The organism is Halolamina rubra (genome assembly GCF_000739555.1).
Lineage (GTDB): Archaea > Halobacteriota > Halobacteria > Halobacteriales > Haloferacaceae > Halolamina > Halolamina rubra.
The window spans coordinates 53022-93973 of sequence record NZ_BBJN01000012.1 but is presented as its reverse complement, the minus strand read 5'-3'; the positions used below and the strand labels follow the sequence as shown (position 1 = coordinate 93973).

Here is a 40952-nt window from a genome sequence, read left to right as displayed (position 1 = left end):
CGACGTCGTCGACGATCTCCACGTCGTCGCCCTGCTCGATGCGCTCGTAGGCGTCCTCGTCGAGCGTCAGCGGGACGAGGCCGAAGTTGAACAGGTTCGCCTTGTGGATGCGGGCGAAGCTCTGGGCCAGCACGCCCTCGATGCCGAGGTACATCGGACAGAGGGCGGCGTGCTCACGCGAGGAGCCCTGGCCGTAGTTCTCGCCGGCGACGAGGAAGCCGCCGTCGGCGTCCAGCGCGCGCTGGGCGAAGCTCTCGTCGACGCGGGAGAGCGTGAACTCCGAGAGCTTGGGCACGTTGGAGCGGTACTTCAGGATGTCCGACGTGGCCGGAATGATGTGGTCGGTCGTGATGTTGTCGTCCATCCGGAGCAGCACTTCGCCCTCGATGTCCGACTCCAGAGCGTCCTTCAGCGGCACGTCGCCGATGTTGGGGCCCTTGATCAGCTCGTCGTCGACGGCCTCGTCGGGCGAGATGAGGTCGACGTCGTGCTGGTCGTAGCCGCGACCGAGCTCGAAGCCGGGGTCCTCGAGGTCGCCCAGTTCGTCGGCGAGGTCACGCGGGTCGACGATCTCGCCCGCGATCGCGGACGCGGTCGCGACCTCCGGCGAGCAGAGGAAGACGGAGTCGTCCTCGATGCCGGAGCGACCCTCGAAGTTGCGGTTGAACGTCCGCAGCGAGACGGTGTCGCTGCCGGGGACGTGGCCGATCCCGATACAGGCGCCACAGGTCGCCTCGGAGAAGTTCACGCCGGCGGCCATCAGCTCGGCCGTCCAGCCCTCGCGGGCGAGCATCTCGGAGGCCTGCTTGGAGGCGGGCGCGATGATCATCTCGGTCTTCTTGTCGACCTCGCGGCCCTCCAGCATCTTCGCGGCCGGGAGGATGTCCTCGTAGGCGCCGTTGGTACAGGAGCCGATCATCACCTGCTCGACGGACTGGCCGGCCGCCTCGCGGACGGGCACGACGTTGTCCGGCATCGACGGCTCGGCGATCATGGGCTCGATCTCCGAGAGGTCGACGACGATCTCGTCGGCGTACTCGGCGTCCGCGTCGGGCTGCAGGTCGACGTAATCCTCCGAGCGGCCGACCTCGTCGAGCCACTCCTGCGTGCGCTCGTCGGTCGGGAAGATCGAGGAGGTGGCGCCGAGCTCGGTCCCCATGTTGGTGATGGTGGTCCGCTCGGGCACCGAGAGCGTCTCCACGCCCGGACCGGTGTACTCGAACACCTTGCCGACGCCGCCCTTGACCGAAAGTCGGCCGAGCAGCTCGAGGATCACGTCCTTCGCGGTGGCCCACTCGCCGAGCTCGCCCTCGAGGCGGATGTTGACGACCTCGGGCATCTCGACGTAGTAGGCGCCCCCGCCCATCGCGACGGCGATGTCGAGCCCGCCCGCGCCGATCGCGAGCTGGCCGAGCCCGCCGGGCGTCGGCGTGTGCGAGTCGGAGCCGAGGAGGGTCTTGCCGGGTGCGGCGAAGTTCTCCTTGTGAACGTTGTGACAGATACCGTTGCCGGGCCGCGAGAAGTGGGCGCCGTAGGTGCCGGCCGCCGAGCGCAGGAAGCGGTGGTCGTCGGTGTTCTTGAAGTCGAACTGGTACGTCTGGTGGTCGCAGTACTGCGCGGCGAGCTCCGTCTGGACCTCGTCCATCTCCAGCGCCTCGAACTGCAGCCACACCATCGTGCCGGTGGTGTCCTGTGCGAGCACCTGGTCGATCTCGATACCGATCTCCTCACCTGGGGTGAGGTCGCCCTCGACGAGGTGGTCGTCGAGGATCTGCTCCGTGATTGTCTTTCCCATATCGTTCCTAACTGGGCTGGGAGCGGTGATAAATCCGGCGAGAACGAGGAGAGATCCCCACGCCCGTGCCACGACGGGCGAGAGGCGCTCACGACGCCTTCGGCAGGGTTTTGCCGCCGGCTCCGAACCACCAACCATGTTCCGCTCCGGAGCCGAGGTCGCCGGCGCCGTCGACGGCGCCGACGACGACGCGGTCCAGCCCAACGGCGTCGACCTCACCCTCGACGCCGTGTTCGAACAGACCAGCCCCGGCTACGTCGGGCGTGACGGGAAGTCCGTCGGCGAGCGCAGCGAGGTCGAGCCCCACGGCGGCGAGCCGCCGATCTACCGGCTCGAGCCGGGCGACTACGTGGTGCGCTACGGCGAGCGACTGGCGGTGCCCGAGGACAGCGTCGGTTTCGTGCTCCCGCGCTCGACGCTGCTGCGCAACACCTGCTCGCTCGACACGGCGGTCTGGGACGCCGGCTACGAGGGCCGCGGCGAGGGGCTGCTGCAGGTCGGCCGCGCGATCGAGATCGAGCAGGGCGCCCGCATCGGGCAGTTCGTGCTCGCCGACGCGGAGAGTGAGGGGAGCTACGACGGGGAGTATCAGGGCGAGAACTGAGCGCTCACTCCGCGCCGGTGTTCGATTCGACCCAGTCGAGGTACTCCTCGCTCGCCTCGAAGGGTTCGTAGGTGATCGGCGGGAGGTCGTCGTCGAGTTCGGTCTCGACGAACGCGTACAGTCGGTCCAGTTGCTCGTCGGTCGTGAGTGCGGTGACGGTGTAGTAAGTCCGTTCGTGTACCGAACCCTCCCACCGGTAGTGGCTGGGCACGCCCGCCGCGCCGGTTCGCGTCCCGGCGGCGATCCGCCGTTCGACCAACTGTTCGGAGAGCTGTCGGGCGTCCGCCTCGTCGGGGACCCCGATGTCGACTGCGAGGTGTCGCATACGCCCGACTGGAGGGCGACGGATCAATAGCGTGGCGTTGTGCCGTCAAGAAACGGGCTGCGAGGGGCTTGCAACGGTCACTCCCGTTCGCTCGCGCTGCTCGCTCACCTTCCGCTCCCTGCTTCGACTCCCTCCAGCGACGCTTCTCACGGTTCACGTAGTTCGTCGGAGAAACGGGCTGAGAGGGATTCGAACCCCCGACCGTCTGGTTAAAAGCCAGACGCTCTCCCAAACTGAGCTATCAGCCCTCACCCCAACTCAGTACGACCACCGGGTAAGCGTTTACGGTTCCCCCGGAAGCTAAGCCGTCCCCGTCCAACGCCTCGCCATGGACATCCGCACGTTCACCGAACGCCTCGTCGAGTTCCCGACCGTCGACGGCGGGGAGGCCGCGGCCGCGTCGTGGACCCGGGAGCAGCTCGACGCGCTCGGGTTCGAGACGTACGAGTGGCTGGCCGACGCCGAGGCGCTGGCGAATCACTCCTCGTTCCCCGACGACCCGGACCTGATCGACACCGCCGACCGCCCGAGCGTCGCCGGCGTGCTGGCGTTCGGCGACCCCGACGCCGGCCCGACGCTGGTCCTCAACGGCCACCTGGACGTGGTGCCAGCCGACGAGGACGCCTGGTCGTCGGACCCGTTCACGCCGACGTGGGGCGAGACCGACGACGGCGGGGAGACGCTGACCGCCCGCGGCGCCGTCGACATGAAGGCCCCCGTCGCGGCCTGCGTGTTCGCCGCGCTGGACGCCGCCGAGCGAGCGGAGGAGGCCGACCTGAACGGCCGGCTCGTCGTCGAGGCCGTCGCCGGCGAGGAGGAGGGCGGCATCGGCGCCGCCGCGGCCGCGCTGTCGAACCCCTACCCGTTCGAGCGCGACGCCGCCGTCGTCGCCGAACCGACCGAGCTGGCGCCGATCACGGCCGTCGAGGGGACGGTGATGAAGCGCCTCGAGATCCAGGGCCGGGCGGCCCACGCGGCCTCGCGCTGGCGCGGCGAGGACGTGCTCCCGCACTTCGAGCGGATCCGGGGGGCGTTCAAAGAGTTGGAGGCCGAGCGCGGCGAGACCGTCACCCACCCGCTGTACGAGGAGTACCCCGTCCCGTGGCCGATCGTGATCGGCAAAGTGGCGGCCGGCAACTGGGCCTCCTCGGTCCCGAGCTCGCTCACCGCCGAGATGCGCTTCGGCGTCGCGCCGGGCGAGACCGTCGACGAGGTGGAGAAGCAGTACGAGGAGGCGCTCCGGGCCGTCGTCGACGCGGACGACTGGCTCTCCGAGCACCCCCCGACGTTCGAGCGCTTCTCCATCCAGTTCGAGCCCGCCGAGACCGACGCCGACGAGCGGATCGTCCGCACGCTCCGGGAGGCGATGCTCGACACGGGGCTCCCCGACACCGACCCGCGCGGGGCGACGTACGGCGCCGACTCGCGACACTACGTCGCCGCCGGGATCCCGACGGTGCTGTTCGGTCCGGGCAGCATCGAACAGGCCCACTTCCCCGACGAGACGATCGAGTGGGCCGACGTGGAACAGGCCAGAGAAACGCTCGCCGAGACCGCCGTCCGCTTCCTTCAGTCGTAGCGCTCCGCCAGCGCCGCGGCGAGCACGTCGCCGGGCGCCTCGTTGCGCATCGACGCCTCGCGCCGGAGCTCCCGGTACTCCTCGACCGACAGCGAGAGCTCGACCTCGCCGAGCTCGACCCCCGCCTCGCGCAGCGCCTCGTCGGCCGGGACGCCGTCGTTTACCCGGCTCGCCAGCGAACGCACCTCGCGGACCGTGAGATCGTGGTCCAGCGTCGCCCACGCGAGATCCAGCCGCGCGGCGCCGCCGACGCGGGCGATGTGTTTCGCGGCCGAGGGGGCGATGTTCCCGCGGGCGACGTGGCGCCGCACCGACTGCGGCAGGTCGTGCACCCGCGCCCACGTCCGGAGGAAGGAGACCGAGACGCCGTCGGCCCGGGCCGCGGCCTCGCGGTAGGAGCCGACGCCGCGGACCAGCGCCGCACACGCCGCCGCGCCGCGGAGCATGTCCAGGTAGTCGCCCGACGCCTCGCCGTCGGCGAACGCCGCGAGCACCTCGGCGGCGCGCTCGACGCTCTCGGAGTCGTCGGGGTCGAAGTCGATCGCCTCATCGGCGCGCTCGCCGGTGATCTCCGGGTCGGCGCGGACCACGGGCTCGCCGACCCGCGACCGGCGCTCCGTCGAGGGCACCGGCGTCTCGTCGTCGACGGGGTCGGAGGGTGGCATCAGCGGTCGGTTCGACGCCGGCCGGGAAAAGCCTCCCGCGCTCGGCCGGTCCGTCTCCACTCCGGTACGGGCGACACCGTTAGAACGTGATGATCTCGTAGTCGTCGTCGACCAGCGACCGGATGCTCGGGTGGCCGTCGTGGTCGTCGAGCTGGACGACGCCGGCGTCCTGCACCGCCTCGTCGACGCCGAAGGCGCCCGAGCAGTAGTCACACGCCGACGCCTCGCCCTTCACGGCGGCGTAGAGCTCGTGGTAGTCGCTGTCCTCGTCCTCGAGTTCGGGGATCCACTGCGTCCCCGCGCCGTCGAAGATCAGTTCGAGCTCGTCGTCGTCGTTCGCCGCGAACTCCTTGGCGGTTTCGAGCCCATTGACGAGGCGCCCGAGGTTCGCGTGGCCGTCCGTCCCGGCGAGGATCACGACTGCTGCTTTCGTCATGCGACCGCTGGTACCGCCCCCGGACGGAAAAGCGCGAGCGAACCGCGCGGTAACGGGGTTACGTCGGTGTTACCGAGCTGTCAGTGGTGGTGGTGATCGTGACCGCCGTCGCCGCCGCGGGTGAACTGCCCGGAGAACGCGCGCTGGACGACCTCCGGCAGCGCTGGGTGGACGTGGATCGACTCGCGGATGTCCCGGACGGTGCCGCTGCCCGCGGTCATCGCGGTCACGACCTCCTGGATCAGCGTCGACGCGTCGGGGCCGACGATGTGACAGCCGAGGATCTCCCCCTCGAGGTCGATGATCGCCTTCACGAACCCCTCGGCGTGCATCGCCTTCCCGCGGGCGGTTTCGTCGTAGCGGTACGTGTTCGTGGCGTACTCGGCGCCCTCGGCCCGGAGCGCTTCCTCGGTCGCGCCGACGCCGGCGACCTCCGGCGAGCCGAACACCGCGAACGGCATCGCCGAGTAGTCGACGGGCTCGGGCTCGTCGCCGAACAGGTTGCGCATCACCGCGCGAGCCTCGTGGTTCGCGCTGTGTTTCAGCAGGTACTCGCCGACGATGTCGCCCAGCGCCCAGACCCCCTCGGCGTCGGTCCGGAGGTACTCGTCGGTCTCGACGAACCCGTCGGCGTCGGTCTCGACCGCGGTGTTCTCGAGGGCGAGCGTGTCGGTGTTCGGCACCCGTCCCGCGGCGACGAGCAGTTCGTCGGCGGTCACCGAGAGCGCCTCGCCGCCGTCGACGACGCGCCCGCTCTCGCCGTCGTCGTCGTACTCGTACGGCATCGCCTCGACGGTGATCTCGCTGTCGCTCTCGTGGACGCCCGTCGCCGCGTACCCCGTCTGGACCGCGAACCGCTCGCCGTACAGCTCGGTGAACGCCGCGGCGACCTCCTCGTCGGCCTCGGGGAGCAGGTTCGGCCGCCGGCCGAGGATCGTCACGTCGGTGCCGAACGTGCCGAAGAAGTGGCCGAGTTCGGCGGCGATGTAGCCGCCGCCGACGATCGTGAGCCGGTCCGGCGGCGTCTCCAGCTGGAGCGCTTCCCGGCTCGTGAGGTAGTCCACGTCCTCGATGCCGTCGATCGGCGGGACTCCCGGCCGCGTGCCAGCGGCGATCAGGATCGTCTCCGCGCGGACGCGGGTGCCGTCGTCCTCGCCGGCTCCCTGTGCCGGCGAGCCTTCGTCTTCTCCACCGGAAATTTCGATCGTGTGGTCGTCCACGAACCGTCCCTCGCCCTCGAAGAGGCGGTGCTGGTCCGACGAGCGCAGGCCGCGGCGGATCGAGTCGGACGACTCGCCCACGTCCTCGGTCACCTCGCGGACGATCTCGGCGAACTCGACGCCCTCGACCTCGGCGTCGATGTGGAACTCGTCGGCGCGCTCGATCGTCTCGTACACGTCGGCGTGGTACAGCAGCTGCTTCGAGGGGATGCAGCCGCGGTTGAGACAGGTGCCACCGAGGGGGCCCTTCTCGACGATCGCGACGGACTGTCCCCGGTTGGCGGCGACGTTGGCCACGTCGAGCCCGGAGCCGGACCCGATGACCAGGAAATCGAACTCCTCCATACGGGAGTGTGGGGCTCCCGGACCTTCAATCTCCAGTTACGACCGGGTAACCGCGTTACCGCGGGGTCGGATCACGCTTATGGTCACGGGTGGTAACTGGGTTACTCGAGGTAACTGAACATGGTGACGATACTCGACGGCCTGGCGGGCGGGCTCGTGGCGACGATCGCGATGACGGCGTTGATGCTGGCGCTGGGCGACGACTCGCCCCCGCCGACGGCGCTGTTCCTGGCGAAGTACGTCGGCGACGGCGACCCGGAGGCGTACGCGATGCCGGGGATGCTGCTCCACGTGGCGTACGGGATCGCCGCCGGCGGCGTGTTCGCGGCGCTCGTCCCCGCACTGGGGTTCGTGAGCGTCGCGAGCGTGACGACCGGCGTGCTCTGGGGGGTGGTGTACGGCGTCGTCCTGTTCGCCGGCGGCGCCGGCTTCTGGATGAACGTCGTCCTCGGGCTGGAGCCGGCGCCGAAGCAGGTCGGCGCGTTCCTCCTGTTCCACCTGATCTACGGGCTCGTGCTCGGCGGTTGGCTCGGTGCGGGGGTTCTCGGCTGATGCGCGCGCCGACCGACTCCCGGGGGCTCCCCGGAGGCGTAGCATTAGGTGGCCGCCGGTCGACGGGCGACGCATGACCGATCCGTTCGTCGTCGTCGGTGGTGACGCCGCGGGGCTGAGCGCCGCGAGCAAGTGCAAGCGCGAGGACCCCGACCGCGAAGTGGTCGTCTTCGAGAAGGGGGAGTGGGTCTCCTACGCCCACTGCGGGATGCCGTACTACGTGAAAGGCGAAGTCGAGTCGCTGAGCGACATGCTCTCGCTCTCGCCCGAGCAGATCAGCGAGCGCGGGATCGACCTGCGCCGGAACCACGAGGTCGTCGCCGTCGACGCCGACGCGGAAACCGTCACCGTCGAGCGCGGGGGCGAGCGGTTCGAGCAGCCCTACGGCGACCTGCTGGTCGCGACCGGCGCCCACGCGGTCTCCGACCCGATCGACGGCGCCGATCTCGCGGGCGCGTTCACGATCCACAGCATGGACGCCGCGGCGGCGCTGCGGGCGTTCCTGACGCCGCCCGCGGAGATCGACCCCGACGAGGTCGACGGCGCCGGCGAGTTCCTCGACCGCGAGCTGGTCGACGAGTACGCCGCCCGCGAGCCGCCGGAGGCGGCGGCGATCGTCGGCGGCGGCTACGTCGGCGTCGAGATGGCCGAGGCGTTCAGCGCCCACGAGCTCGACGTGCACCTGTTCCAGCGCCCCGAGCGCCTGCTCCCGCCGTTCGGCGAGGCGCCCGCCGAGCGCGTCGCCGAGACGCTGCGGGAAAACGGCGTGACGCTCCACCTCGACACCGAGGTCGACGAGCTCGTCGGCGACGACGGCGCCGTCGCTGGCGTCGTCGCGGACGGCGAGCGGATCCCCGTCGAGACCGCGGTCGTCGGGATCGGGATCGAGCCGAACACGGCGCTGCTCGACGGCACCGGGGTCGAGCTGGGCGTCGAGGGCGCCGTCGCGATCGACGACTACGGCCGAACGAGCCGGGAGAACATCTACGCGGCTGGCGACTGCGCGGAGATGCGCCACACCGTCACCGGCGAGCCCGACTGGGTGCCGCTGGGGCTGACGGCCAACCGCGCCGGGCGCGCGATCGGCCAGAGCGTCGCCGGGACGCCGACGCCCGTCGGCGACATCGCAGGGACGGCGGCCGTGAAGGCGTTCGAGATGGAGTGTGGCCGGACCGGGATCCTCGACCACGAGCGCGCCCGCGAGGCCGGCTTCGACCCCGTGAGCGAGACGATCACCGCGGGCTCGCGGTCGGGCTACTACCCCGGCAACGCCGAGACGACGGTGACGCTGACCGCCGACCGCGGGACGGGGCGCCTGCTCGGGGGAAGCATCGCCGGCGAGGACCGGGCCGCGATCCGGATCGACACGCTCGCGACGGCGCTCGAGGGCGACACGACCGTCGCCGAGCTCGAACGGCTGGATCTCGCGTACGCGCCGCCGTTCAGCCCGGTCTGGGACCCGATCCTCGTCGCCGCGAAGGTGCTGAACGGGACGCTCGACTGAGTCAGGCCAGCGACGCGCTCGGCTCGGCCGCCTCGACGAGATGCTCCTCGCCCCAGTCGTGCATGGCGTCGATGACCGACTCGAGCGACTCGCCGTGGTCGGTCAGCGAGTACTCCGTCCTGACGGGTTTCTCGTTGACGATCTCGCGGTCGATCAGCTGCTTGCTCTCGAGGTCGTCGAGCACCTCCGAGAGCACCTTGCTCGAGACGCCGTCGACGCGGGCCTCCAGCTCGCTGAAGCCACAGGCGCCGTCGACGAGCAGCCGGTCGATCACGACCGGGTGCCACTTCTTCCCGACCAGCATCGCCGTCGTCGTCACCGGACACCACTCCTCGCCCGCACACCACACCGGCAGCTTCTCCGGCTCGTCGTGGTCCATACCCGGTGGTCGGGCGGCGACGACTTAGCAGTTACCCCTCGTTACTGGGTTACGAGAGGTATCTATTCGCGGGGCGTCGCCGGGCGGGGGTTTTACGACGATCCGGGCGGAGCCTCGGCTGTGGTCTCCAGTAGCCAGCAAGCGCTCGCCGTCTGGGCGGTTCTGGTCGTCCCGTTCGTGCTGCTCGCGCTGTTCCTGTGGACGCGGGACGGGCTCACCGCCAGGTTCGTCGCCGCTTACTGGTTCGCCCCGGTCGTGCTGACGTTCGTCGGCGCCCTCCCGGCGCCGTGGCACGCGGTTCCGGGCTGAGCCGGCCGGCGCCGCGGCGACGCCGAACACGTTCGGGCAGGTGGCCTTGGTCGTACGGGCCGAACGGTCGGTAGCACCATGTCCCAGCACGATCACGAGCCGCCGGACCCCGTCACCGACCGCGTCCACGACAACTCCTGGTCGGCGAACCTCGAGCAACCCGAACACGGCGCCGACGCCGACCTCGTCGTCGAGCAGGGGATCGAGGCGGTCGAGCACACCGCCGCCGGCAACCACGTCAACCTCGTGACCCACGGCGACCACGGCCACCCCGAGACGTACCTCTACGACGCGCTCGACCGGGAGTTCGGCGCCGACGTGGAGTGGGAGTACGTCGAACAGTGCGGCTGCGGCGGCCACGTCGTGCGCGTCCACGTGAACTAACCCCCGCTCCGTCACAGGATGCCACCACGCGACATCGACACCAGCCGACGGCCGTTCGTGCTCGTCTGGGAGCTGACCCAGGCGTGTGAACTGGCGTGCAAACACTGCCGCGCGGAGGCCCAGCCACGGCGCCACCCCGACGAGCTCACCACCGAGGAGGGGAAGGAGCTGCTCGACGAGGCCCGCGCGTTCGGCGAGAACCAGCTCGTCGTCCTCTCGGGCGGCGACCCGCTGTACCGCGACGACGCGGTCGAGTTGATCGAGTACGGCGTCGACCGCGGGCTCCGGATGACGCTGACCCCCAGCGGCACCGCCTCGCTCAGCCGCGAGCGCGTCCGCGAGGTCGCCGACGCCGGGCTCCGCCGGCTCGCGCTCAGCCTCGACGGCGCCACCCCGGAGGCTCACGACGGGTTTCGGCAGGAGGCGGGCAGCTTCCGGCAGACGCTCGACGCCGCGCGTGCGGCCCGCGACGCCGGCCTCCCGCTGCAGATCAACACGACCGTCTGCGCCGAGACGGTCGAGCAGCTGCCGGCGATCCGCGAGTTCGTCGACGAGCTCGACGCCGTGCTCTGGTCAGTGTTCTTCCTCGTCCCGGTCGGGCGCGGGCAGGTGCTCGACCCCGTCGACCCGGCGCGCGCCGACCGCGTGATGGAGTGGCTGGTCGACGTGCAGGCCGACGCCGACTTCGGGATCAAGACCACCGAGGCGCCGCAGTACCGCCGGGTCGCGATGCAGCGGCAGCGCTCCGGGACAGAGACGCCCGACCGCGACGGCGTCGGGCGCCGAACCGGGATCACCGCCGGCGACGGGTTCGCGTTCGTGAGCCACACCGGCGAGCTCTACCCCTCCGGGTTCCTGCCGGAGCCGGCCGGGAACGTGCGGCGCGACAGCCTGGTCGGTCTCTACCGCGACTCGCCGCTGTTCGAGAGCCTCCGCGATCCCGACGCCCTGCAGGGGAAATGCGGCGCCTGCGAGTTCCGCAACGTCTGTGGCGGCAGTCGCTCGCGGGCGTACGCGACCACGGGCGACCCGCTCGAGAGCGATCCGCTCTGTCCGTACGTGCCAGAGGGGTACGAGGGGCCGCTCCCCGACGTGACGCCGGCCGACTGAGCCGTCGGCGCCGGCCGGTCGTCACCGCCCTCGCCGGCGCGTCCAGAACACCGCGAGCAACACCGTGGCGTGCCCGACTGCCCCGAACAGCGCCAGCCACCGGCCGAGCGCGGCCGAAACGGGGACCCCCGCGAGGGTGCCGCCGGTTTCGACGCCGACGCCGGCGACGACGAGCGCGACCGAGATCGCCGCCGTCCGGTCGCCCACGCCGCGGACCGAGGCGATCGCGGGCGGGTAGAACTGGTAGCTGACGCCGACGACGGCGAGGCCGAGGAAGCCCAGGAGCGCGAGCCGGGTGTGGGCGTCGGCGACGGGCGGGGTGACGCCGCCCCAGGCCATGTGGAGCCCGAGGGCGGCGACGCCGGCCGCCGCGACGGCGGCCGCGAGGAGGACGACCAGTCCGATTCGGCGCCGGTCACTGCGGGCGAGCATGTCGGCGTAGGCGACGGCGAACCCCACGAGCGCCGCCGCCTCCAGGCCGGCGCCGAGGCGGAACAGCCGGCCGGCGCCGAACGACGACGCGAGCGCGACCGGGCCGAGCGCGCCGGCAGCGAGCACGCCGGCGACCAGCGGCGGCCGGGGGGCGGCGACGAGGAACCGCGGGAGCAGCCGGAAGCCGACGGCGAACAGCAGCAGCGCGGCGGCGCCGGCCGCGAGGAGGTGGGAGTGGGCCGGCCCGGCGGCGGGCACCGACGCGCCGACGAGCTTCAGCGTGCGCGCGACCGGGAGCAGCGCCGCGACGAGGAGGTAGCCGGCCGCGACCGGGACGAACGCGTTGGCGAGGCGGTCGACCCCGCGCCTGTCGGACTTCGCGTCGGTGGTCCCCGTCTCCCGGCCGGTGAGGTTGTCCCGGACGCTCCAGCCGAGGGTCCCGACAAACACCAGACAGCCGAGCGCCCAGAGGCCGGCGCCGATGGCGTGCCACCCCGCCGGGACGACGCCGATCGCCGTCGCCGCCAGGACGCCGGTGCCGGCGAGCGCCAGCGGGAGGTGGACCGCCGGCGCCCGCGGGACGGCGAGGCGCCGGTCGAAGTACGAGGGGACGAGCGCGTACCCCTTGCCGAACACCGTGTGGAGCACGAACCCGTAGAGGCCGAGCGTCACCGTCGCTCGCCGGCCCGCGCCCGCGACGGCCGCCGCCTGCCAGCAGACGAACCACCCGAGGCTGGCGACGACGAACAGGCGCGTCCAGCGCGAGACGGTCGCGGATGCGGTCGTCACACGCGTGTGTTCGGCGCGGTGGACAAATCGTTCGGGGACGGGCCGGCCGACGAGGGAACATCTTCGGCCGTGGGTAGTAGGCCGGGAGCGACCAAGGCCGACGTAATGACTGTCGGCATCGTCGGCGGCGGGATCGGCGGCCTCGCGCTCCACCACCGGCTCCGCGAGCGCGGCGTCGACAGCGTCGTGTTCGAGGCTGCCCCGGACCCGGGCGGCGTGATCAGCAGCCGGGTCGTCGACGGGGCGGTCGTCGAGGACGGCCCACAGCGGACCCGGCTCTCGCAGCCGGTCGCGTCGCTCGTCGACGATCTCGGCCTCGGCGACGCGGTCGTCGAGGCGGCGGACGCGCCGCTGTACGTCTACCGCGACGGGCGGCTCCGCCGGGTGCCGTTCTCGCTCCGCGAGGGGCTCTCGACCGACCTGCTCTCGCTCCGGGGGAAGCTGCGGCTGCTGCTCGAACCGCTGACGGGGCCGCCGCGTGGCGACGAGAGCGTCGAGGCGGGGCTGCGCCGGATGCTCGGCGCCGAGGCCGCCGAGTACGTCGTCGGCCCGCTGTACGGCGGAATCTACGGCACCCACCCCGACGAGATGCCGATGCGGCACTCGCTGGGGCGGGCCCTCGAGAAGCGCGGCGTCGACCGGAGCCTGCTCGTCGCCGCCGCGCGGGCGAAGCTCGGTGGCACCGAAACGCCGCCGGTAGTCACCTTCGAGGACGGCCTCGGGGCGCTCCCGCAGGCGCTGGCCGAGCGCCACGGCGATCGCGTGCGCCTGGGGACGCCCGTCGAGTCCGTCCGGGAGGCCGACGACGGCTACGTGATCGCGACACAGCACGGCGAGACGGTCGTCGACCGCGCGGTGCTCACGACGCCGGGGGACGTGACCGCGGAGCTGCTCGGCGAGGTCGCCCCGGGGAGCGCCGCCGCGCTGGACCGACTGGCGTACAACCCGCTGGCGGTCGTCCACCTCGAGTCGGCGGCGCCCGTCGACGCCAGCGGCTTCCAGGTCCAGTACGCCGAGCCGTTCCGGACGCTCGGGGTGACCTGCACGGGGACGCTGTTCGACCGCGGGCGCCGCCACACCGCCTACCTCGGCGGCGGGCGCAACCCCGAGCTGGTCGACGAGCCGGCGTCGACGATCCGTGAGGTCGCCGAGCGGGAGTTCGCCGAGTTGACCGGCGTCGCGGCGACGGCCGTCGACGCCACGCGGCTCCGCCGGGGGATGCCCGCCTACGACGGGACGTGGGACGCGCTCGAGGCGGTCGAGCTGCCGGACGGGATCGACATCTGTGCGAACTACGCCGCCCGGGCCGGGATCCCCGGGCGGCTCCGGTCGGCGGAGCGACTGGCGGGACGGATCGCCGAGGGCGGCTGACCCGCCGCGGAGATGTTCGCACGGGGAGCTTTCAGTCGGGGGGCCGTAGCCGGGGGTATGAACTCGGTCAGTGTCTCCCGGGAGGTGGCGGCGACGCCCGAGGCGGTGCGGGAACGGATGCGGGACGTGGGGGCGTTCATGCGCGCCGCGGGGTTCGACGAGGTGGTCGTCGAGGGCGAAAGGGTCGCGATCACCAACGGCGTCGGCATCGCCACGGTCGAACTCGAGCTCGAACTGATCGAAGAGCCCGACGCGGCGCTCGCCTACCGCCAGCGCGACGGGATCTTCGAGGAGATGGTGACGCGGTACACGCTCGAACCGACCGACGACGGCACCGAGGTCACCGCCGAGACGGAGTTCGCCGTCGACGTGGCGCTGGTCGGGAAACTGCTCGACGCGACGGTGATCAAGCGCCAGCGGCGCCGGGAGCTGGAGCAGCAGTTCGACTGGCTCGAAGCCGAGTTCGGGGGGCCGGCGGCTCAGACCGAGTAGGTCGCGCCCAGCGCCGGCGCCGACGCGTCGTAGCCGTCATCGCGGAGCGCCGCCGCGAACTCGCCGCACCGGTCGCCGTGGTTGACGAGGATCTCGGCGTCGTCGTAGGCGTCGAGGAAGCGCCGCAGGCCGTCGTGGTCGGCGTGGGCGGAGAAGTCGTACCCCTCGACCCGCGCCGAGACGGGCATCACTCGCCCGTCGATCTCCGCGCGTCCGGTTTCGAGCAGTTCGCGGCCGGGGGTCCCCTCGACCTGGTAGCCGGTCAGCGTCACCTTGTTCACGGGGTTCGCGCGGATCTCGGGTATGTACGTCATCGCCGGCCCGCCCGAGAGCATCCCGCTCGTGGTGACGATCGCGGCTGGCTGGTCGGCGATGCGTTCCCGCTGGCCGTCCCGCCCAGTGACGAACCGGGCGTGGGACTTCGCCCGGCGCAGCGCGTCGGCGTTCCGGACGAACTCCGGGTGTCGGCGCAGCATCTCGGTCACCTCTTTCCCCATCCCGTCGACGTAACACGGAATGTCGTGAGCCTCGCAGACCATGAGCAGCTCCTGGGTGCGGCCGATCGCGAACGCCGGGACGACGACGGTGCCGCCCTCCCACAGCGTCGTCTTCACGCTCTGTTCGAATCGGTGTTCGACGGTCGCGCGCGGGTCGTGGGCCACGTCCGAGTACGTGCTCTCACAGAGCACCACGTCGGCGTCGGGCCGCGCCGTCGACCCCGCGACGAGGCGCTGGCCGGCCGGGAGGTCGCCGGCGTCGAAGCCCGCGGGCGGTTCGTCGGGGCTGGGCTCGTCGACGTGGAAGTCGCCGGTGTACAGCAGTCGCGTCTCCCCGTCGTCGACGTGCACGTGGGCGCTTCCGGGGATGTGGCCGGCGTTGTAGAACGTCACCTCGTAGCCCGCGGCCGCGAAGGTCTCGCGGTAGCCGTGGGTCTCGGACACCTCCGTCACCCGCTTCACGTCGTTCTCGGTGAACGGGCAGTGCGGGGAGTGGCCGTGGAGTTTGAGCGTGTCACGCGCGAGCGTCAGCGCGAGCTCGCGGGTCGGCGGCGTCCAGTGGATCGGCGGCCGATTCGAGCCGGAGAGCAGCGACGGGATCGCGCCGACGTGGTCGAGGTGGCCGTGGGAGACCACGACGGCGTCGGGCGTCGGCGTCGCCACGGGGTACTGCGGCGGCTCGGCGGTCAGGAGGCCGAAGTCGAGCAGCAGCGAGTCGTCGACGAGGATCGCGCTGCGGCCGACCTCGCCGGCGCCGCCGAGGAACCGGAGCTCCATGGATAGCGCCTACCGGGCGGGGCCGTTTGACGCCGTCGAAAGGCGCCTTCGGCGCGTGCAGGAGCCCGGAAGGCGGGCGCGCCGGCCGGCCCGGCGCTACTCGTCTGCCTCCAAACGGGCCCGGCGGCGGCGGAACTCCTCCTCGTCGATCTCGCCGCGAGCGTACCGGTCCTCGAGCGCCGCGATCGCGTCGGCGTCACGCGTCGACCCGTCGCTGCTGCGACCCAGCGCCCAGTAGAGGCCGCCCGCGACGAGAGCGAGCGCGCCGCCGACGAACGGCAAGCCACCGAGCCAGCCGCCGGCCCAGCCACCCGTCGGTCCCGGCCCCATTCCGGGACCCATCTGGCCGGAGCCCATTCCGGACCCCATCCCTCCCGCGCCCATTCCGGGGCCCGTGGATCCGCCGCTCGTGCCGTCGTCGCCGTCGGTGAACGTCCCGTAGGCGATCGATCCCTGCTCGACGATCGCGTCGCCGTCGGGCACGTCGCCGTCCGGGATCCGGCTCTCCTCGGCGGGGCCGCCGGGGTCGCCGACGACCACGCGGCCGACCATTCCTATCGACTTGTGGGGGATGCAGTAGTAGTCGTACGTGCCCGGTTCGTCGAACGTGTACTCGAAACTCCCTTCCGAGATGGTGCCGCTGTCGAACGCGCTCGCGTCGGCGGGGATCCGATCCGGGTAGGCCGTCGCGGAGTGCGATCCGGCCGCGATCTCGAAGCGAACGGTCGTGCCGGGGTCGACGTGGAGGCCGATCGGATCGAAGTAGTCGTTCCCCATCTCGACGACTGGTGTCTCCTGTGCTGTCGCTCGCCGGGTGAGCCCCACGCTGGCGACGGCACCGGCACCGAGCGCTCCGAGGAACTGTCGTCGACTGTGTGTCATGGTGTGGTGAATCGGTCGGCGTCGGTCACTCGCGTGTGGCGTCGACGTGCGTTCGAGGACGGGCCTCAGATTACGTATTCTCACTACGGTATTGTAACTTAAACACATTTCCCTAGCAGTAGCTCGGAGCTATCTCTGCCCGAGTGAACCCCAAACCGATCCCGCATCCGCCTTCCAAGGACTTTTGCGACCGTGGAGGCAATATTAATGCATGAATCACACAATACCGAGGCTACCAGCGGGCCGGTTACCGATCGTCGGCCTGCTCGCGGTCGGCGCCGGCCTCTTCGTTGCTGAGTCCGTGGTCCCGTGGGCCTGGGTCATCCCCCTGGTGGTCGTCGGCGGGGGTTCGGTGTGGCTCCTCTCCGATCGGGAGACAGACCGGCAGCCCGGGCGCGTCGACGCCGGTTCGTCGGAGGAGAGTCCCGCGCTGGAGACGCTCAAACAGCAGTACGCTGTCGGCGAGATCGGCGAGGCGGAGTTCGAGCGGCGAGTGGAGACCCTGCTGGAGTCCCGCTCTGCCGTCGACGTGGCGGACCGAATCGACGCCGAGCCCGAACCGACGACCGACGCCGTCGATTCCGCCGGCGCGCCCCGGCAGTCGCCCAAACCGACGGAGAACACACAGCCCGATCGGCGCGGGACCACTCCGTCCGGTCGACACGGCTGTCGTCGACGCGGGAAGGGTCGTCACCGGCACTGATCGCCAGCCGTTCAGCAGCGAGCCGCGGTGGTCCGACGCGGCTCAGTCGTCCGCCGGCGCGGGCGCCGGCGGCTCGTGCGTGCCGAACTCGGGGTGGGTCTCCTCCATCCAGACGACCACGACCGCGCCGGAGAGGAACATCAGCCCGGCGGTGAGGTAGAACGCCGCCTCGGGCGACACGAACTGCATCGTGAGCCCGATCAGGATCGCGCCGACGCCGTAGCCCGAGTCGCGCCACATCCGGTAGACGCCCATCCCCGCCGAGCGCCAGGTCGGGTGGGCGGCGTCGCTGGGCACCGTCATCAGGTTCGGGTACAGTAGCGCCATCCCCAGCCCGGAGAACGCAGCCAGCACCGCCCACGGGAGGTAGCTGTCGACGAACACCATCCCGAGCACGCCCGCGCCGGCGACGAACATCCCGACGACGACGGGCGGTCGGCGGCCGATCCGGTCGGCGAGGCCGCCGGTGCCGATCTGGAGGAAGTACATCGCGCTGTGGACGCCGACGACGACGCCGACGAGCTCGATCGCGAGCCCCTGGCTCGTGAGGTACAGCGGGACGGCGATCCAGAACAGCGTGTCGACGAAGTTCTCGACGTGGCCGGCCTGGGCGGCCGCCAACAGCGTGCGGTCGCCGTACGTCGCCCGCTTCAGCACGTCGACGAACGGGAGGTTCGCGTCGTGGTGGTCGTCGTCGCCCTCGAGCTGGGCGAGCTGGACGGTCTCCTTGATGAGGAACACCGAGATCAGGAACGCCAGCAGGACGACGGCGCCGAGGAAGTAGAACGGCTCGGGCCGGAGGTTCGTCTGCCCCGCGATGACGCCGGTGATCCACGCGCCGACGGCGACGCCCGTGTAGCCGAACGCCTCGTCGATGCCGACCGCGAGCCCGCGCTGGTCGGGGCTCGCGAGGTCGATCTTCGCGTTGATCGCCATGCTCCAGGTCAGCGCCTGGTTGACCCCCAGCAGCACGTTCCCGACCGTGATCCAGCTCCAGCTCGGCGCGTAGATGAGGACGATCGGGATCGGGAGCGCGGTGAGCCAGCCGAGGACGAGCACCGGTTTCCGGCCGTACTCCTCGCCCCACTTGCCGGCGTAGAGGTTGAGCAGCGACTTGACGAAGCCGAAGGAGACGACGAACGAGCCGATCACGAGGAACGACTCGACGCCGAGCACCTGCTCGCCCAGCACGGGGACGACGGTCCGCTCGGAGCCGATCGTCAGCCCGGTCGCGAACACCAGCAGGACGTGCAGCGAGAACTGCCCGAGGTGTTCGCGGATCCCCTGTTTCACGTCAGTTGCCCGGCTCATCGATCCCACCCGGGCCGCCCGGCCCGGAACCTACGTCGATCGCTCGGCATGGAGTCCGGTAGGCCACCGTCCGGGATAGGGGTGGTGCCGGTCATGACCGGCACCGTTACGGGCGTCGACACCCAACCCGGGGTATGAGCCTCTACGAAGCCTCCTTCCGGGTGAAACACGACTGCCCGTACCGGGAGATCTCCGAGCGACACCCGGAGCTCACGATCCGGGAGTGGTACCTGAGTGACTGTCAGGTGCTGGAGCTCACCTCGACGGAGACGCCGACGGCGGAGCTGCTCGCGGAGATCGACGCGATGGGGACGGTGCTCCACCAGTCCGTCGACGACGACGGGCTCCACGTCGTCACGCAGGCGTGTCTCTGCTCGCTCGAGGAGTCGATCGTCGACCGGTTCGAGGCGCACAACTGCCTCTACCAGCCGCCGACGATCTACCGGCGGGGGTGGGAGCACTACACCGTGATCGCGTTCGACGAGGGCGACGTGCGCGCGCTGTTCCGCGACCTCGAAAGCGACCGCGAGATCGACGTGCTCTCGAAGACCGCCATCGCCGAGCAGCAGCTCCCCCACAGCATGCTCGCGCCGGTCGACCGGCTGTTCGAGGATCTCACCGACCGCCAGCTGGCCGCGCTGCGGTTCGCCCTCGAGAGCGGCTACTACGAACAGCCCCGCGGCGCCTCGCTGCGGGAGCTGGCCGAGCAGACTGCCGTCGCCCGCTCGACGTTCGAAGAGCACCTGCGGAAGGCCGAGAACAAGCTCCTGACCAACGCCGGCGAGTTCCTGCGGCTGGTGACCGCGTCGGCGACCGACGACCCGCTGGGCGTCGACGGGTCGCCGCGGGCCGAGTCGATCGCGGACTGAGCTACCAGATGCTCGGGCTGTACTCGAACTCGTACTCGTCGACGCGCTCGGCGGGCAGCCCGACGTTCTCGAACATCTCCCGGAACACGCCGCGGTACTCCGACTCGGGCAGCTCCTCGCCGGCCGAGAGCCGGACCTGGAGCCGGAACCCGCCCGCGCTGTCGAGCTTGATCTCGTAGCGGTGGCCCGCGTCCCGGGTGACGACCTCCGCGCTCGGGACGACGATCGCGAAGGAGCCGAACTCGGCGTCGCCCTCGCTGAACCCGAGGTTGATCCAGCCGTCGCCCTGTGTCGCCGGGGCCGTCGTCGCCGTCGCGCGCTCGGCGAAGGCGGCGTGGGTGCCCGCGAAGTCCGGCTCGGCGTCGACGCCGACGCTGACCAGCGAGTCCTCGGTCCGCGAGGCTTCGGTCTCGGCGTCGGCGATCAGCGCCTCGGGGTCCGCTTCGGGAAACAGCAGCGAGATCCGGTCACGGAGCCAGTCCTCGGGCGGGAGGTTCACGGGCCGGAACGGCTGGGCGAAGCCGAGCTCGTCGTCGACGAACGTGAGCCGCGGCGCCTCGGCGCCGGTGAACACCGCCTCGAGCAGCTTCGTCGCGGAGTAGCGGAACACCACGTGCAGCACGCGGGCGTCCTCGCCGAACCGCTCCACGAGCGCGGGCACCTCCAGCGGGCGCCCGATCCGCTCCCGCCCGTTGACGAAGAACGGTTCCTCGACGCGGTAGCCCGCCGAGCGCGCGCGGTCGAGCGTCGCCTCGTAGTCGAGCTCGTCGACGCTGTCGCCGACCGTGCTGTAGCTGGCGAAGTTCGCCCCGGGCGTGCCGAGACAGCCGGCGAGACCGAGCGTCACGCCGCCGCCGACTGCCGCGAGAAACCGTCGTCGGGAGCGCCGCGGATCGTTCTGCATACAGAACGTGTCGGTCGGAGAGAACATATCGGTTCCGGCGGGCCCGGCCGAGCCCTCGGCGCCACGGTCTACGGTCCCGACCCTGGGTAGCGACCCACCGCGAACTCCTCGTAGCCGCCGTACGCCAGGGAGAGCACGCCGATCCACCAGTTCCAGCGGTCCGCCGGCGAGCCGTCGGGGGCGTCCGCGAGCTCGTCGACGACGAGGTCGACCGTGAGTCGGCGCCCGCTGTCGCGGCGGTAGCGGCCGGAGTCCGCGAGATCGACGGCCTGGCGGGCGACGGTGCGCCGTTCCGGCTCGGTGCCGCCGAACCGGTCGAGCGCGGCCACGAGCGCCCCCGAGTCGAGGGCGGTGTCGCTCGCGGGCTCGTCGGTCATCGGCCGCGCTCGGCGCCGCCGTCGACGCCGGCGGCGAGCGGAGAACGATCGAGTGCCATCGAGGGGTGGATGGGGCGGCCGGCCAAAACCGTTCGGGCGGGCGGCGCCGCCGCTGTCGAGGGTGAGCGGCTGAGAGGAGTAAGCCCCCTTCTGTTTCGACCCGGCATTCGGCTGAGCACCCGCGCCCTGCCGTCGCCGGCTGTCCGGACTACCTTCGGGCACGGGCTTGCACCGGCGAGGGTTCGCCGTTCCATCCGTTCCCGTCCGTCGGCTCGCGGCTCGCGCCGGTCGCCCGACAACGTGCCGTTCCCGGGGGGGACCGGCACGCCGCCCTCTCTGGGTTAGCTCCCTCCCCTTGCGGGTCGGTTCGCATGCGCTCGCGGGCGGGGCCCGCGAGTGCGTCCCGGCGACCGTGGGCCGCCGAGCAGATCATCGGTCGGGACGGGGGGTCTCGTTTCTGTTCCAGAGCCAGCCGTCTCCGGCTCCGGGCTTGCGCCCGGTCGCCCGTCCGGACGGTGGGGGGACTTTCCTCACGCCCCTTGCTTACGGGCCGGGGCGCGGGAACCGGGCTCTCTCTGCCGGTTCGGCGTAGGGGGCTGCCGCGGTTAAGCGGTTCGGTGGCCCCGATCGCCGGCCGTCGACGCCGGTAGCCGCCGAGTAACTATCGGCGCCGAACCGAACGGACAGGCGTGTTCGAACCCTGCCAACACCCCGACTGCCGGCCGGTCGAAGCGATCCAGCGGGTTCCCGGCGAGGGGAGGTTCTGTCGCTACCACGCCCACGAACTGCTAGACGGCGACGACCGGTAACGACCCCACACAGCCCGCGCGAGCCACTCACTCCTCGCGGAACCCCACCCGGGCCGCGTCCGCCCCCGCTCGCTGGGCCGCGGCGTCGATGTCGAACGCACGGACCACCTCACCGTCGCGGAGCAGCGGCTCCAGCAGCGACTCGCCGTTCTCGGGGCCGTCGCGGCCGCGCAGGCCGACGTGGTGGCCGCCGTCGGGCGTTCGATACACGTCCTTCGCCCCCGAGAGCTTCCCCCGTTTCGCGGCCGGCTCGCCGTCGACCTCGACGACGTCGAGCGCGAGGTCGAGCGGGTCGGCGTTGGCGATGTAGCCGCCGACGCCGAAGCTGTCGGCCACGTCCCGGAGTTCCCTGAGATCGGCGGGCCCGAGCCCGCCCGAGAGCAGGATCTCGGGAGTGGGGGCGTCCCGTGCCGCGAGCTCCCAGCGCACCTCGCGGACGATGTGGCGCAGGTCGCCCCGGCGCGAGCCGGTAGTGTCGAGCCGGACGGCGTCGAGCCCCTCGCCCAGCGTCTCGACGGCCCGCAGCACCTCGTCGACCTCGTCGCCGTAGGTGTCACAGAGCGCCACACGGGGCACGGCGGCGTCCATCGCCTCGTCGAACGCGCGCCAGGCGGCCTCCTGGTTCCCGCGGCCGAACGCGATCAGTAGCGCGTGGGGCATCGTGCCGCCGACCTCGCGGTCGAGCACCTCGCCCGCGGCGACGTGGGAGACGCCGTCGGCGCCGCCGACCAGCGCCGCGCGCTCGACCATCGCGCCGATGGCGGGGTGGACGTGGCGGGTGCCGAAGGAGAGCAGCCGGCTGTCTGGGGCGGCGACGCGGCTCTCAAGCGCCGCGGTGGCGACGCCTGAGGCGTGGGCGGTGAACCCCAGGATCGGCGACTCGTGGCGGGCAAAGGCGCGGTAGGGGCCCTCGATCCGCAGGACGGGGCCGCCGTCGAACAGCGTCCCCTCCGGGAGCGCGTCGACGTCGATCGGGAGCCCCTCGAGCAGCGCGGCGACGTCCTTCACGCCCGCGAACAGGTCGAACGCGCCAGTCGGGAACTGGTCGGCGGTGAGCTCCGCGACGACCGTGGGGTTGCGGTCGGCGTGGTCGAGCACCGCCTCCGTCCGGTGGAAGTACGCCGCGGTCGCGTCGCCCCGCCGGATCGCGTCGTCGCCGACGGTGTCGAACTCGGTCATGGTCGACGTTCCGCCAGCGCGGCCAAAAGTCGGTCGTTCCCCGCGTCGCGCCGCCGCGACGGCCTACCAGGCGCGCTCAAGCACGTCCTCGATCTCCGCGACCGAGGGCCGGACCGGCGCCTCGGCGAACAGGCTGTCGTCGTGGATGATCTCGGCGATTTCGGGCAGGTGCTCGCGGTCGAGCCCCTCGATCGCCCGGAGCCGGTCCGGGAGGCCCAGATCGTCCCGGACGCCCGCGACGGCGTCGACGACCGCCTCGGCGAGCTCGTCGTCGGTCATCTCGGGGCCGGCAACGCCCAGCGCCTCCGCGAGCAGGCGTCGCCGGCCGTCGATCTCCGAGAACACGTAGCGCAGCACGGCGGGCGCGAGCACGCCGTGGACCGTCCCCTGGTGGGCGTCGTAGTCGTTCGAGAACCCGTGGCCGAACGCGTGGACGATCGACGCGCGGTAGGCGCCCGGGGTGGAGATGCCGTACTGCGCGCAGACGACGCCCGCGACCGCGTCGTCGACGGCGGCGGGGTCCGGCTCGTCGGCGGCCAGCGCCCCGAAACCGGACTGCATCAGCGAGAGCCCGCGGCTCGCGGTGCCGTCGGTGATCGGCGTCGCGTGGGGCGAGTACAGACACTCGACGGCCTTGTCGAACCCGTTCATCGCCGACGCGGTCAGCACCGAGCGCGGCGTCGTCTCGAACAGTTCGGGGTCGTAACAGAGCGCCGTCGGCATCAGCCGGCGGCTGCTCACGCCGCCGCTCGGGATCTCGCTTGGGTCGGCGTCGGACTCGAGCGTCAGGCCGACCCCGCCGATCACCGAGAGGTCCGCGCCGGCGAGCGTCGTCGGCACGGCGATCACGGGCGTCGGCCGGCCGTCGTCGGCGACCGGTACGGACCCCGAGGAGAGCGCGTGCTCGGCGGCCGCCGCGGGGTCGGCGTAGCTCCCGAGCGCGCTCGCGACTTTCGCGGTGTCGAGGCTCGATCCGCTGCCGACCGCGACGATCGCCTCGATCCCCTCGGCCTGCACGCGCTCGGCCGCCTCGAGCGCCGCGCCGAGAGTTTTCGCGGGCGTGGTTCCGTCGAACACGCCGGCGAGGGAGTCGCCGAGCCCCTCCTCGACGGGACCCATCACGTCGCGGTTGGCGCCGACGTTCGCGCCGGTCACCACCAGCGCCGAGGCGAGCCCGCGGCCCGCGAGCAGCTCACCGAGGTCGGCGGCGGCGCCGCGGCCGAACCGGATCTCGCCGGGGTCGTAGTCGAGCGTGAACTCGCGGTGGGAGCTGTCGGTCATACCGGCCCGTCGGCGGCGAGCCACATCAACCCCGGCCGAACCGACACGCGGCCGCCGCTGCAGGGGCACGAAAACCGCGCCCGGACCGCCGGACACGGAGGGCTTAGGAGGCCCCGACCGGAACCACGTCGTGATGGCGAGAGACACCGACAGCGGGGAGCCACTCGCGGCCGCGGACACCGGGGAGGGCGCCGCCGGGGCCGACGACCGGGTCACGTTCTCCGCGGCGGGGCTCCGCGAGGGGTTCGTCCGCTGTCTGCCGGTCGCGGCCGGCGTCGGCGGCTACGGCGTCGCGTTCGGGATGGTCGCGGCACGGCAGGGGCTCAGCGCGGCGGAGGCGACGCTGATGAGCGCGACCGTGTTCGCCGGCGCGGCCCAGCTCATCGCGGTCGAGCTCTAGGCCGACCCGATCCCGATCGCGGCGGTGCTGACGACGACGGCCGTCGTCAACGCGCGGTACGTCCTGATGGGCGCGGCGCTGCGCCCCTGGTTCGCCCGGCTCGGCGTCCGGGAGGCGTACGGGGGCGTGTTCTTCCTGATCGACGAGACGTGGGCGCTGACGATGGGCGAGCTCACCGACGGCGGGGGCGACGGCGCGTTCCTCGTCGGCAGCGGGATCGCCGCGTGGCTGTTCTGGGTCGGGGCGACGGCCGTCGGCGCGAACGTCGGCGCGGCGATCCAGGACCCGAGCCGCTACGGGCTCGACTTCGTCCTCACGGCGGTGTTCCTCGCGATCGCCACCCAGCTCTGGGAGGGGAAGTCGACGCTGCTGCCGTGGCTCGTCGCGCTGGTCGTCGCGGTCGTCGCCGCCGACGCGCTCCCCGGGCGGTGGTACATCCTCGCCGGCGGCGTCGCCGGCAGCCTCGTGGAGGTGGCCCGTGTCGGTCGTTGAGCTCGACCCGCTCGTCGTCGGCGTCGTCGCCGCGATGGCGCTGTTGACGTACCTCACGAAGGCCGGCGGGTTCTGGCTGCTGGGCCACGTCGACCCCTCGGACCGGCTCGAAGCCGGGCTCTCGGTGCTGCCCGGCGCGATCATCGTCGCGATCGTCGGCCCGGAGCTGGTCTCGGGCGGGCCGACCGCCTGGCTCGGCGGCGCGACGGTGGTGCTGCTCACCCGGAAAACCGGGAGCCTGCTGGCCGCGCTGGTCGGCGGGATGGGGGTGGTCGTGCTGACGCGGGCGGTGATCTGACCCCGCACTACGCCACCGCATCGGCCAGTCTCAGAACTCGTTCCCGCAGCGTCGCGGCGTCGGGGGCGAGCAGGCGGACCATCGGCTCCTTCCCGTGGGCGCCGTCGTCGACGATGGCGTCGGGGGCGTCGCCGTCGCGCCGCGTCAGCACGCGCTCGGCGACCCAGTCCATCGTGCCGGCGGCGTCGTCGGGCTCCTCGGTCCGATCGACCGTCGCGACCGTCAGCTCGTTCTCGATAGCTTCCCTAACCGCGTCGCTCGCCCGGAGGTTGCAGGCCGCCGCGACGCGCGGGTCGTGCTCGCGGGCGCCCAACAGCAGGCGCGCGACGTGGCTCGACGCGCCCAGCGCGGCGCCGCCGGGGGCGCGCACGCCGGTGGAGGTCCGGGTGAGCCGGCCCTCGCAGGCCGCCACGTCCGCCGGCTCGATCGCCGTCCCGGGGGCGACGGCGACGGTCGTGCCGACCTCGGGGATCAGCGGTGCCATCGCGGGCGTCTCGAACGCCCGAACCGTCTCGCGCACCTCGCGGAGCGCACGCGGCGCGTCGGCGCGTGCACGGACCCCCGCGAGGTGGTGGACCGGCCCCGTGCCGTCGCCGAGATCGTGGCCGTGGGTGACCGCACGCTGCAGCAGCGACTCGGCGTTCGCGACCGCCGCGCGGAGCTCGACCCCCCGCGCGAGGTCGGCCGCGATCGCCGCCGAGAGCGTGCAGCCGCCCCCGTGGCTGTTCGCGTCCGGCACGCGCGGCGAGCGGAACTCCCGGACCTCGTCGCCGACGAACACGTCGACGACGGCGTCGCCGTCGAGGTGGCCGCCGGTGACGAGCGCGGCGTCGGCGCCAAGCTCCCGGAGCGCCTCGCCGGCCGCGACCGCGTCCGCCGGCGTCTCGATCGCCACGTCCGTGAGCAGCACCGCCTCCGGCGCGTTCGGCGTCACGAGCGTCGCTTCCGGGATCAGTTCCTCGCGGACCACCGCCTCCCCGGCTTCGGAGAGCAGTCGATCGCCGCTCTCGGCGACGACGACGGGGTCGACGACGACCGGGAACTCGGCCGCCTCGAGCTCCGCAGCCGCGGCGCGGGCGACCTCGGCGTTCGCGAGCATCCCCGTCTTGGCCGCGTCGACGCCGAGGTCCGACGCGACCGCGCGGATCTGCTCACGGACCATCTCCGGGTCGGTGGCGGCGCTGGCCCGCACACCGGTCGTGTTCTGGGCCGTGAGCGCGGTGATCGCCGAGGCGCCGAACGCGCCGCGGGCCTCGATCGTCTTCAGATCCGCCTGCACGCCGGCGCCGCCGCCGCTGTCGGAGCCGGCGACGGTGAGCGCGACCGGGCGGGCCATCAGTCGTCGGCGGGGCCGGGCTGGGCGCCCGGCATCCCGACGCTGGGGGCGTCGTGGCCGAGCTCGTCGATGGCGACCTGGGCGGCCTTCTTCCCGGAGAGCAGCATCGCGCCGAACGTCGGCCCCATCCGTGTCAGCCCGTGGGTCGTCGCCGTCGCGAGCCCGGCGGTGACGAGGCCGTCGTGGATTTTGCCCGTCTCCTCGACGACCGCGTCCTCGCTCTCGCCGACCCACATGGAGTCGTGGCCCGGCGAGTCGTGGCCGGGCGCGCCGTACTCGCCGTCGGCGGTCGTGTCCATCCCGGCCTCGCCGGTTTCCTCGATCCCGGGGGCGTCGATCACGCCACGCTCGTGGAGCTTGGAGACGACGACCGCCTCGTGACCCGTCGCGTCGATCACGAGGTCGGCCTCGACCGCGACGGGGTCGACGCAGGTGAGTTCGCGGGGCAGCGAGTGGACCGGCGTCCAGTTGAGCACCACGCCCGACACCTCGTGGTCCTCGCGCACGACCACGTCGGTGAACTCCGTCATGTTCTGGATCCGCGCGCCGGCGTCGCAGGCGGCCTCGATGAGTGCCGAACTCGCGTGGGGCGCGGTGGCGACGTGGAGCCCCTCGGCCTCCTCGCTCTCCTCGTGGGGGACGCCGAGTTCGTCCAGCACCTCGTGGGCCGGCTCGCGGACGGTGAGCTTGTTCATCAGGAAGCCGCCGAGCCAGAACCCGCCGCCGAGGTAGTTGTTCTTCTCGACGACGGTGGCGTCGACGCCGCGCTCGGCGAGCTCCTTCGCCGCGACCAGCCCGGAGGGGCCGCCGCCGACGATCACCACCTCGCTGTCGGTGAACGCCATGAACTCGTCGTGCCACTCGTCGGCGATGGCGCGGGTGACCTGTGCCTCGCTCGCGTCGGTGAAGCCGTCGAAGGACATCATTACTACGTGGTACTACTGAGTAGTTAAACGTTGCCGTCGGAGGGCTCCCCGGTCGAACGCGTCGAAAACGAACGGCTGTCGGCGTCAGTCGCCGCGCCGGACCTCGTCCAGCGCGTCGACGGTCGGCGCGTTCACGATCCGAACCGTCTTCCCGTCACGGGTGACGCGGAACGCGTCCTCGAACGAGCCGTCCTCAACGCGGTAGACGCCCTCGCCCTCGGCGGTCGCGTTCAGCGACTCCGTGAGCATGCCGCGGTACGCCCGCGCGAACTGCCGGGCGTCGCGCTGGCTCTCCCAGCGCGTCTTCAGGACGTAGCCGTCCATCGACGGGTCGTCGCTATCGGCGTCGAAGTACGGCACCAGCTTGTCGCCCGCCCAGCCCGCCGTCGCGGGGTGGGAGTAGTTGTACGCGGAGTACGCGCCGGGGTTCTCTCCCAGCGTCCCGCGGTCGATCGCGCGCTGCTGCCAGAGCATCGCGAACAGCGTCGCCTCGCCCAGCCGCGTCGCACTCGCGCGGTCGTACTCGGCGGTCGAGCGGTCGGGGACGACCACGCTCGCCGGGCGATCCTGGGGGTAGTCTTCGGGGTGGATCAGCTGCTCGCTCGACTCGGGCGGGCGGGTATAGAGGTCGTCCACCGCGGCCCAGCCACCGCGCTGGCGGGTCCGGTGGACCAGCGTCGGCCCCTCGCTGTAGGGGGCGTACACGGTGAGGTAGAGCCCGAGGTTCTCGTCGGCGATCGAGGCGCCGCCGCCGGCGCTCGGTCGGTCGATGCAGTCCCACTCGGCCTCGCAGCGCTCCTCGTACTGCGCCTCGACGTAGCTGGCGTCGCCCTCGACGACGCCGGTCTCGGCCATTCGTTCGTCGGGGTTGGCGGCGCCGCCCAGCAGCGAGAGGCGCTGGTCCTGGAGCGCGTGCATCAGCTCGTGGGCCAGCGTCGCGCGGTCGACCGTCGGCGTCTCGCTGTCGCTCACGAGCACGATGCGGTCGGCGCCGGGCGAGTAGTAGCCAAGCACGGAGCCGCCGTAGATCGAGCCGAACGCGCCGCCGACGGTGCGGTCCTCGCCGACGAGCATCGCCGCCTCGTAGCGCTGCTCGCGGGCGCGCTCGGCGGCCGTGTCGACGTCGTGTCGCGGCTGGAGCCGTTCCGGAACTCCTCGCGGGAGATCACCTCGACAGGCACCGTCTCCTCGAACTCCAGCCCGCGGATCAGTTCGACGCGGGCCATCGTCCGGGCGACGACGGCGTCGAGCTCGGACTCGTTCAGCCCGTCGCTCGCGTCGACGGCGACGGAATCGGTGGCGGCGTAGCCGTCCTCCCAGCCGAGCCGGTCCTCCCCGGGGGTCGGCGACGGCGCCGCCGGCGCGGCACAGCCCGCGAGCACCAGACAGCAGACGACGGCGAGCAGGCGAACTCTCACACGGACGGATGCGCCGGCGAGGGGAAAAGAGCTACCGACGGCCGAACAGCAGCGCGGCGCCCAGCACCGCGAGCAGCGCGGCGACCGCCGAGAAGCCAGGGGCCTCGGTGCTCGTCGTCTCCTCGGTCGCCGTCGGCGTCTCCTCGCCCGGCGCCGCGGTCTCGGTCGGCTCCGGCGTCGCGACCCCCGGATCGGCCGACTCGCGCACCGCCGGGAGGGAGTCGACCGTCGGCGCGTTGACGACGGTCACCGTGTCGCCCTCGACGGTCAGGTGGAACGCGTCCTCGAACCCGCCGTCGGCGACGCGGTACGTGTCCTCGCCGACCTGCTCGGCGCCCCAGTAGGCGAGCAGCGACTCGTAGGCGCCGCGGAACTCGGTCGCCTCCGCGGGGCTGTCCCAGACCAGCCGCCAGACGTAGCCGGTCTCGCCGTCGGCGCTCCGGTAGACGTGGAGGCGGTCACCGTCCCAGCCCGCGGCGGCGTCGAACCCGTAGTTCAGCGGGTCGAAGCGGCTGACCTCGCCGGATTCGGTGTAGTTGAGCCACGTGGTCGGGCCGACCACGTCGCTCGCGTAGCGCTGGACGCTCCCCGAGTCGGCGTACAGCGGGTAGGCGAACATCGCGGCGACGCCCGACTGGCCCACCTCGGCGTAGTCGGGGCGGCGGTCGGGGCGGACGCGCTCCCAGTCACCGGCGTGCTGGTCGGCGAGCTCGACCTCCGTCGGCGGGTCCTCGCCGTACAGCTCGGGGTGGATCACCTGCTCGGCGCTCTCCGGCGGGGCGTCGTACAGGTCGTTCACCTGCTCCCAGCCGCCCTCGCGTTTCTGCTCGGCGACGAACGCCGGCCCGTCGCTGTAGGGCTGGTAGTTGAGGAAGTAGACGCCCATGTTCGGCGGCGCCGCGCCACCGCTCCCGCCCGTGTCGGGGCTGAGGCAGGTGCCGTTCCACACGCCGCCCTCGCCACAGCGCTCCTCGTAGCGGTACTGGACGTAGTTGGCGTCGCCCTCGATCAGCCCGCTGTTGGCGTTAGCGCCGTCGCGGGTCCGGCTGCTGAAGTTCGTGAGGTCGAACTCCTGGTCCTGCATCGCGTGGACGAGCTCGTGGCCCAGCGTGAGCTCGTCCACCTGGAGGCTGCTCTCGTTGTCGGTGACGAGCACGATCGAGTCCGCGCTCGGGCTGTAGTAGCCCGCGACCGAGGCGCCGCGGTTTGCCTGCTGTGTCTCGATGGAGCTGGTCTCCTCGCCGATCAGGAACAGCGCCTCGTACGTCGCGTTGTCGAACGTCCGGTAGGCGTCGCTGTAGGAGACGTTCGACGACGAGTTCGCGAACTCCGAGCGCGGGACGATCTCGACGGGCACGTCCATGTCGAACTCGACGCCCCGGATCACCTCGACGCGGGCTTTCGCCCGCGCGATGGTGGCGTTGAGCTCCGCCTGCGTGATCCCGTCGCTCTGGTCGACGTCGATGCTCTCGTTGTGCCAGTAGCCGTCCTCCCAGCCGAGCCGGTCGCTCTCGGGGTCCGGCGGCGCGCTGTCGTTGGTCGCCTGTGTCGTCGCGTCGACACCGGCCGACGCCACGGCCGCGTCGGCGGTTGTCGGCGCGGCGGGCGCGGCCGCCGCGGCGGGGGCGAGCCCGGCGAGGACGACGACCGCGACGGCGAAAACCGCGGAGACTCGTCGCATAGCCCCACATGGGACCGACCACGCAAAAAGACCGCGGCGAGGGGAGGCTGCCACGGGAGCTAAGGCGTCGACGGTCCAACGGGGCGACATGTACGAGCCCGACAGTACCGCGGTGGTCGTCGTCGACATGCAGCACGGGTTCTGCCACCCCGACGGCAGCCTGTTCGCGCCCGCCAGCGAGTCGGCGATCGAGCCGGTGAGCGAGCTCGTCGCCCGCGCCCGCGACGCCGGCGCGAGCGTCGTGTACACGAAGGACACCCACCCGGAGGGGCAGTTCGACGGGAACCACTACTACGACGAGTTCGAGCGCTGGGGCGAACACGTCGTCGAGGGGACGTGGGACGCCGAACTCCACGACGAGCTCGACGTGCGCGAGGACGATCACGTCGTCGAGAAACACACGTACGACGCGTTCTACCGGACCGACCTCGAGGCGTACCTCGACAGCCACGGCGTCGACGACCTGCTTATCTGCGGGACGCTCGCTAACGTCTGCGTGCTCCACACCGCCGGCAGCGCGGGCCTTCGGGACTACAAGCCCGTGCTCGTCGAGGACGCGCTGGGGTACATCGAGGAGGACCACAAGGAGTACGCTGTCGACCACGCCGACTGGCTGTTCGGCGAGGTGACGGAGCTGGAGAACGTGGGGTTCGAGGGGGAGTAGGAGCGAGCGCGGTTCGGGACGGTCCTGTGCCGCGAACGCGGGTCAGTGGACTGCACGCTGTGTCTTTCCTGTGCGGGGCCCGTCGAGGGTCGCTCCGGGTCGCAGAACACCTTCCCGCCGAGAAAGTGGCGTTAGTTTATACGTTCAAGGAGAGAATATGTAGTGATGGAGTACAAATCACTCGTCGGAGCGCTCCTGTCCGGTATCGCGGTTTTCCTCGTCGTCGGGGTGGCAGTCACCGAGTTCGCCGGGTCGTGGATCGAGTTCTCGCTGTTCCTCGGAATCCCCGCGGGCCTCGCGGCCGGCGTGTTCACTACTGGCGCGGTGTATCTCGGACTGGCCGACGACGCCCCGGCGGGCCGTCGACGTGTCGCCGGCGCCTTCGCCGCCTTCGGCGTCGCGTTCCTCGTCGGCCTGGTCGCCCTCGGGTGGGTCGTGAACGTCGGCGTAACGACCGCGATAATCGTCTCTATCGTCGTCGCAGTCGTCGTTGCCGCGGTTGCGTACCTTCGGGGCCCGACCAGTAATCACGGCGACGGCCGGAACGGAGCGGACTGATCGTGGAACGGCAGAACGACCGCCGGTCACTGTTCGCGTTCGTCCTCCTGACGGTCGCGATCTCGTGGCCCGCGTGGGGGATGCTCGCCGTGTTCGATCTCGAACCGGGGATCAATCCGGCCGGGGGACTGTGGCTCCTCGGTGGGCTCGGTCCCCCGATCGCGGCGGTCGTCGTGGTCGGTCTCACGGGTGGCCGCCCTGCGGTTCGGCGGCTTCTCGCCAGGCTGGTACGTTGGCGTGTCGAACCGCGGTGGTACGCCGTTGCGGTCCTGCTTCCCGGGGCGGTAGTGGCAGCGGCACTGGTCGTCGACGCCGTCGTCTACGACGTATCGACAAGACCCCCGACGGTGGATCTGCTTCCGCTGTTTGTCGGGTCGATCGTCGCCAACGTGCTGATCGGTGGTGGGTTGGAGGAGATCGGCTGGCGCGGGTTCGCACTGCCTCGGTTACAGGCCGAGTACAGCGCCCTGACTGCCAGTCTCCTCCTCGGCGTGGTCTGGATCGCCTGGCACGCGCCGCTGTTCCTCGTGCCGGGCGCGATTCAGGTCGAACTCTCGCCGCTCCCGTTCCTGGTTCAGGGGATCGCGCTCGCAGTGATCTTCACCTGGCTGTACAACAGCAGCCGGGGGAGTCTCCTCCTGGTCGTGCTGCTCCACGGGACAGTCAACGCTTGGCTGACGAGCGTATGGTTCCTGCGTGGTGGTGTCAGTGTGACCACACTGTGGGTGGTTGCCGGACTGTTAGTCGCGATAGCGCTCGGCCTCGTTGCGACGTACGGGGGCGAGCATCTCTCTCACCACCCACGACAGGGCGCCGGTTCAGAAACTCCGGATCACGACGGATGACCACCATCCGGGGCAGAAGGTTACCGTATCGACCACTCGGTACGATCGGTACGACGCGGAAAACGACACCCACGGTCGACCGCTACCGGAACAGCCGGTAGGAGGGCTGGCCCGTCGCCACGAGTCGCTCCTCCCCCTCGTCGACGCCCCAGTCGCGGTCGTCGTCGCCGTGCTCCGGCACGGTACTCGTCACGTCGACGCGGCTGACGCCGATGGTGGTGCCGGCCCGGATCACGTCGGCGCAGGCGTGCAGGTCGCCGGTCGCGCGCCGGAGGTAGTTCACGTTCAGGCTCACCGTCGCCACGTCGGTCGCCAGCGGGTCCTCGGCCGCGAGCCGGAGCGCCAGCCCGCCAGCGGTGTCGACCAGCGTCGCCGCGACGCCGCCGTGGATGGTGGGCTTCGAGGCGGGGTTGGTGAGCTTCTCGTCGAACGGGATCGTGAGCTCGATCCGGCCGCGCTCGACGGCGTCGACCTCGGTGCCGAGCCAGGAGAGGTAGCCGTGGTCCTCCTCGATCGCGTAGCGGATGAAGTCGGCGGCGCCGTCCGGCAGCGACGACAGGTCCTCGGTCATACCGGCGTTCCGCGGCGACGGGTGAAGTAGCCGGCGGGACTCACCCCAGCCGGATCGACGACGCGGCCGGCGCGATCGTCACCTCGACCGCGTCGCCGACGGCGAACCCGTGGCCCTCGTGGAACACGACCTTCGCGCCGAACTCGTCGCGGGAGGCGAACAGCGACAGCCCCGTCGCACGCTCGCCGTCGACGCGGACCGCGAGGTCGCCCCAGGTCACGTCGGCGCCGGCGCCCGCCCGCGCCGCCGCCGTGCCGACCTCGGTGCCGAGCAGCGAGACGGTCCCCGCCGACGCCGCGTCGTCGACGCCGTCGGCCGCGTACGCGCCGCCGCCCGAGTAGTGCGCCAGCCCGCCGTCCAGCGGCGTGCCGTCCTCGGCCGCGAGCGCCGCCCACGAGCCCGGGTCCGGGTGGGCCGGCGCGTCGAGCCGCACGTACGTCTGCCCGGTCTCGACGACCGTGCCCGTGCCGTCCCACGGCGTCCCCGCGACCTCGACGCCCGGCTCGACGGGGAGCGAGCCCGACGCGCGGTAGGGGTTCGCCTCAGTCGGCCGGAACCCCAGGTGGAGGTGGTCGTCGACCCAGCGCCCGAAGAAGCCCGAGCGCACCGACTCCCCGAGCGAATCGCCCGCGGCGACCCAGTCACCGGCGTCGACGCCCGGATCGACGTGGAGCACGCGGGCGAGCAGTTCGGCACCGCGACCGCCGGCCCAGTCGTCGGCCACGTCGACGACGATCAGGTGGTCCTCGTCGACGGCGTAGGGGCGGTCCGGGCAGGCGACGGTGCGCGTGTCGACCACCTCGCCCGGGACCGGTGCGGGGGCGGTGCCGTCGTCCGGGTAGAGGTCGACCGCACAGCCGCGGTCGTGGGCGGGGTAGGGGGAGTTGTAGCAGGAGAACCGCGCGTAGCGATCGAGGAGGGATGGGGGGAGCGGGACAGGGGAGCGCTCGGCCGCGGGCATGCTGGGCGAGTGGCGACGGCCACGCTTAGGTACGTCGGACCCCGACTCCGCCCATGCGCGTGATCCGCGGGCGGGCGGACTCCCCCGAGGGCGACCGGGAGCGGACCCGCGAGCTGCTGGATTCGGTCGCCGAGGACGGCACGCCCGTCGTCCGGGCGTGGACGCCCCACCGCCACCTCGCGTTCGGCCGGCGGGACGCGAACGAGCCGGGGTACGACGACGCCCGCGTCGCCGCCCGGGAGCGGGGGTTCCCGCCGGTCGAGCGCTCCGTCGGCGGCCGCGCGGTCGCCTACACGGGGACGACCGTCGCGTTCGCGGCGCTCGAGCCCACAGAGGAGAGCCGTACGGGGATCACCGACCGCTACGAGGCCGGCGTCGACACCGTCGTCGACGCGCTCGCCTCGCTGGGCGTCGACGCCGAACGGGGCGAGCCGCCGGACTCCTTCTGCCCCGGCGACTACTCGGTGCAGGCGCCGTGCTCGACCGACGACGGGGACCGCCGCCCCGGCAAAATCGCGGGGATCGCCCAGCGCGTCACCGCGGGCGCGGCGATGGTCTCGGGCGTCGTGGTCGTCGACGGCCGCGACGAGGTCCGGGACGTGCTCGACCCCGTCTACGACGCGCTCGAGGTGGCGTTCGATCCAGCCTCGGTCGGTAGCGTCGCCGCAGCGGGCGGGCCGAGCGATCCCGACGCCGTCGCACGGGCGCTGGAGGACGCAATCGTCGACGGCCGCGAGCGATCGGTCGCGTCGTTACGTGAGGCGACGGGGCCCAGCCGGGAGGCTTAGGGGAGCCCCCTCCCCACTGGAGGTATGCTCATCACCGACGCCGAACTCCCGGACGGCCGGGTCCGGGACGTTCGCACCGAGGAGGGCCGCATCGCCGAGATCGCCGCGTCGCTCCACTCCCTGCCCGGCGAGGAGACCGTCGACGCCGACGGGCTGACGCTTTTGCCCGGCGCGATCGACGTGCACGTCCACTTCCGCCAGCCCGGCCACGGCCACAAGGAGACGTGGGCGACCGGGTCGCGCTCGGCCGCGGCGGGCGGGGTCACGACCGTCGTCGACCAGCCCAACACCACGCCGCCCACGGTCGACGGCGAGGCGTTCGACGAGAAGGCGGAGTTCGCCGCCAACGCCGCGGTCAACTACGGCCTCAACGGCGGCGTCAACGACGAGTGGGACCCTGACTCGCTGCTCTCCCGGCCGGTGTTCGCCCTGGGCGAGGTGTTCCTCGCCGACTCGACGGGCGACATGGGGATCGACGAGGCGCTGTTCGAGGAGGCGCTCGCGGCGGCCGCCGACGCCGGGATCACCGTCACCGTCCACGCCGAGGACGCCGACGAGTTCGACGAGTCGGCCCACGACGGCGACGCCGGCGGGAAGGGCCGGGACGCCAACGCCGACCTCTGGAGCCAGTACCGGGCCGCCGAGGGCGAGATCGCCGCCGTCGAGGCCGCCTGCGAGGCCGCGGGGGACGCGGGCGTCGACATCCACGTCGCCCACACGTCGACGCCGGAGGCCGCCGAACACGCCGCCGAGGCGGGGATGACGACGGAAGTCACGCCGCATCACCTGCTGCTCTCACGGGAGGATCTGGAGGAGCTCGGCACGTTCGGGCGGATGAACCCGCCGCTGCGGAGCGAGGATCGGCGCGAGGCGCTGTACGAGCTCGTCGTCGACGGCACCGTCGACGTGATCGCGACCGACCACGCGCCGCACACCGCCGCCGAGAAGGAGGTCGGGCTCTGGGACGCGCCCTCGGGCGTGCCGGGCGTCGAGACGATGCTCCCGCTGCTGCTGGGGGAGGTCAGGACGGGCGAGCTCACGCTCGAACGCGTCGTCGAACTCGTCGCCGCGACCCCCGCCGATCGGTTCGATCTCGACGCCAAGGGGCGGGTCGAGGAGAGGTACGACGCCGACCTGACGCTGGTCGACCTCGACGACGCCGAGGAGATCCGCGCCGACGCGCTCCACACGAAGTGTGACTGGACGCCGTTCGAGGGACACGAGGCCGTGTTCCCCGAGCTCACGGTCGTCGACGGGAGCGTCGTCTACGACGGTCGCGCGGGCGACCGGTTCACCGCGGGGCTGGGACGGAACGTTCGGGAGTGAGTCGCGGGGGGCGGGTCGCGAGTCGACGCCGCCGGACGGCGCGAGCGCCCGCCCCGGCTGAGAGGGTTTCGCAAGGCAAGCTTTACATGCACAATCATATAAATAGGAACGATGCCCGAATGCCAGAACTGTAATTCGTTCGTCACGCGACGGTACGTCCGGGTGTTCACACCCGAGGGGCAGGAGACGCCGCGGGTCTGTCCCTCCTGCGAGGACAAGATTCGGGACGGGAGCGACGTGCGCGCGGCGCGCTCGACGCGAGGAAACTGACGGGAAACGGCAACGGGGCTCGGAACCAGTTCGGTCGCGGGCGCTCCCCGCGACGATCCGTAAAAACGACGCGTAGCGCTCAGTAGCTCCGCTCTTTCGGCTCGTAGCTCTTGTCCTCGCCCTCCAGGACGGCCGGCTTGTACCAGAGGCCGGGGCTGCCGTCGTTCCAGGAGAGCATCGTGTGCTTGAGCCACTCGTCGTCCTTGCGCTCCTGGTGCTCCTTGCGCCAGTGGGCGCCGCGGAACTCGTCGCGGGCGAGCGCGCCGACGGTGATCGCCTCGGCCACGTCGAGCAGGTTCCGCGTCTCGATCGTGTGGATCAGGTCGGTGTTGTACGTGCGCGAGGGGTCCTCGACGGTGACGTGCTGGTAGTCCTGCCGAGCCTCGCTGATGTCCTCCAGCGCGTCCTTCAGCGCGCCCTCCTCGCGGAACACGTTCACGTTCTCGGTCATCGTCTCCTGCAGTTCGGAGCGGACCTCGGCGTGGTTGATCCCCTCCTCCTTCTCGAGCAGGTAGTGGACGCGGGCGCGCTCGGCCTGGACGGCCTCCTCGACGACGCCGGCGTCGCCGGCGGATTCGGCGGTCGTCCCGCCGTCGGCGAGCGCCCCCTTCTCCGCGGAGGGGAGGCCCGCCTCGCCGAGCGGGACCGGCGAGACGTTCTCGCCCTCCTCGCTGTCCTCGTCCCAGCCGGTGGTGATCTTCGCCTCCTCGTCCACGTCGCCGGCGGCGTGGCGGCCGGCGCGGGCACCGAAGACGGCGAGTTCGGGCAGCGCGTTGCCGCCCAGCCGGTTGGCGCCGTGGACGGAGGCGCAGGCGCACTCGCCGACGGCGTAGAGCCCGCCGACGCAGGTCGCGCCCCACTCGTCGGTCTCGATGCCGCCCATCGCGTAGTGCTGGCCGGGCTTGACCGGCATCGGCTCCTCGAGGCCGTCGACGCCCTCGAAGTCCTCCGCGAGGTGGAGGATGTTCTCCAGCCGGTCGAGGATGCGGTCCTCCCCGAGGTGGCGCATGTCGAGGTGGACGTACTCGTCCTCGATCCCGCGGCCGTTGTTGACCTCGTTGAGTTCGGCGCGGGAGACCACGTCACGGGAGGCGAGCTCGCCGTCGTTGTTGGCGTAGCCGTGTTCGAACATGAACCGCTCGCCCTCGCTGTTGTAGAGGATCCCGCCCTCGCCGCGGACCCCCTCGGAGATGAGCACCCCCGTCGACGGCAGCGTCGTCGGGTGGAACTGGATCATCTCCATGTCCTCGATGGGGACGCCGGCGCGGTAGGCCATCGCGACGCCGTCGCCGGTGTTGGCGATGGCGTTGGTGGTGTGGTCGTACACCTGGCCCAGCCCGCCGGTCGCGAGGATCACGCCGTCCCGGGCGCGGAACCCCTCGATCTCGCCGCGCTTGATGTCGTAGGCGACGACGCCGTGGCAGTCGCGCTCCTCGGGCTCGTCCTCGTCGCTGACGGCGAGGCGGGTGACGTACCACTCGTCGTACACCTCGATCCCCCGCTTGACCACCTGCTCGTACATCGTGTGGAGCATGTGGTGGCCGGTCTCGGCGCCGGCGTAGGTGGTGCGCGGGAAGGAGAGGCCGCCGAACGGCCGCTGGGATACCTGCCCGTCCTCGTCGCGGGAGAACGCCATCCCCCAGTTCTCCAGCTGGATCGTCTCTTTCGGACTCTCGCGGGTCAGCGCCTCCACCGCGGGGGCGTCGCCGAGGTAGTCCGAGCCCTTCATCGTGTCGTAGGCGTGGTCGTGCCAGTCGTCGCCCTCGCGCAGCGCCGCGTTGATGCCGCCCTCCGCCGCGCCCGTGTGGGAGCGGACGGGGTGGAGCTTGGTCACCATCGCCACGTCCGCGCCGGCCTCCTGTGCGGCGATCGCCGCACGCAGGCCCGCGCCGCCGGCTCCGACCACGATGACGTCGTACTCTCTCATGCTTACCAGACTTCAGGTTAGATTTGACCGCCTCCCGCTTGAGCTCCTGAATGTGCTCGGTCAGCGGGATATCCTTCGGACAGACGTTGGTACACGAGAACTGCGTCTGGCACCGCCAGACGCCGTTCTCCTGTTCGATCAGCTCCATGCGGTGCTCCTTCATCTCCTCGCCCTCCCGGTCGTCCATCGCGAACCGGTAGGCCTTGTTGATCGCCGCGGGGCCGAGGTACTCGTTCTCCTCGGCGGCGATGTTGCAGGAGGACATGCAGGCGCCACACCAGATACACCGGGTGGACATCTTGATCTTCTCCCGGTTCTCCGGCGTCTGGAACTGCTCCTCCAGCTCGCCGTCGGGCGTCTCCTCGGTCTGGAAGTACGGCTCGACCGCCTCCATCTGGTCGTAGAAGTGCTCCATGTCCACGACGAGGTCCTTCACCACGTCCTGGTGGGGCAGCGGCTCGACCCGGACCACGTCGCCGTCGAGATCGGCGACCTGGGTCTGACAGCCCAGGCGCTGGCGCCCGTTGATGAACAGGGCGTCGGAGCCACAGACCGCCTGCCGGCAGGAGTGCCGGAACGTGAGCGAGGAGTCGTACGTGTCCCGCGCCTCGATCAGCGCGTCGAGCACGGTCATCCCCTTCGTGAAGGGGATCTGGAACGTGTCGAAGCGCGGCTCGGTCTTCCCCTCGACCTCGGGGTCGTAGCGGAACACCTTCAGCGTGATCGCGTCGTCGCCGAGATCCGGTTCCGCCTCGGCTTCCTCGCGTTCGCGCTCGGCGGCACGGGCGGCCTTCTCGTCCCGGCGGCGCTGGCCGGGGCTCCGGGGCTCCGGTTCGGGCTCCGCCTCCGGCGTCGATTCTGTTTCGTCGTCGGTTTGTTCGGGTGGTTCGGTTTGCGTGCTCATTGTTAGAACAGGTTGGTCCAGACGAGCGCGGTTCGCAGCCCCTGGACGACCATGATCAGGCTGGCGACGACCAGCACCGCCGTCACGGCGGTCTGCTTCCAGCCGTCGACGCCGTCCCGGTGGACGATCGCGTTGTGGACGCCGTTGACGCCGTGGAACGTCGCCGTCAGCAGGAACAGCACCATCAGCGAGAAGTACGTCCAGGTGCTCATCCGGGCGGACGTGCCGGCGAACGTCACGTCGGCAGCGTGGTTGACGAAGTGCAGGAGGAAGAAGTGGAACGCGAGCACGACGACCAGGAAGGCCGCCGTGACACGCTGCAGGAACCACTTCTTGCCCGAGCGGTCGAACGAGGAGTAGTGTTCGGCCATCTCAGAACACCCCCGAGACGAACGTCGGGACGCTGGCGATCGTGATCGCGCCGGTGATCACCAGCGACGCGTAGAAGCTCTCCTCCTGTGCCTCGAGCCCCTTCCCGAGGTCGATGAACAGCAGGCGGACCCCGTTGAGGATGTGGAACACCGCCACCGCGAGCAGCCCGACCTCGAGCAGGCGCACGATGGCGAGGCTCTCCAGCCCGACGATAGTGTTGTTGTACGCCGCCTCGCCGGTCAGTGCCGTCGAGAGCACGGCGATGTGTGTGAAGAGGTAGCCGATGAGGACCCAGCCGGTGAACTTGTGGAACAGCCACGCCCACATGCCGGCGGTGAAGGAGCGCCACCGCCCGAAGTCCTCGACGGTACCTCGATCGTACGACTGACTCATGTAACAGGATGATTCGGTTCGGAGGGGGTATAGAACTTGCCGTATCGGTCACGCCGTCGACCGAACGTGTTCCCCGTGTGTCGCGGCCGGGAACCGGCCGCTCGAGGGCCGCGAGAGGAACCCAGCCCCCAGCACGATCAGTACGAGTGACGAGGGGGTGGCGACGAACTCGTTGAGGTGGGGAAACGGAAGCGGAGAGGGTCAGCGGTCGGAACCAGCGAACGTGGCGGGTGTGCCAATCGCTAAGTGTGCCGGCGGCGCAGTCGACCTGTGCGAACGAGCCTCAACGTTCCCGGCGACGTGCTGGAGGAGTTCGACGAGACGTGGCAGGAACAGGGGATGGAGTCGCGCTCGCGGGCGGTCCGGGAGGCGATGCAGGAGTACGTCGAGCGCCACACCACGCTCGCCGAGATCGACGGCGACGCCGTCGCGGCGCTGGCGTTCGACTACGAGCACACGCTCGTCATCGGCGACCTCCACACCGTCCAGCACGAGTACCAGGACGTGATCGGGACGACCCAGCACCTCCACCACGGCGACTGGTGTCTGGAGACGGTGTTCTGTTCCGGCGACGCCGGACGCATCCGCGAACTCGTCCACGCGCTCCGGGACTTCGACGCCGTCGGGCGAGTGAACGTGATGTTCCTCCAGCCGACGGGGTAGCCGGCCGTCACGCCCAAACCGCTGGGTCGGCTACTCGTCCCCGATGAGTCTCCAGCAGGCGTTCCACGACCTGGTGACGCTGGAACTGGTGCTCGCGTGGGTCGCCGTCTCCCTCGTCTCCGTGGGGGCGCTCTGGCTCGATCTGCGCCGGAACAACCGGGCGCTGCCGTCGATGATGAAGCTGGTCTGGACGCTCACGGTGCTGTACTCCGGCGTCCTCGGCCTCGCGGTGTACTGGTACAGCGGCCGGACCCAGATCCCCGAGGACACGTTCGTCCG

At 71.4% G+C, this 40952-nt stretch carries 44 protein-coding genes, 1 tRNA gene, 1 other RNA gene and 2 pseudogenes (1 of these 48 only partly in view); 21 read left to right on the top strand and 27 right to left on the bottom strand.

Going from position 1 to position 40952, the window contains the following annotated elements:
* Positions 1-1795, bottom strand: a 1795-nt coding sequence (locus tag ACP95_RS03975; RefSeq protein ID WP_049979962.1) for an aconitate hydratase, incomplete at its 3' end; no start/stop codon positions are given.
* A 136-nt stretch (positions 1796-1931) separates the two neighbouring features.
* Here ACP95_RS03975 and ACP95_RS03970 point away from each other — a divergent pair.
* On the top strand, positions 1932-2399 hold the full coding sequence (locus tag ACP95_RS03970) for a deoxyuridine 5'-triphosphate nucleotidohydrolase (protein ID WP_049979961.1): 468 nt from the start codon (positions 1932-1934) through the stop codon (positions 2397-2399).
* Positions 2400-2403: 4 nt separating this feature from the next.
* Here ACP95_RS03970 and cutA read toward each other — a convergent pair whose 3' ends face one another.
* Both cutA and ACP95_RS03960 read right to left on the bottom strand, forming a co-directional pair.
* Positions 2404-2724, bottom strand: coding sequence for a divalent cation tolerance protein CutA (gene cutA, locus ACP95_RS03965; RefSeq protein WP_049979960.1), 321 nt, complete (start codon positions 2722-2724; stop codon positions 2404-2406).
* A 174-nt stretch (positions 2725-2898) separates the two neighbouring features.
* A tRNA-Lys gene (locus ACP95_RS03960) sits at positions 2899-2972 on the bottom strand.
* Between the two features lie 80 nt (positions 2973-3052).
* Between ACP95_RS03960 and ACP95_RS03955 the strand changes: the two genes are divergently transcribed.
* Positions 3053-4303 carry a M20/M25/M40 family metallo-hydrolase gene (locus ACP95_RS03955; protein WP_049979959.1) on the top strand — a complete coding sequence of 417 codons (1251 nt, stop codon included), beginning with the start codon at positions 3053-3055 and terminating at the stop codon, positions 4301-4303.
* Here the strand turns inward: ACP95_RS03955 and ACP95_RS03950 are convergent.
* From ACP95_RS03950 to ACP95_RS03940, 3 genes are all read right to left on the bottom strand, one after another.
* Entirely contained in the window at positions 4294-4968 is a 675-nt protein-coding gene (locus ACP95_RS03950; protein WP_049979958.1) for a DUF7119 family protein, read from the bottom strand. The two genes, ACP95_RS03955 and ACP95_RS03950, sit on opposite strands and share 10 nt — an antisense overlap.
* A gap of 79 nt (positions 4969-5047) precedes the next feature.
* Entirely contained in the window at positions 5048-5404 is a 357-nt protein-coding gene (locus ACP95_RS03945) for a DsrE family protein (protein ID WP_049979957.1), read from the bottom strand.
* A gap of 80 nt (positions 5405-5484) precedes the next feature.
* A complete protein-coding gene (locus tag ACP95_RS03940) occupies positions 5485-6969 on the bottom strand; it encodes a dihydrolipoyl dehydrogenase (protein ID WP_049979956.1) in 1485 nt (494 codons plus the stop codon).
* Between the two features lie 120 nt (positions 6970-7089).
* Between ACP95_RS03940 and ACP95_RS03935 the strand changes: the two genes are divergently transcribed.
* Positions 7090-7521 carry a hypothetical protein gene (locus ACP95_RS03935; RefSeq protein ID WP_049979955.1) on the top strand — a complete coding sequence of 144 codons (432 nt, stop codon included), beginning with the start codon at positions 7090-7092 and terminating at the stop codon, positions 7519-7521.
* Positions 7522-7594: 73 nt separating this feature from the next.
* Positions 7595-9025: an FAD-dependent oxidoreductase gene (locus ACP95_RS03930; RefSeq protein WP_049979954.1), complete on the top strand. Its 1431-nt coding sequence runs from the start codon at positions 7595-7597 to the stop codon at positions 9023-9025.
* A gap of 1 nt (position 9026) precedes the next feature.
* Here ACP95_RS03930 and ACP95_RS03925 read toward each other — a convergent pair whose 3' ends face one another.
* On the bottom strand, positions 9027-9404 hold the full coding sequence (locus tag ACP95_RS03925; RefSeq protein ID WP_049979953.1) for a winged helix-turn-helix transcriptional regulator: 378 nt from the start codon (positions 9402-9404) through the stop codon (positions 9027-9029).
* 120 nt (positions 9405-9524) lie between these two features.
* Between ACP95_RS03925 and ACP95_RS03920 the strand changes: the two genes are divergently transcribed.
* The 3 genes from ACP95_RS03920 to ACP95_RS03910 all read left to right on the top strand — a co-directional run bounded on the left by ACP95_RS03920 (position 9525) and on the right by ACP95_RS03910 (position 11207).
* On the top strand, positions 9525-9713 hold the full coding sequence (locus ACP95_RS03920; protein WP_049979952.1) for a hypothetical protein: 189 nt from the start codon (positions 9525-9527) through the stop codon (positions 9711-9713).
* 78 nt (positions 9714-9791) lie between these two features.
* Entirely contained in the window at positions 9792-10097 is a 306-nt protein-coding gene (locus ACP95_RS03915; RefSeq protein ID WP_049979951.1) for a CGCGG family putative rSAM-modified RiPP protein, read from the top strand.
* An 18-nt stretch (positions 10098-10115) separates the two neighbouring features.
* Positions 10116-11207: a TIGR04053 family radical SAM/SPASM domain-containing protein gene (locus tag ACP95_RS03910; RefSeq protein ID WP_049979950.1), complete on the top strand. Its 1092-nt coding sequence runs from the start codon at positions 10116-10118 to the stop codon at positions 11205-11207.
* Between the two features lie 21 nt (positions 11208-11228).
* On the opposite strand, the gene ACP95_RS03905 is transcribed toward ACP95_RS03910, so the two are convergent.
* Positions 11229-12428 carry a hypothetical protein gene (locus ACP95_RS03905; RefSeq protein WP_049979949.1) on the bottom strand — a complete coding sequence of 400 codons (1200 nt, stop codon included), beginning with the start codon at positions 12426-12428 and terminating at the stop codon, positions 11229-11231.
* A gap of 105 nt (positions 12429-12533) precedes the next feature.
* Between ACP95_RS03905 and hemG the strand changes: the two genes are divergently transcribed.
* Together hemG and ACP95_RS03895 are read left to right on the top strand one after the other, a co-directional pair.
* Complete coding sequence (hemG, locus tag ACP95_RS03900) at positions 12534-13799, top strand: protoporphyrinogen oxidase (RefSeq protein ID WP_049979948.1); 1266 nt, start codon at positions 12534-12536, stop codon at positions 13797-13799.
* A 57-nt stretch (positions 13800-13856) separates the two neighbouring features.
* Positions 13857-14291 (top strand): SRPBCC family protein, encoded by a 435-nt coding sequence (locus tag ACP95_RS03895; protein WP_049979947.1) that lies wholly within the window; start codon positions 13857-13859, stop codon positions 14289-14291.
* Here ACP95_RS03895 and ACP95_RS03890 read toward each other — a convergent pair.
* Positions 14279-15565: an MBL fold metallo-hydrolase gene (locus ACP95_RS03890; protein ID WP_049979946.1), complete on the bottom strand. Its 1287-nt coding sequence runs from the start codon at positions 15563-15565 to the stop codon at positions 14279-14281. The genes ACP95_RS03895 and ACP95_RS03890 overlap by 13 nt on opposite strands.
* A 96-nt stretch (positions 15566-15661) precedes the next feature.
* Entirely contained in the window at positions 15662-16447 is a 786-nt protein-coding gene (locus ACP95_RS03885; RefSeq protein WP_049979945.1) for a plastocyanin/azurin family copper-binding protein, read from the bottom strand.
* Between the two features lie 211 nt (positions 16448-16658).
* Between ACP95_RS03885 and ACP95_RS03880 the strand changes: the two genes are divergently transcribed.
* Positions 16659-17150: an SHOCT domain-containing protein gene (locus tag ACP95_RS03880; RefSeq protein ID WP_154018428.1), complete on the top strand. Its 492-nt coding sequence runs from the start codon at positions 16659-16661 to the stop codon at positions 17148-17150.
* Between the two features lie 42 nt (positions 17151-17192).
* Here ACP95_RS03880 and ACP95_RS03875 read toward each other — a convergent pair whose 3' ends face one another.
* Positions 17193-18461 carry an MFS transporter gene (locus ACP95_RS03875; RefSeq protein ID WP_049979943.1) on the bottom strand — a complete coding sequence of 423 codons (1269 nt, stop codon included), beginning with the start codon at positions 18459-18461 and terminating at the stop codon, positions 17193-17195.
* A gap of 134 nt (positions 18462-18595) precedes the next feature.
* Here ACP95_RS03875 and ACP95_RS03870 point away from each other — a divergent pair, with 134 nt between their 5' ends.
* Positions 18596-19330, top strand: coding sequence for a helix-turn-helix domain-containing protein (locus ACP95_RS03870; protein ID WP_049979942.1), 735 nt, complete (start codon positions 18596-18598; stop codon positions 19328-19330).
* 1 nt (position 19331) lies between these two features.
* Here ACP95_RS03870 and ACP95_RS16030 read toward each other — a convergent pair whose 3' ends face one another.
* The 5 genes from ACP95_RS16030 to ACP95_RS03850 form a co-directional block, all read right to left on the bottom strand.
* Positions 19332-20234: a hypothetical protein gene (locus ACP95_RS16030; protein ID WP_049979941.1), complete on the bottom strand. Its 903-nt coding sequence runs from the start codon at positions 20232-20234 to the stop codon at positions 19332-19334.
* Between the two features lie 68 nt (positions 20235-20302).
* Positions 20303-20611 (bottom strand): hypothetical protein, encoded by a 309-nt coding sequence (locus tag ACP95_RS03860; RefSeq protein ID WP_049979940.1) that lies wholly within the window; start codon positions 20609-20611, stop codon positions 20303-20305.
* A 127-nt stretch (positions 20612-20738) separates the two neighbouring features.
* Positions 20739-21191, bottom strand: an RNA gene (gene rnpB / locus ACP95_RS03980) — RNase P RNA component.
* A gap of 256 nt (positions 21192-21447) precedes the next feature.
* Positions 21448-22599 carry a nicotinate phosphoribosyltransferase gene (locus ACP95_RS03855; protein ID WP_049979939.1) on the bottom strand — a complete coding sequence of 384 codons (1152 nt, stop codon included), beginning with the start codon at positions 22597-22599 and terminating at the stop codon, positions 21448-21450.
* Positions 22600-22662: 63 nt separating this feature from the next.
* A complete protein-coding gene (locus ACP95_RS03850; protein ID WP_049979938.1) occupies positions 22663-23880 on the bottom strand; it encodes an iron-containing alcohol dehydrogenase family protein in 1218 nt (405 codons plus the stop codon).
* A gap of 133 nt (positions 23881-24013) precedes the next feature.
* Between ACP95_RS03850 and ACP95_RS16020 the strand changes: the two are divergent.
* Positions 24014-24772 (top strand): annotated as a pseudogene (locus ACP95_RS16020) (AzlC family ABC transporter permease).
* Positions 24759-25070: an AzlD family protein gene (locus ACP95_RS03840; protein ID WP_202593767.1), complete on the top strand. Its 312-nt coding sequence runs from the start codon at positions 24759-24761 to the stop codon at positions 25068-25070. Before ACP95_RS16020 ends, ACP95_RS03840 begins: the two are co-directional and overlap by 14 nt.
* A gap of 7 nt (positions 25071-25077) precedes the next feature.
* Here the strand turns inward: ACP95_RS03840 and thiD are convergent, their stop codons facing one another.
* From thiD to ACP95_RS16265, 5 genes are all read right to left on the bottom strand, one after another.
* The gene (gene thiD / locus ACP95_RS03835; protein WP_049979937.1) at positions 25078-26406 is read right to left on the bottom strand and encodes a bifunctional hydroxymethylpyrimidine kinase/phosphomethylpyrimidine kinase; all 1329 of its coding nucleotides are present in this window, start codon (positions 26404-26406) and stop codon (positions 25078-25080) included.
* The gene (locus ACP95_RS03830) at positions 26406-27329 is read right to left on the bottom strand and encodes a sulfide-dependent adenosine diphosphate thiazole synthase (protein WP_082224553.1); all 924 of its coding nucleotides are present in this window, start codon (positions 27327-27329) and stop codon (positions 26406-26408) included. Before ACP95_RS03830 ends, thiD begins: the two co-directional genes overlap by 1 nt.
* 87 nt (positions 27330-27416) lie before the next feature.
* Positions 27417-28406 carry an Hvo_1808 family surface protein gene (locus tag ACP95_RS03825; RefSeq protein WP_237560396.1) on the bottom strand — a complete coding sequence of 330 codons (990 nt, stop codon included), beginning with the start codon at positions 28404-28406 and terminating at the stop codon, positions 27417-27419.
* The gene (locus ACP95_RS16275; protein WP_237560395.1) at positions 28301-28750 is read right to left on the bottom strand and encodes a hypothetical protein; all 450 of its coding nucleotides are present in this window, start codon (positions 28748-28750) and stop codon (positions 28301-28303) included. Before ACP95_RS16275 ends, ACP95_RS03825 begins: the two co-directional genes overlap by 106 nt.
* Before the next feature lie 31 nt (positions 28751-28781).
* The gene (locus ACP95_RS16265) at positions 28782-30431 is read right to left on the bottom strand and encodes an Hvo_1808 family surface protein (protein ID WP_049979935.1); all 1650 of its coding nucleotides are present in this window, start codon (positions 30429-30431) and stop codon (positions 28782-28784) included.
* A gap of 88 nt (positions 30432-30519) precedes the next feature.
* Here ACP95_RS16265 and ACP95_RS03815 point away from each other — a divergent pair, with 88 nt between their 5' ends.
* The 3 genes from ACP95_RS03815 (at position 30520) to ACP95_RS03805 (ending at position 32498) form a co-directional block, all read left to right on the top strand.
* Entirely contained in the window at positions 30520-31095 is a 576-nt protein-coding gene (locus ACP95_RS03815) for a cysteine hydrolase family protein (RefSeq protein WP_049979934.1), read from the top strand.
* Positions 31096-31260: 165 nt separating this feature from the next.
* Positions 31261-31653 carry a hypothetical protein gene (locus ACP95_RS03810; protein WP_049979933.1) on the top strand — a complete coding sequence of 131 codons (393 nt, stop codon included), beginning with the start codon at positions 31261-31263 and terminating at the stop codon, positions 31651-31653.
* A gap of 2 nt (positions 31654-31655) precedes the next feature.
* Entirely contained in the window at positions 31656-32498 is an 843-nt protein-coding gene (locus tag ACP95_RS03805) for a CPBP family intramembrane glutamic endopeptidase (RefSeq protein WP_049979932.1), read from the top strand.
* An 82-nt stretch (positions 32499-32580) separates the two neighbouring features.
* Here ACP95_RS03805 and ACP95_RS03800 read toward each other — a convergent pair whose 3' ends face one another.
* Positions 32581-33069, bottom strand: a complete 489-nt coding sequence (locus tag ACP95_RS03800; RefSeq protein WP_049979931.1) for a PaaI family thioesterase — start codon at positions 33067-33069, stop codon at positions 32581-32583.
* A gap of 40 nt (positions 33070-33109) precedes the next feature.
* Positions 33110-34030: a hypothetical protein gene (locus tag ACP95_RS03795; RefSeq protein ID WP_049979930.1), complete on the bottom strand. Its 921-nt coding sequence runs from the start codon at positions 34028-34030 to the stop codon at positions 33110-33112.
* Between the two features lie 53 nt (positions 34031-34083).
* On the opposite strand from ACP95_RS03795, the gene ACP95_RS03790 reads away from it, so the two are divergent.
* From ACP95_RS03790 to ACP95_RS16010, 3 genes are all read left to right on the top strand, one after another.
* Positions 34084-34818: a lipoate--protein ligase family protein gene (locus ACP95_RS03790; protein WP_049979929.1), complete on the top strand. Its 735-nt coding sequence runs from the start codon at positions 34084-34086 to the stop codon at positions 34816-34818.
* Positions 34819-34842: 24 nt separating this feature from the next.
* A complete protein-coding gene (locus tag ACP95_RS03785) occupies positions 34843-36144 on the top strand; it encodes a dihydroorotase (RefSeq protein ID WP_049979928.1) in 1302 nt (433 codons plus the stop codon).
* 111 nt (positions 36145-36255) lie between these two features.
* A complete protein-coding gene (locus ACP95_RS16010) occupies positions 36256-36414 on the top strand; it encodes a DUF7563 family protein (RefSeq protein ID WP_166623270.1) in 159 nt (52 codons plus the stop codon).
* 79 nt (positions 36415-36493) lie between these two features.
* Here ACP95_RS16010 and ACP95_RS03780 read toward each other — a convergent pair whose 3' ends face one another.
* The 4 genes and pseudogenes from ACP95_RS03780 to sdhC all read right to left on the bottom strand — a co-directional run bounded on the left by ACP95_RS03780 (position 36494) and on the right by sdhC (position 40010).
* Positions 36494-38341, bottom strand: a complete 1848-nt coding sequence (locus ACP95_RS03780) for an FAD-binding protein (protein ID WP_049979927.1) — start codon at positions 38339-38341, stop codon at positions 36494-36496.
* Between the two features lie 10 nt (positions 38342-38351).
* Positions 38352-39245 (bottom strand): annotated as a pseudogene (locus ACP95_RS15145) (succinate dehydrogenase/fumarate reductase iron-sulfur subunit); the annotation flags it as partial.
* Between the two features lie 2 nt (positions 39246-39247).
* Positions 39248-39616, bottom strand: coding sequence for a succinate dehydrogenase (locus ACP95_RS03770; RefSeq protein ID WP_049979925.1), 369 nt, complete (start codon positions 39614-39616; stop codon positions 39248-39250).
* Position 39617: 1 nt separating this feature from the next.
* Positions 39618-40010, bottom strand: a complete 393-nt coding sequence (gene sdhC, locus ACP95_RS03765; RefSeq protein ID WP_049979924.1) for a succinate dehydrogenase, cytochrome b556 subunit — start codon at positions 40008-40010, stop codon at positions 39618-39620.
* 270 nt (positions 40011-40280) lie between these two features.
* On the opposite strand from sdhC, the gene ACP95_RS03760 reads away from it, so the two are divergent.
* Both ACP95_RS03760 and ACP95_RS03755 read left to right on the top strand, forming a co-directional pair.
* Positions 40281-40673: a CopG family ribbon-helix-helix protein gene (locus tag ACP95_RS03760; protein WP_049979923.1), complete on the top strand. Its 393-nt coding sequence runs from the start codon at positions 40281-40283 to the stop codon at positions 40671-40673.
* Between the two features lie 43 nt (positions 40674-40716).
* On the top strand, positions 40717-40952 hold the start of the coding sequence (locus ACP95_RS03755) for a DUF4396 domain-containing protein (RefSeq protein ID WP_049979922.1). The gene runs 421 nt beyond the window's last position; 236 of the gene's 657 nt are visible here — the first part of the coding sequence; its start codon is at positions 40717-40719; its stop codon lies off the right edge, out of view.

Coding starts and splice junctions, on each gene's coding strand:
- ACP95_RS03875 (WP_049979943.1), bottom strand. CDS start 18,461: ATGAGCCGGGCAACTGACGTGAAACAGGGGATCCGCGAACACCTCGGG.
- ACP95_RS16265 (WP_049979935.1), bottom strand. CDS start 30,431: ATGCGACGAGTCTCCGCGGTTTTCGCCGTCGCGGTCGTCGTCCTCGCC.
- ACP95_RS03825 (WP_237560396.1), bottom strand. CDS start 28,406: ATGCTCGTCGGCGAGGACCGCACCGTCGGCGGCGCGTTCGGCTCGATC.
- ACP95_RS03870 (WP_049979942.1), top strand. CDS start 18,596: ATGAGCCTCTACGAAGCCTCCTTCCGGGTGAAACACGACTGCCCGTAC.
- ACP95_RS03950 (WP_049979958.1), bottom strand. CDS start 4,968: ATGCCACCCTCCGACCCCGTCGACGACGAGACGCCGGTGCCCTCGACG.
- ACP95_RS03945 (WP_049979957.1), bottom strand. CDS start 5,404: ATGACGAAAGCAGCAGTCGTGATCCTCGCCGGGACGGACGGCCACGCG.
- ACP95_RS03880 (WP_154018428.1), top strand. CDS start 16,659: ATGAATCACACAATACCGAGGCTACCAGCGGGCCGGTTACCGATCGTC.
- ACP95_RS03830 (WP_082224553.1), bottom strand. CDS start 27,329: ATGTCCTTCGACGGCTTCACCGACGCGAGCGAGGCACAGGTCACCCGC.
- ACP95_RS03815 (WP_049979934.1), top strand. CDS start 30,520: ATGTACGAGCCCGACAGTACCGCGGTGGTCGTCGTCGACATGCAGCAC.
- ACP95_RS03800 (WP_049979931.1), bottom strand. CDS start 33,069: ATGACCGAGGACCTGTCGTCGCTGCCGGACGGCGCCGCCGACTTCATC.
- ACP95_RS03885 (WP_049979945.1), bottom strand. CDS start 16,447: ATGACACACAGTCGACGACAGTTCCTCGGAGCGCTCGGTGCCGGTGCC.
- ACP95_RS03860 (WP_049979940.1), bottom strand. CDS start 20,611: ATGACCGACGAGCCCGCGAGCGACACCGCCCTCGACTCGGGGGCGCTC.
- thiD (WP_049979937.1), bottom strand. CDS start 26,406: ATGGCCCGCCCGGTCGCGCTCACCGTCGCCGGCTCCGACAGCGGCGGC.
- ACP95_RS03855 (WP_049979939.1), bottom strand. CDS start 22,599: ATGACCGAGTTCGACACCGTCGGCGACGACGCGATCCGGCGGGGCGAC.
- cutA (WP_049979960.1), bottom strand. CDS start 2,724: ATGCGACACCTCGCAGTCGACATCGGGGTCCCCGACGAGGCGGACGCC.
- ACP95_RS03930 (WP_049979954.1), top strand. CDS start 7,595: ATGACCGATCCGTTCGTCGTCGTCGGTGGTGACGCCGCGGGGCTGAGC.
- ACP95_RS16010 (WP_166623270.1), top strand. CDS start 36,256: ATGCCCGAATGCCAGAACTGTAATTCGTTCGTCACGCGACGGTACGTC.
- sdhC (WP_049979924.1), bottom strand. CDS start 40,010: ATGAGTCAGTCGTACGATCGAGGTACCGTCGAGGACTTCGGGCGGTGG.
- ACP95_RS03915 (WP_049979951.1), top strand. CDS start 9,792: ATGTCCCAGCACGATCACGAGCCGCCGGACCCCGTCACCGACCGCGTC.
- ACP95_RS03780 (WP_049979927.1), bottom strand. CDS start 38,341: ATGAGAGAGTACGACGTCATCGTGGTCGGAGCCGGCGGCGCGGGCCTG.
- ACP95_RS03890 (WP_049979946.1), bottom strand. CDS start 15,565: ATGGAGCTCCGGTTCCTCGGCGGCGCCGGCGAGGTCGGCCGCAGCGCG.
- ACP95_RS03970 (WP_049979961.1), top strand. CDS start 1,932: ATGTTCCGCTCCGGAGCCGAGGTCGCCGGCGCCGTCGACGGCGCCGAC.
- ACP95_RS03910 (WP_049979950.1), top strand. CDS start 10,116: ATGCCACCACGCGACATCGACACCAGCCGACGGCCGTTCGTGCTCGTC.
- ACP95_RS03935 (WP_049979955.1), top strand. CDS start 7,090: ATGGTGACGATACTCGACGGCCTGGCGGGCGGGCTCGTGGCGACGATC.
- ACP95_RS03925 (WP_049979953.1), bottom strand. CDS start 9,404: ATGGACCACGACGAGCCGGAGAAGCTGCCGGTGTGGTGTGCGGGCGAG.
- ACP95_RS03785 (WP_049979928.1), top strand. CDS start 34,843: ATGCTCATCACCGACGCCGAACTCCCGGACGGCCGGGTCCGGGACGTT.
- ACP95_RS03895 (WP_049979947.1), top strand. CDS start 13,857: ATGAACTCGGTCAGTGTCTCCCGGGAGGTGGCGGCGACGCCCGAGGCG.
- ACP95_RS03955 (WP_049979959.1), top strand. CDS start 3,053: ATGGACATCCGCACGTTCACCGAACGCCTCGTCGAGTTCCCGACCGTC.
- hemG (WP_049979948.1), top strand. CDS start 12,534: ATGACTGTCGGCATCGTCGGCGGCGGGATCGGCGGCCTCGCGCTCCAC.
- ACP95_RS03810 (WP_049979933.1), top strand. CDS start 31,261: ATGGAGTACAAATCACTCGTCGGAGCGCTCCTGTCCGGTATCGCGGTT.
- ACP95_RS03795 (WP_049979930.1), bottom strand. CDS start 34,030: ATGCCCGCGGCCGAGCGCTCCCCTGTCCCGCTCCCCCCATCCCTCCTC.
- ACP95_RS03940 (WP_049979956.1), bottom strand. CDS start 6,969: ATGGAGGAGTTCGATTTCCTGGTCATCGGGTCCGGCTCCGGGCTCGAC.
- ACP95_RS16030 (WP_049979941.1), bottom strand. CDS start 20,234: ATGCAGAACGATCCGCGGCGCTCCCGACGACGGTTTCTCGCGGCAGTC.
- ACP95_RS03790 (WP_049979929.1), top strand. CDS start 34,084: ATGCGCGTGATCCGCGGGCGGGCGGACTCCCCCGAGGGCGACCGGGAG.
- ACP95_RS03850 (WP_049979938.1), bottom strand. CDS start 23,880: ATGACCGACAGCTCCCACCGCGAGTTCACGCTCGACTACGACCCCGGC.
- ACP95_RS03770 (WP_049979925.1), bottom strand. CDS start 39,616: ATGGCCGAACACTACTCCTCGTTCGACCGCTCGGGCAAGAAGTGGTTC.